We start from the raw sequence: 42,872 nt of genomic DNA, 5'->3' as shown, positions 1-42,872 counted from the left end.
GCTTCGTTCGACTTGCATGTGTTAGGCATGCCGCCAGCGTTCGTTCTGAGCCAGGATCAAACTCTCAAGTTTTGGTCCAATCTCACAACAGCACGGTCATAAGCCTAAGCCCATAACCGCAATCTGACGTAAAATTAATTCAGGGTATCAACCCTGCACATCTATACGTATGGTTACATAAAGACATGCAAGACGACTGATTTATCTACATACCCGAGCCCCAAAGCCCCGGATGCAGACGCCGTCGCCCACATGTCCCTTCATCTATAACAACAATGTCAAAGAGCCGCTAAAACCGCCACCGGAGTGACAGGATTAGGCGGACAACCAGTACTCCCCGTTTTTTACCGGGGGACTGGATGTCCGTCTATTTTGGCGACCGAGGCGTTGGAGGCGGTTGAAACCGTCTGCTCCGCTCCGGTGAGAGGGCATATATGGAGAGGTTCGGGTCCGGTCAACAGCGCATTGCAATTTTCTTTCAATGCGTGCCGAAACGCCCGGATTGTGGGGCTTTTCGAATGACATAGAGTGCGCAGGTTTGGCGAATCAGTGCCCTGGAGCGCCCCAAATCGGCCATTCCGCGATTCGCTTGGCGTTTCTCGGTCACGCCACAGGGCATGTAAGCCTATGTTTACGCACACGCGGGTAGAGCGGGCGGATGAGTGCTCCAGCGTCGCCCTATATACATAGTCCGTGCCGACCCCGCGTCGCGGTGATCGTGCCCGCCTATGGTGTCGCACATCTGGTCGGCGAGGCACTCGCGTCCCTGCAATGCCAGACCATGCCCGACTGGGAATGCATCGTAATCGACGACGGTGCGCCTGACGACGTTGCCGCAGCAGTCGCTCCTTACCTCACCGACCACCGTATTTCGTTTCTTGCGACGCCTAACGGCGGCGTCTCGACTGCGCGCAACCGTGCGATCGCTGCGACCAGCGCACCGTTGATCGCCCTGCTCGACGGCGACGACCTGTTCCGCCCAGCCTACCTCGAGACGATGGTTGCTGTGCTGGAGTCGGATCCGAATGTCAGGCTCGCTACCTGCAACGCCCGCATCTTCGGCGCAGTCAGCCGCGAACGGACTTGCGTCGAGGCCAAGCAGGGGACCGGCGATGGTGTTCGCGGTTCGCTGGCCGACGTGCTCGACCGCTCCTTCAACGTCTATATCGGAACGACGTTCAGGCGGGCCGACTTCAAGGCGGTCGGCGGCTTTGACACCACCATGGCCCAGTCCGAAGACTTCGACCTCTGGGTCAGGCTGATGTTGCGCGGCGGCGTTGCCTATTATGTCGATACCGTGCTGGGCGATTATCGAGTGCGGCCTGGTTCGGCTTCGAGCAACGCCGGGCGTATGCTCCTCGGCAACATCAAGGTCTACGAGAAGGCGCGTGCATTGCTTCCCGAAGGCAGCGTCGAGAGCCAACTGATCGACCGACTGCTGGCCGACAATCGTGCGTCGCTGTCATTCGAACACGCGATGGACCGCATCATCGACGGCGACACCCGCACGGGCTTGGCCGAATTGCGCAACATCGTTCGTGCCGGGGGCATCGTCGGAGGACCGGTCTGGCGAGCGGCGTTCGCACTGTGGCAGATTTTTCCCCCGCTTGCCCGGCCGATGCTGCGTTGGCGCAGGCGAGCGCACAGTCGGGGCGGCACAGCATCTGCCGCCACCTACTCAAGCCATCTCGAGATGGAAGGATGACCACGCCTACCGTGCAGGCGGTCGACGAAGCAGCGCCGACCATGTCGGTGCGCACCGCCGCGGTCTGGGCGCTGGTCTCGCAATACGTCTCGTTCGCGCTGCAGTTCGTTGCCAGCATCATCCTTGCGCGCTGGTATATAACGCCCGAGCAGCTTGGGCAGTTCTCGATCGCCTTTGCCGCTGTCACGCTGATCGCTTTCCTCCAGGACTTCGGCGTGACCCGCTACATCAACGGCGAGCGCGACCTCACGCCTGACAGGCTACGCAGTGCCTTCACGATCTCGGTGCTGTTCGCCTGGGGCATTGCGCTGCTGGCACTGCTCGCGGCTTGGCCGGTATCGTTGTTCTATGGCGATCCGGGGATGCTCCCGGTGACCCTGATCGTGGCCTCGTCCTATCTGCTGGTGCCGTTGGCGATCGTTCCGCAGGCCACCTGCCAGCGGCGCATGGATTATCGGTCGAACACGATGATCGAGGTCGGCTCGGCGCTGGCCAACGCCGCGACCGCGATCACGCTTGCGGTCATGGGCCACGGTGCTCTGGCGCTGGCATGGGGCGCATTCGCTCAGCAGGCAGCGCGGCTCGTGGTCAGCCAGTGGCGTGCCGGAGGCATGTTGCCATGGCCACCGCGCATCGCCGATGCCTCGCCAATCCTTGCGCTCGGCGGGGCGAACACGATCCAGGTCGTGTGTACCTCGCTATCCGCGCGCGCGCCTGAACTGGTTATCGGTCGCCTGATCGACAACGCGGCCGTCGGCCTGTTCGCGCGCGCCTCGGGCCTCGCGCTGCAATTGCGCCTGCTGATCTCTGGTGCGGTGACCGGCGTCTTTTATCCCGCGTTCCGCCGGGTGCGTGACAACGGCGAGCCGCTCGGCCCGCCCTACTTGCGCGTGATGGCCGCTTATACCGGAGTGACTTGGCCCGCCATGGCCGGAATCGCTGTGTTGTCAGAGCCCCTGATCCGGCTGCTCTATGGCGAGCGTTGGGTAGCCGCCGCGCCGCTGCTAACGTGGATCGCGCTTTCGCAGCTGTGCTACGTCGCGCTGCCCCTTTACGCAGACCTGCCGATGCTGCTGGGGAAACTGAAGCCGCTGATGCGCCGGATGATTGCCGACACAGTCCTGTCAGTCGTTCTCATCGCGATTACCGCGCCGTTCGGGCTGGTCTGGGTAGCGATCTCGCGGGTCGTCCACGGAATAGTCTGGGTCGCGATATACGCGCCGCTGATGCGCGACATCCTCGGCCTGCGCTGGCGTGATTTGGGCTCGGTCGCCACGCGCAGTGCCATCGCCAGCCTTGCCGCGATTGCACCGCTGCTCGCCAGCTATTCGCTGTGGGATGGCCCTGCCAACGCCGGGTTTGGCCAGGTCGCGGGTATGGTCGCTGCAGGCATCGCGCTATGGTTTGCGGCGCTGCGGCTGACGAGGCACCCTCTGTATAACGAGATCAACGATCTTGGTTCAGCCATGCTCGCAAGCCTGCGCCGCGCGCCCAAGGCACTGGCGCGCTGAACCTCTGGCGCAGGCACGGAATGAGGCGTACAATACGGTCGGGAGAAACGGCCATGTTGCCACCAATCGCAAAAGCGGGAATGATCATCGGATTGGCGTTGACTGCTACGAGCCCTGCTCATGCGCAGATCGTCAGCGCGAGCGACCCTGCCCTGCTCAATCCCGAACTCGTGCTGATCCAGCGCGACAACCACAACCGGATGACAGTCCCGGTCCATATCGGCACACAAGGGCCGTTCGAATTCCTGATCGACACCGGGTCGGAACGGACTGTCCTGTCCAGGCAGGTCGCCACGACGCTCGGGCTAGCCATATCGGGCAACAGCACTGTCGTCGGCGTTGCCGGTTCGATCCCGGTCGACCTGGTGGATGTTGACGAGATCAGTCTGGGCAAGCGCTCCTATTATACGCTGACCGCCCCCCTGCTCGAGGGCGCGCACATCGGTGCGGACGGGATCGTCGGGCTCGATAGCCTGCAGGATCAACGCGTGCTGATCGATTTTGCGGCGAATCATATCGCGATCGGCGATGCCATGTCGCTTGGCGGAACACGCGGCTTCGAGATTGTGGTCAGGGCCAAGCGCCGGTCAGGCCAGTTGATCATGACCAACGCGATTGTCGACGGCGTTTCCACCGACATCGTGATCGACACGGGGTCGGACAGCTCGATCGGCAACCTGGCACTACGCAACGCGCTTCGCCGGCGTGGCACGAGCAAGTCCACGGTGCTCTTTTCGGTTACCGGGCAATCGATCGGGGCCGAAATGCAAATGGCCAGCGTCATCGACGTGAACGGCCTGCGACTGCACAACACCTTTCTCTCCTTTGCCGATGCGCCCGCATTTCGCCGTCTCGACTTGGTCAAGCGTCCTGCCATGCTGATGGGCATGACCCAGCTGCGCATGTTCAAGCGAGTCGCGATCGACTTCGCCTCGCGGCGTGTGCTGTTCGATCTCCCGACAGGCGTTGCCGGGCTGATTTCGGACAAAGTCGTGTTCTGATCGCAGCTAAGGACTGGCGTCGAGCGTCAGGCACCTTATGTGCAGGCCATGCCACCAGATAACGCGATCAACCCGACCGATGCCCGCCACGACGGGTGGCTGACGCTCAAGCGTTTCCTGCCGTACTTGTGGCCTGCGGACAATGCGATGCTGCGCCGACGGGTGATGGGCGCCTGCGTTATGGTGCTGCTGGGCAAGGCGACGACACTCGCGCTTCCATTCGCCTACAAGAAAGCCGTCGATGCGATGACGCTCGACACGGGCCGATCGCAGGCCGCGCTGACCGTGGCGATGGCGTTCGTGCTCGCCTATGCACTGGGCCGGTTCGCGGGCGTGGCATTCGACAACTTCCGCAACATCGTGTTCGAGCGCGTTGGGCAGGACGCCACCCGACATCTGGCCGAAAACGTCTTCGCCCGCCTCCACCGCCTGAGCCTGCGCTTCCACCTCGCCCGCCGCACCGGCGAGGTGACCAAGGTGATCGAACGCGGGACCAAGAGCATCGACACGATGCTCTATTTCCTGCTGTTCAACATCGCGCCGACCATCATCGAACTGACTGCGGTGATCATCATCTTCTGGCTGAACTTCGGGCTGGGGCTGGTCGGCGCGACGGTGTTCGCCGTGATCGCCTATGTCTGGGTTACGCGGACGATTACCGAATGGCGCTCGGCCCTGCGCGAAAAGATGAACCGGCTCGACGGGCAAGCCCTGTCGCGCGCCGTCGATTCGCTGCTGAACTACGAGACCGTGAAGTACTTCGGAGCGGAATCACGCGAGGAGGCGCGCTACGCCTCGGCCGCACGCGCCTATGCCGATGCTGCGGTCAAAAGCGAGAACAGCCTCGGCCTGCTCAACATCGCCCAAGCAATCATCGTCAACCTGCTGATGGCAGGCGCGATGGCGTGGACGGTCTATGGCTGGTCGCAAGGGCGGCTGACCGTGGGCGACCTCGTATTCGTCAACACCTACCTCACCCAGCTTTTCCGACCGCTGGACATGCTCGGCATGGTCTATCGCACGATCCGCCAAGGCCTGATCGACATGGCCGAGATGTTCCGCCTGATCGATACCCCTGTCGAAGTCGCGGACGTGCCGAACGCGCCCGCGCTGCTGATTCAGCGCCCAAGCGTCACGTTCGACAATGTCGTGTTCGGTTATGACCGCGATCGCGAAATCCTCCACGGCCTCTCGTTCGAAGTGCCCGCGGGCAGCCGAGTTGCCATCGTCGGCCCATCGGGCGCTGGCAAATCGACCATCGCGCGTCTGCTGTTCCGCTTCTATGATCCGTGGGAAGGCCGCATCCTGATCGACGGACAGGACATTTCGAAGATCACGCAAGCCAGCTTGCGTGCAGCGCTCGGCATCGTCCCGCAGGATTCGGTGCTGTTCAACGACACCATCGGCTACAACATCGCCTATGGCCGCGATGGCGCTGGCCCCGCCGAAGTCGATTCCGCCGCGCGCGGAGCGGCCATCGCCGATTTCATTGCCCGCCTGCCCAAGGGTTACGACACCGAAGTCGGCGAACGCGGTCTCAAGCTATCGGGCGGCGAAAAGCAGCGCGTCGCCATCGCACGCACTCTGGTGAAAAACCCGCCGATCGTACTGTTCGACGAAGCCACCAGCGCGCTCGACACCCGCACCGAGCAGGACATCCTCTCGACCATGCGCGCCGTCGCCACGCACCGCACGACAATCTCGATCGCGCACCGCCTCTCGACCATCGCCGACTCGGACAATATCCTCGTGCTGGATCAGGGCAAGCTGGTTGAACAGGGCAGCCACAACGACCTGCTACGCCGCGACGGCCTCTATGCCGAGATGTGGGCACGCCAGGCGCAGGAAAGCGATGAGGTCAGCGAGGCGGCGGAGTAGCGCTCAGGCTTTGAGGTCGGAGGCCTCATGCCACACCACGGCCTGCGCAACCTTGATACAGTCCATCCCGCCGTCGAACGTCATCGACGGCGAGCCATAGAGCCGCCAGCCCTGCTCCAGCGCTTCGGATACGCGCTCGCAAAAGGCGCGGTCGTCCTTGCCGGTCAGCAGGCGGTAGATCGGGCGATCGTCGGGCGTCTGGTGCATGGATGTCCCTAAAGTTCAGCGCGCCAACAAAAGAGGTCGCCGTCCTCTTCGTCAAGCCGTTCGCCGATCCGGGCAAAGCCGTTGCGTTCCAGCACGCGCTGCGAGGCGATGTTATCGGTGCGAGTCTCGGCGACGATGGCGTGCAGCCGCCCGTCACCGCGCGCCCATTCGAGCAGCGCCGCAACAGCATCGGCCGCATGACCATGCCCGCGCGAACCCGGCGCCACGCCATAGCCGATCTGCACGACGCCAACCTCGACCACCTCCGTGATCGACAGCAGGCCGACCACATCGTCGCGCGATATCATCAGCCATGCCGCCGGAGAAAACCGACGCCCGACCACATCCGCAACCTCCGCCAGCATCGCCAGCACCTCGGCCTCCGCAACCGGCGTGGCGGCAAGCGCAGTTCCGTCCGTGAGTGCCTCACCCGCAATCAGCTGCGCAAAATGCTCAGCCGTCGCGGCTGTCAGTCGGACGCTCATGCTGCCTACTCGGGTCCCGGGAACCGGGCAAACTCGGGAAGTTCATGCTGCCCCGCCATCCAGCCAAGACGTTCGGCGGTCTGGATATGAACTTGCGCCGGCAATTGATCAGGATCGTCGAACGTAGCCGACTGCACATCGACGATGCCCGGCAAATTTTCCTCGTTCACGAAGAACACGCCCGTCCCGCACTTCGGGCAGAAGCTGCGCATCGATGCGCCCGACGAATTGTGCGTCGTCACCTCACCTTGCGTCAGCGCAAACTGATGGGCTTTAAACATCGCCCAAGCGACCATCGGCGCGCCTGAACTCTTGCGGCAGTCGGTGCAGTGGCAGATCGCCACGTGCATCGGCGGCCCATCGACCTTGTACCGCACCGCGCCACAATGACATCCGCCTGCACGTTCCATGATCGCCTCCATCGACTCAACGATGGAACGTTAAGGGAACGGCGCACGCCTCACAAGATATACTTCGAAAGGTCCGCGTTGCCCGCCAGCACTGCCAGCTTGTCCGCCACGTAAGCCTCGTCCACAGTCACCGTCTGTCCCGTGCGGTCTTCGGCATCGAAGCTGACTTCCTCCAGCAGCTTTTCCATCACTGTCTGAAGCCTGCGCGCGCCGATGTTCTCGACGCTTTCGTTGACCTGCGCCGCTGTCCGCGCAATCGCGCGCACCGCCTCGGGAGTCACGTCGAGCGTCACCTCCTCGGTCGCCAGCAGCGCAACGTATTGCTCTACAAGGTTCGCGCGCGTTTCCGAAAGGATGCGCACGAAGTCGTCTTCGGTCAGCGCCTTCAATTCGACGCGGATCGGCAGACGCCCCTGCAATTCGGGCAGCATGTCGCTCGGCTTGGCCACATGGAACGCGCCGCTGGCAATGAACAACACGTGGTCGGTCTTCATCGGCCCGTACTTGGTCGCAACCGTCGTACCCTCGATCAGCGGCAACAGATCGCGCTGCACGCCTTCGCGCGAGACCGATCCTCCGCGCACGTCTGACACCGCGATCTTGTCGATCTCATCGAGGAACACGATGCCATTGGTCTCGGCATTGCGGATCGCCTCGCGCGCGACATCGTCCTGGTCCATGCGCTTTTCGGCTTCCTCGTCGACCAGCTTGTCCCAGGCCTCGGCCACGCGCAGCTTGCGCCGCTTGAGGTTCTGTTTGCCGAATGCCTTGCCCATCATGTCCGACAGGTTGATCATGCCGATCCCGCCCGGCATCCCCGGTATCTCCATCGGAGCAGCCGGCGCGTCTTCCACCTCGATCTCGACTTCGACCTCGTTCATCGAACCATCTGCGAGCCGCGCCTTGAAGCTCTCGCGCGTCGCCTCGCTCGCACCGTCGCCGACCAGCGCCTTCAACAGCCGGTCCATCGCTGCCTTGCTCGCGGCCTCACGCACCGCATCGCGGCGGCGGTCCTTCTCCAGCCGGATCGCCTCCTCGACGAGATCGCGCGCGATCTGTTCGACATCGCGACCGACATAGCCAACCTCGGTGAACTTGGTCGCCTCGACCTTGACGAACGGTGCGTCGGCCAGCTTGGCCAACCGTCGGCTGATCTCGGTCTTGCCGCAGCCCGTCGGCCCGATCATCAGGATGTTCTTGGGGCTGACCTCGTCCCGCAAGTCGGCCGACAGCCGCTGGCGCCGCCAACGGTTGCGCAGAGCCACAGCGACAGCCTTCTTGGCGTCGGTCTGCCCTACGATATGCTCGTCCAGTGCGCGGACAATAGCCTTGGGGGTAAGCGAATCTTTCATGGTGTCTCTCTTCTCCCCTCCCGCCTGCGGGAGGGGTCGGGGAAGGGCATGTTCGGGACGGCAGCAACGCGCTCTCCCCTAACCCCTCCCACAAGCGGGAGGGGAACTAGACTTCCTCGACCGTCACGCGGTCGTTGGTAAACACGCAGACTTCGGCCGCCACCTGCATCGCGCGGCGGGCAATCTTCTCGGCATCGTCCTCGTAATCGTCGAGCGCCTTGGCTGCGGCCAGCGCATAGTTGCCGCCCGATCCGATCGCCGCGATCCCGCCTTCAGGCTCCAGCACGTCGCCGTTGCCGGTCAGGATCAGCATCGTCTCGGCGTCGGCAACGATCATCAAGGCTTCAAGATTGCGCAGGTACTTGTCGGTGCGCCAGTCCTTGGCGAGTTCGACAGCAGCGCGCATCAATTGCCCGCGATGCTGTTCCAGCTTGCGTTCCAGGCGCTCGAACAGGGTGAAGGCGTCCGCCGTCGCGCCTGCGAACCCGGCAATGACCTTGCCCTTGCCGCTTTCGTCCAGCGCGCCGATGCGCCGCACCTTGCGCGCGTTCGGCTTCATCACCGTGTTGCCCATGGAGACCTGACCGTCACCTGCGATGACGGTGCGGCCGTTCTTCTTCACCCCGATGATGGTGGTGCCGTGCCACTGTATAAGGCCGTGGCTCGCCCTGCTCTCGTCCATGAACGAGGATATGGGATGCCCGGGTCTTGCGTTCAAGCGACCGGGCATCGAGTCCGATCAGCTGCCGTTCGGACCGCTGCCGCCGGTCGCGCCGCCCTGCCCGCCACCGGGCACTGCGCCGACCTGGCCGATGTTGCCGAACAGGTCTTCGAAGAAGCTGCGATCGCGGCCCAGCGTCGGCGTCTTGTCACCATTGGGTGAGAGGCGCACGACCTTGTCCATGCCTTCGCGGTTCAGCGAGACGACGTTGCCGCGCGGATCGAAATCCACGACGAGCAGCGACTGGCTTGCCGTCTTGGGCCGCGTGAACGGCTTCTGTTCGGTGTTCATCGCCACGTAGTACCAGCTCTGCTTGCCGAACTCGCTGATGAACGTCGGGCGGCCCAGCGTGCGCTCGACCGACAGCTTGTTGTCCACGCCCGGCTGAACGGAGGCGACCAGCGCCTCGTCGATGATATAGCCGCGGTGATCCTTGATGCTGGCACATCCGGTCGCCAACAGGCCCAGGGCAAGTATCGCCGCACCCTGTACCATCAGACCACTGTTCCGCATTCACAAACTCCGCTTCATTCCAAGGCGCACTCATGCCCGTTTGCATCGGGAAAGCACAGCCTATATCGGCGGACCCTTAGGGTCCAATATGGATTACCGCAATGCCGCCAGCCCGGTCGCCTTGCGGGAGACATATCGGGCCAGCCTGTTCGCGTGCTGGACGGCACTGATTTAATCGCCCCTGAACGGGGTTCACGTTAGGAAATACCAGATGTCCTTCTTGCGCAAACTGTTCGGACGCAAGGCCGATGATCGCGCGGTCGCCCGTCCGCTATGGCACCGCACGGTAGAGATCGCGCGCGAAAAGGAATGGTATCGCGATTGCGGCGTGGCCGACACCGTCGCGGGCCGCTTCGACATGATCACGCTGATCCTGTCGATCGTGCTTATCCGGATGGAGCGCGACGCCGAACTGATCGAGCCGTCGGTGCGTCTGACCGAACTGTTCGTCGAGGATATGGACGGTCAGTTGCGCGAAAGCGGCGTCGGCGATGTCGTCGTCGGCAAGCGAGTCGGCGAGCTGATGAGCGTGCTCGGCGGCAGGCTCGGTGCCTATCGCGACGCGCTCGCCACGCGCGACGAAAGCGCCATGGCCGCCGCGATCGGACGCAACGTCAACCTGCAGGACGGCACCGATCCATTGCTGATCACACGCCGCGCGCGCGCTTTTGCTGCCGGGCTGGACCTCGTGCCCGCTTTCCGCGTTCTCGACGCGGAGATCGGCAAATGAGCGCTTCTGAATTTTCGCGGATGATCGACCTGCGGCAGATCAACGACCAGCCGATCGTGCTCGAACCCGACGAGGTTGAGCGCCGCCGTCTTGCCGGTCGCTTCTCGATCAGCGCAATTGATACGATGAAAGCCGAACTGCAGCTTGCCGTCGACGGCTCGACCGTCGAAGCAAGAGGCCGCCTGACCGCACGGATCGTCCAGGCTTGCGCCATCTCGGGAGAGGATTTCCCCGTCGCGATTGACGAGCCTATCGACCTTCGTTTCGTCCACCCTACGGCCTTCCAGCCGGACGAAGAAATCGAGATCACCGCCGATGCCTGCGACGAGATCGAGTACGAGGGCACCGCGTTCGATCTGGGTGAAGCCGTCGCTCAGACCCTGGCCCTGGCCATCGATCCGTTCGCCGAAGGCCCCGACGCGGACCGCGCCCGCGCCGAACATCAGCTTGGCGGCGACGTGGCTACCGGTCCGTTCGCGGCTCTCTCCGCTCTGAAGACGAAGGACTGATCGTTTGGCACCACCTCCCGGCCGCGGCCGCGACCTGATCAGTGGCCCGATCCTCAAGACGCTGGTCCTGTTCGGCGCGCCGACGCTTGCCTCGAACATTCTCCAGTCGCTCAACGGCTCGATCAACTCGGTCTGGGTCGGCCGGATGCTCGGCGAAGGCGCACTGGCGGCAACGGCCAACGCCAACGTCATCATGTTCCTGGTGTTCTCGGCAGCCTTCGGCTTCGGCATGGCGGCCACGGTCAAGATCGGCCAGTCGTTCGGCGCGGGCAACATCGAGGCCGCGCGCCGCACGTTCGGCACGGCGATCGGGTTCTGCGTGCTGCTCTCACTGCTGGTCGGAACGCTCGGCTGGCTGTTCGCCCCGCAACTGCTGACGGCGATGGGCGCTCCCGGAGAGACCTACATCTATGCGCTGACCTACCTGCGCGTGATCTTCATCGCCATGCCCGCCTCGATGGTCACGGTCATCCTCGGCATGGGTTTGCGCGGCGGGGGCGATGCCTCGACTCCGCTCAAGTTCATGATCCTGTCCTCGGTGCTCGACGTCGGGCTCAACCCCCTGCTGATCGGCGGCTACGGCCCGATCCCTCCGCTCGGCATTGCTGGGGCCGCACTCGCAACCGCAATCGCCGCTTTCATCGCAATGGTCGGCCTCGTCGCTTACGTCTATATCAAGGACCTGCCGCTGCGCCTCAAGGGTGCCGAACTCAAATGGCTCTGGCCGCGTCGCGACGAGCTTGATTACATCGTCCGCAAAGGCCTGCCTATGGGGGCGCAGATGCTGGTCATCTCCGCTGGTGGCATCGTCGCCATCGGCCTCGTCAACCGTGAAGGTCTGATCGTCAGTGCAGCCTACGGTGCGGCGCTGCAGCTGTGGACCTACCTGCAGATGCCCGCGATGGCGATCTCCGCTGCGGTCAGCGCGATGGCCGCGCAGGCGATCGGCGCAGGCCTGTCACAGCGTCTGGGCAAGATCACCCGCTGGGGCGTACTGCTCAACCTTAGCGTAACCGGCGCGCTCTGTGCGATCATCCTGCTGTTCGACCGCCCCGCGCTCGAACTGTTCCTTGGAGCGACAAGCCCCGCCGTAGACGAGGCACGCCATATCCAGTTCCTCGCCAGCTGGAGCTATATCCTGTTCGGCGTCACGATCGTGCTGTTCGGAACGATGCGCGCGGGCGGCGTGGTGTGGGCACCACTGATCATCCTGACGGCAGTGCTCTATCCGATCCGCCTCGGCTTCTATTACGTGTTCTATCCAGTGCTCGGTGCCGACGCGCTGTGGCTGGCGTTCCCGGTCAGTTCGGCCTGCGCGGTTGCCATGGCCTATTACGCCTACCGCAGGCCCGGCTGGCGGCAACAGGCCCGCGCGGTTCCTGACGACGAGTGCGAGGAAGAAACCCATGCCGATGGCGACACCGCCGGACGCATGGTGCCGTCGCTTTAAGCTCTAGAGTCAGATGACATCTGGCTCTAGCGGCTCTGCGCGCGCCAACGCTGCACGGTGCGCTCCACCGCCTGCTCCTCGCCACCCGCTTTGCTCCACAGCTCGTAGAACGAAGGGTCGTTCGAGGCCGGGCGCTTCATCGCTTCCAGTTCGTCGAACGACACACGCATCGGGATCGACACGCCCTCGCCCGAGATGATGCACTCGCGGTTGCGCAGCGCCGGGATCGTATCGACGAAACCGCGCGCGCCTTCGGGCATCGCCGCCTTGACGAAGGCCTGGTCGCGCTCGTTGTTGAGGCGCATCGCGATGATCGTGCCGCACTGCGACAGCACGCCCTCGGCAAGATCGGACGGGCGCTGCGTGATCAGACCGAGCGAAACACCGTACTTGCGCCCTTCCTTGGCGATGCGCGACAAGATGCGCCCGACCGACGATCCGCCCGAGTTCTTCTCGCTCGGCACGTAACGGTGCGCTTCTTCGCAGACCAGCAGCACTGGCCGCGTTTCCTCGTCGCGCGACCAGATCGCGTAGTCGAACACCAGCCGACTCAGCACCGCCACCACGGTCGACGTAATTTCCGAAGGCACGCCCGAAACGTCGATGATCGAGATCGGCTTGCCGTTGGCCGGCATGCGGAAAATCTTGGAAATGAACTCGGCCATCGTATCGCCGACCAGCATGCCTGAGAACATGAACTGGAAGCGCGGATCACCGCGCACTTCCTCGATCTTGGTCTTGAGCCGCATGTATGGGATCGAGTTGGTGCCCTTGTCGAGCCGCCCCATCTCGTTCGAAAGGATGTTGAGCAGGTCCGACAGCAGGTAGGGAATCGGCGAATCGACGGTAATCTTGCCGATCTGCTCGGCCAGCCGGTTCTTCTGCCGCGCGGCCAGCAGGCACTTGGCCAGAATGTCCAGATCGACCTGGCGATCGGTGCCCGCCGAGGTGATGAACACCTCACAGTGCTCCTCGAAGTTCATCAGCCAGTACGGCATCTGCAGGTTCGATACGTCGAGCAACTGCCCGGTGTGCTTGAACGCGCTCGCGTATTCACCATGCGGATCGATCATCACGATGTGCCCTGACGGTGCCATCTCGCAGATCCGGTGCAGGATCAGCGCCGCCGCGGTCGATTTGCCGGTGCCGGTCGATCCCAACAGCGCAAAGTGCTTGCCCAGCAGGGCATCGACATAGAGACCCGCACGAATGTCGCGCGTGGGAAATACCGTGCCGATCGATATGTTGGTGCGCCCGTCGCTCGCATAGATCTGGCGCAAGTCGTTGCTCGTCGTGGGATAGACCAGCGCGCCAGGAACCGGATAGCGCGTCACGCCGCGGCGAAAGCCATAGATCTTACCGGTCAGGCGCTCTTCCTCGCCCTCGCCCAGAAAATCGATGTCGGCGATGATCCCGCCCTCGACCGACGTATCCAGCCGCTGGTTGCGCACGCTCGCGAGCAGCCATGAATTGCCGACGCGGACCTTGATCTGGCTGCCCACCTTGCCCGACAGCGCCACCGACGGATCGAGATCGCTCGTGCATTCATCGAGCCGCGCCAGGTCGAGCCGGATGGCCGAGCCCGAGCCTGCAACCTCGCGCACCAACCCGATCGGCTTGCGTGCATTGTCCGAACCTATCGTGGCCTCGGGCATCGCAAAGGGCGCGCGCGCAGATAGCTCAGCGGGTGCGGCGGCTGGCGTTCCCTTGTCAAACCCTTGCATCCCCATGTCGGACATCACGCGCAAATCCCTCGGCCTGTTTGGCGACTTTCCGGGATTAACGGGTCTAGGTTAATTTGCGCTAAATCTGTGTGTTGTTGTTTTAATCCAGGGTCATACAAGCGCGAACAGACGCCCCGCGATCCAGCCCATCCCGACCGAGACCAACACCGCGAACAAGCCGTAGAGCAAGCCGTTGTCTTCTGCCGCGACCGCCACGAACCGCTCGAACCCCTCCTTGGTCACGTCCACCCGGGTTATTGCCGATGCGACGACCTTGCCGTTGCGGATGGCAAACGTCTCGGCGGTATAGGTGCCGGTCTGGACGCTCGACGGAAGTCCGATCCGCGCATGGTACAGTACCTGCCCGCTCATCTTCACGCCGCCCTGATCCTCGCGGTACAGGCCCTCGCGACGCATCAGATCGACCAGCCCTGCCGAAAAGCGCTGCTGTTCGGCCGGCTCGATCACCCCGATCGGCGAAAGCTGCAGCCATTTGAGCCCCAGTTCGTAGATCGCCGCAGTCTTGTCATCGACGATATCGGCAATCGGCCGCGACGATGATACCGCGAAATAGCTCGGCGCGGAACGGAACTCGGTCGAATCCGCATTGATCCACATCCCGGCAATCTTCTGCTTCTCGCGCAATACGATCGACTGGACCGGCCCCTCCAGCACCACCACGATGTCGTAGTCCTGTGCAGCGCGACTGCCTTCGGGACTGAGGATCGCGCCGAACAGCAACAGGTCCGCGCCGGTAAAGCCTTGGCGGACTTGCACCTCATGCTGCGAAATCTCGGGCACCAGAATCGGGTCGCGCGCGCCCAGCAGCAACATGCACGCCAGCAGCGCCCACACCCGCATCATAGCCCGATCACCGTGTATATTTCGTCCGGTCGATACCCCAGCCCCAGCGCCATACGCATCGCCACCAGCAACACGACCGCCGCCAGGATCAGGCGCAAGTGCTCGGGCTTGGCTTTCTGCGCAAACTGCGCGCCGACTTGCGCGCCGGTCACCGATCCGATCAGCAGCAGCACCGCCAGCACGATGTCCACCGCGCGCGTGGTCAGCGCGTGCATCATCGTCGTCGTCATCGTAACGAACAGGATCTGGAACAGCGATGTTCCGACCACCACGTTGACGCCCATGCCCAGAATGTAAAGCATGGCAGGCACGAGGATGAACCCGCCGCCGATGCCCATAAGCATCGTCAGCACGCCGGTGATCATACCCAGCAGCAGCGGTGCCAGCGGCGAAATGTACAGGCCCGAACGATAGAACCGCCAACGCAGCGGGAGGCTTGCCACCAGCGGATGATGCCGCCGCTTGCGCGCTGGCAACGGTATGCCCGTACGTTCGGCGCGCAAGGCGGTCAGGCTCTCGTGCGCCATCAACCCGCCGATCCCGCCCAGCAGCAGGACATAGAGGATGTTGATCACCGTATCGATCTGGCCCCACGCCTGCAGCAGCCTGAACAGCAGCGATCCCAACCCGGTCCCGATCACCCCGCCCGCCACCAGTACGGCACCGATATGGTAGTCGATGCCGTTGCGTCGGGCATGGGCAAACGCGCCCGAAACGCTGGCGCCCGTCACCTGGCTTGCGGCCGAGGCGGCGGCAACCGTCGGCGGAATGCCATAGAAGATCAGCAGCGGCGTAGTGAGGAACCCGCCGCCGACGCCGAACATGCCCGAGAGCAGGCCCGTGAGCGCGCCGAGACCGACGATCACCAGCCCGTTCACTGAAAGGTTAGCGATGGGAAGATAGACGTCCATTGCCCTGCCGACGCTAGGCGCGGCTTCCCCGCCCAGCAACCCCGCTAGGCCGATCGCAAGCAAAAAGCTGTGTGGTCAGAACGACGAGGCCACGGTCAGGGCAGGGCCGGAACCCGGCCGCGCATTCCCGCCCACTCGAAACCGCCAGTCGAGCGCCACGCGTCCGCGCGCCTGCCCCCCCAGATCCATGCCGAGCGTAACCCGCGGCCCGATGTCGATACGCGCAGCGTCGCGCTGGCCCCCGGCCCACACGCCGGCACCGACACGTAACTCGGTCGCATTGGGGACCACACCCGCCACCGGGCGATCGACCAGCGCCTGCGCATCGAAAAATGCAGTGCCCTCGCGCCCGCCAGCATAGCCTGCCTGTGCATAGACTTCACCCCGCAGCCCCAGCGGCAGGTCCTGCCACGGCAATTCCGTGACCACGGAAACGACGGGTCGCACCCGCACCGGACCCGCAACGGAATCCTGCGCCCGCACCTCGACCAGCGCGCGCAGCGGAACGCTCACGACCGGGCGGATTCCCAGTCCCAGCGCTGCCTCCCGGTCCCGACCCGGCGCATCGACCGCATAGGACGCGCGCATGTAGGCATAAGGACTGGCGCCGCCGCCATCGCCCAGCCGATAGCGCAGCACCGCGCCTGCCTGGCTGGCGCCATAGGACGCCGCGCCCGGTGCCTGCGCCGCATCGCCCCCGCGGCCCCGCAGCAGCAACCAGCCATCGGCGCTCCACCGCCCGGCGTTCGTAACCGGCAGCGCCCCCATCAGCGACGTGCCCCGCTGACGGCTTCTCGCCTTGCCAGACGGCAATCCGAACGACGTGAACTTTGCCAGATCGAACAACGCCTCGCGTTGCTTGGCAGGCGAAAAACCGCCTCGCCCGTTTCCGAACGCGCCGTGCTTCCCGCGCACGATCGCGCTCAACGCCGCCGCTCCGCCGACCGCAATGTCTGCGGTGCCCACATCAAGTCTTCCAGCCGGTTCATGTGCGGGCGATCCGGTCACGGAAACCCGTGCCGCATTCGCCACGCCCGCAGATTCGAACAGCGGTGTCCAGATCAGCATGCGCACCCCGGCCCAGCCCAGCAGAACGGCGCTTAGCGCAATCAACGGTTGTCCGCGCCGGGCAGACGCGGGGCCCGCCATTACACCCTCGCCAGCCCCGTGGCCTGCGCCGGACGGGCAGGATGGGCAAAATGCAGAGTGTGTTCCCACCGCACCCTGCCACCGAGAAGCACGCGCAGATACGCAATCAGCGCGCGCCTTCCCGCCATGATCGAAATGATGTTGCCCACCGGAAAGCGCAAGATCGCACGCAAACCTTCGATCCTGCCGTATTCGCGCGCGGTGAACATGAACCGCAATGCCAGCCGCCAGCAGAAGCTCGCCAGGTTGATACCGAGCAGCGTTTGCACCAACGAATCCGGCGCCAGTGGGGTGACTGCGCCGTAGTGTTCGGCGATCCGCACAACCGGCCAGATCAGGATCAGCAGATATGCTGCAAACAGCACCAGCGCGACCAGCGGCCCGCGCCGGTCGCGCAGACGCATCCACAAGTCACGCCCTCCTCCGCCCCAGCCCATCCGTTCCCAGCCCTGAAACGCGATGCCGTGCAACCAGCGCGTCTTCTGGCGCACCGCCGTCGCTAGCGTTCCCGGGAAAAACTCGCGCGTGGCGACAAGCTTGCCGTGCCGGTCGCGAACCCTGAGGAAGCGAGAGCGCCCCCCGGTCTCGCTCACCAACAGACCCGCCTCATAATCCTCGGTCAGGCATTCCGCAGCGAACGGCTCGGTCCCGCCTCGCCGAGCCAATATCCGATCGATTGCGTCGCGCGAAAACGCACACCCGACCCCTGCGGTCGGCATGCCCGCGCCGGTCCAGTTGCGCACGACCATGTCCTTGGCATGAGCCTCGGTGAACTCATCACAGTAATGCCCCGCGATCCACGGCGAGTCAGCCAGCGGCTCGGGCCGGACCGGCAGTTGCACCATATCCACATCGTCAAGCGCGCGGTCCATCAGCCATAGCGCGTCGGGATGCACCATGTCCTCGGCATCGTGCAGGATCAGGCTGCGCATGCGCTCGCCCGTGCGGCTTTCGTCGTGGCACATTGCGCGATAGAGCCGGTTCAGGCAGTCGGCCTTGGTCGTCGGCCCACAGCGATCGTGCACGACCACCCGAAGCCGCGAATCGCTGGTCATGTCGGTCAGCGCGCGCAGTGTCGCTTCGTCATTGCGATAGACCCCCACGTAGACCCGCAAGTGCGCCTGCGGCCAGTTCTCCAGACAATGCGCGACCGTCGCCCCGATCACCGCGGACTCGCGCCACGCTGGCACCAGCACCGCTGCCACTCCCGCAAGCTCGCCGCGACAATCCGTGGTCAAGCGCTCCGTCCGGGCGCGCCCCGTCCCGCGCAGCCATAACCACAACCCGTCGATCAACAGTTCGTCGATCGCGCCCAGCGCGAACCAGATCGCGGCGAACAACAGCAGTTCGTGCTCGATGATCGCGAGCCACTGCAGTGCCGAATAGGATGGCGTCGTCGCCAAAACCTGCCCCCGGAATATCCATGCACCAGATCACCTGAGGCACATGCCCGGAAAACTATGCCCGTTCCGGACCGACCGCGAACCATAGACTGGTTCGAAAATGGCGGGACCAGCCAAACCATCCAGCCGGACCGTCCCCAAACGGAACCGAAATGTGACGCATTTCACATAAAACGAGCGCGAGGACCGGCATTCGATTGCAGCGCCACGGCAGTAGCTCATCACTGATCGCTAAAATCGATTATAGATACACTGAAACTGCGTGAAACCAATCACTAGGTTTCGCGTATAGAGGCTACCAATCGATTTACATGGGATCACGATCATGCCCGGCGACAACACGACCAAAGCCCTGAACGACAGCCTGAACGGCTTGCTGGCGGATTACTTCACGCTTTATCTCAAGACCAAGAACTACCACTGGCACGTCGCCGGCCCCAACTTCCGCGAACTGCACCTAATGTTCGACGAACAGGCGACCGAACTTTTCGCGCTGACCGACATCATCGCCGAACGCGTGCGCAAGAACGGCGGCGATACGCTCACCTCGATCGCCGCGATCGCCGGCAAGACCGCGCTCAAGGACGATGACCGCACGAAGATCGATGCGATGGAAATGGTCAAGGTGCTGCGCGACGACAATGCCGCGCTTGTCACGGCCATCCGCGCGGTCAAGGATGCCGCCACCGAAGCGGGCGACAACGCCACCGAAGGTCTCGCCGACGATTGGACCGATCAGGCCCAGCAGCGCGTCTGGTTCCTCACCCAGACACTCGGCTGAATCTCAGAACCTGCCGCTCGTCCTGATGCCGATACCACCGGGACGAGCGGTAAACCCGCCCAACACCATCGGACCACTCACCTCGGGCGGGAGTCCCGAAAGCACGAGATCCGCCTGCCACGCGCCATCTCCGGCGATGCGCAAGGTCAGCTTCTCCATTCCGCCGCTCCCTTGCATCGGCACGACCAGCGCCCCGTTCGCGCAGCGCGCCTGCCCCGACAGCACCAGCGCGTCGGGCAATAGCGGGCCGGGTGAGGCGAGCGTCATGGTCATCGTGCCCTGCGCTGCCACGCACCGCCCATCCTCGATCCGCAGCGACAGATCGCCAAACCCAAGCGATGTCACCGGCAATCCGCCCAGCCCATCAGGCAGTGCCAGCGTCCCGTTGACGCCGGACAACCGAACGTGGCTCGCACTGCCAGACGCGCGCGCAAAAAACGGCGCATCGCCGTCGCGCGACAGGGCGAATTCCGCCCGGCCGATCGGCAACGCCCACGGCGAGAGTCCGGCGTCCAAGGTCCCCAGCGGCAGCGGACCAACCCGCAGGTCGGCCACACGTCCGCCCCACACCGGCCCCTCGACACTCCGCGCGGTTACGTTGTCCGGCATTCCCCACGCGAACGCCAGCCGCAACGGCAGCATCACAATCAACCCCAGCGCAAACAGTCCAACCAATGCCAGCCAGTCCCGCCGTGTCAGCGCGCGTTCGCGCACGAATATCCACCGCCCGATCATGATCCGATCCGCCGCAGCGTGACATTGACAGAGACGGTCCCGTCAGGCGCAGGCGTCATCGCCAGCTGCTCGACCGCGAGGCCCTGACCCGCAAGACCATCAAGCCAGACCAACGCCGCCGAAGGCCGAGCGGTCGGGATCACGATCACCGCCATGTCGCTCCCGCGCCGCTGGTTCGATTGCACGACGAACCCCGCTTCCTGCGCGCTCGCTCCCGCGATCTGCTCAACCGGCCCAGCCAGCACTGCAGCACGCGGCGCAGGTGCGGCCTTCAGCTGCTCGATCTGCCCAACGATCCGCCCTGCGCGTTCAGTCACTTCGCGATGCCGGACCGCCGCTTCGTCCAGCGCATTCCCCACTGGCAGCACGATGCCATAGACCAGTACCACCAGCGCGATGAGCGCACCCGCGACGCTGACCAGCACCCGCTCGCGCGCGGTCAGGCCGATATACCAGGCGCTCAACCGCCCCATCATGGTGCCCTCACGGTAATCGCGGCGACTGTCGCACCGGTCGGATCGGGCGCGAGCGAGGGCGGAACGGTCACCTTCCAGCCTTGGTTCTGCAGCGCGATCAGCACCGCATTCACATCCTCGGCTCGAGGCGCAGCCGCCGTAAAGCGCAATGTCCCGTCTGCTCCGTATCCAAGATCGCGCAACCGCACCCCCGCCACCGGACGCACCGCATCGAGCACCGCCGCAGCAGGCGCCGCAAAGCTCGCCCCGCCCTGCCCACGCCGCGCCAACTCGGCACTCAACAACCGCTCCGCACCGTCGAGGTCGTTCGCCGCTGGAAACCGCGCTTGCGCCAGTTCCAAAGCGCGAGCCTCCTGCGCCGAACTGTCGAGATTCCACTTCACGATCCACACCAGGATCAGCGCCAGCGCGAGCAAGGCCGCACAAGCCGCCATCCGCGCAAGGATCTGCCAGTTCGCCACCGCAAACACCGATACCCGGCGCGGCGCATACTGCCCCTGCCGCAAGTTCAGCGGCGGCGTGCCATGCAGTTCCGCCAAACGCGCGGCCAGTGCATGTTCATCCAACCCGACCTGTTCAAGCTCATCGCCCAGCGCATCGACCAGCGCAGGCTCGGCCGCAAACGCCGCATCGCCCGTCCGCGCCAGCAACTGCCCGCCCAGATCGCCCAGCACCAGCGCATCGGCCACGCGCGGCAGCACCAGCGCCGCCGGAACGATCGCAACCGGGTCAAGCCCTTGCCCCGCCAGCGAAGCCAACCACCGATCCATCTGCGACAGCGCCACGCTGCACGACAGCAAGTGCCCCTCACCCGCGCCCACCGCCACATGGCGTTCGTCCGCAAGCCCGCCTTGCGCCAGCCCCAGCCGTTCTGCGGCGAGCGCCTGCGCCAGAGGCATCGCGGGCAGGACACGATCACGCACCGGCGCAACGCTCGCCGGAACGAGCACGGTCACCTCGCCCACATCGCCCCAAGGTGTGCTCTCACTCGCAGGATCGAACACCTGCTCCGCGCTCACCGCGCCTTCGCTCACCCGCCACCAGCGCCATGGCTCATCCACGCCTGCGGGCAACAGGACGATCAATCCAGGCAAAGAAGGAGCTTCGACAGCCATCGTCAACGTGTCAGTTCTTGCCCGAGTAGATATCGGCGTTCAGTTCGGTCCCGCCCGGCTGTCCGTCAGCCCCGAGCGAGAAGATCTCGAACGGCCTGCCGTCGCGCCCCGGCACCTGATACTGATACGGATGCCCCCATGGGTCGGTCGGCACATCCTTCACATACCCGCCAGACCGGTAATTCTGCGGCGTGGCCGCGTTCGCGGGCGGCGTCTTGAGCGCGGTCAATCCCTCGCCCTGTCCCGGGTAGCTCGCCATATCGAGCCGGTACATCTCCATGCCCTGCTCCAGCGTGGCGATGTCGGACCGCGCCTTGACCACCATCGCCTTGTCCTGGCTCGGCAGCACGTTAATCAGCACGACCGTGGCCAGCAGCCCGATGATGAAGATCACCACCATCAGCTCGACCAGGCTGAACCCGTCACGGCGGCGTTCATCTTCGATTTCAACGACTTCAACGTCAGTCATATCACAAACCCGTCAGGTTTTGGAGTTGCAGGATCGGCAACAGGATCGCCAAAATGATCAGTGCGACCATCGTGCCCATGACGACGATGATCGCAGGTTCAAGCAGTGCCATCGCCGCTGCCGTAAAGGCTTCGAATTCGCGCTCGAGATAGTCGGCGGCGCGTTCGAGCATGACGCCCAGTTGGCCCGCCGCCTCGCCGCTCGCCGCCAGATAGACCAGCAGCGGCGGAAACGTCCCCGCTTCGCGCAATGCGGTCGAGAGCGATCCACCCGCGCGCACTTTCTCGCTGATTCCCGCCAGCGACTGCGCCTGAACCGCGTTCGACACCGTACGCGTCGCCAGCCGAAGCCCATCGACCAGCGGCAGCCTCGCCTCGATCATCGTCGCCAGCGTGCGGGCGAGCGCGGCAGCGTGCACGTCGCGGATCAGCTTGCCGATGAACGGAATGCGCAGCAGCGAAGCGTCGAAGCGTAGCTTGAACGCCGGATTGCGCAACGCGCGTACGAAGCCGAGCACGCCCAGCGCCAGCACCACCAGCAGCGCCCACCACCAGGTGCTGAGGAACTGCGAAATCCCGATCACCACCCGCGTCAGCGCCGGCAACTGGCGGCTGGCATTGTCGAACTGTTCGACCACGCGCGGCACGACCGAGATCATCAGTCCGGTCACTACCCCGATCGCGACGAACGACAGCACGATCGGATAGGCCAGTGCCGCGATGATCTTGCCCCGCACTTGTGCCTGCCGTTCGAGCATGTCGGCCAACCGGTCGGCAATCGCGGGCAGGCTGCCCGAATTCTCGCCCGCTGCGATCATCGCGCGGTAGATTGGCGGAAAACTCGGCTCCTCGCGCCGCATCGCCTCGGCCAGCGGAAGCCCTTCGATTATCCCGGCATGGACATTGGTCAGGATCGCTTGCGCCTTGACCTTCTCGGTCTGGCGCGAAATCGTCCGCACCGCTTCCTCGAGCGGACTGACCGACATCAGCGACGAAAGCTGCCGCGTGAACAGCGCTAGCTGCTTGGCCGAGAGCTTCGTCGCGAACCACGCCACGCCGCTGGTCGAAGTCGCCGCGCGCCGCGCCGATGCCGCCGCATCGGGCGCAAGGCTCGCCACGAACCAGCCGCGCGCGACCAGCTTCTCACGCGCCGCACCTTCGCCCGCCGCCTCGATTGCGCCGCGCCGTTCGCTGCCCTTGGCGTCGATCGCGTGATAGGCGAACCGCGCCATCAGGCCCCGTCCCGCCGCATGATCCGCGCCGCTTCCTCAGGACTGGTCCGGCCGTCCTTGACCATCCGCCGCACCGCCTTGGCCAGCGTCGGCGAATCTGCAAAGGCGTGGCGGGCGATGGCGTTCTCATCGGCATTGTCGTGGATCATCTGGCGGATCGTATCGTCGATCCGGATCGCCTCGAACACGCCGATACGCCCGGCGTACCCTGTCTGCCCGCATTCGGGGCAACCCTTGGCCGTATGCACCACGCGCCCTGCCTTCATACCGAGCACCTCGGCCATACCCGCGTCCAGCACACGTTCCTCGCGGCAATGCGAACACAGCCGCCGCACCAGCCGCTGCGCGATCACCGCGCGCAGGGTCGAAGCCAGCAGGAACGGCTCGACTCCCATATCGCGCATCCGCGTAATCGCGCCCGCCGCGTCGTTGGTGTGGACTGTCGAGAGCACCAGATGCCCGGTCAACGATGCCTGCACCGCGATTTCCGCCGTCTCGCGGTCGCGGATTTCGCCGACCATCACCACGTCCGGGTCCTGCCGCAGGATCGCGCGCAGACCCGCCGCAAACGTCAGCCCGACCTTGGCATTGACCTGCGTCTGTCCGACTCCGTCGACCGCGTATTCTACCGGATCTTCGACAGTCAGGATGTTGCGTGCGCCATCGTTCAGCCCGCGCAGCGCGGCATAAAGCGTCGTCGTCTTGCCCGAACCGGTCGGCCCGGTAACCAGCACGATGCCGTTCGGCTCGGCCAGCGCGCGACGCAAGGCATCCTCGGCCTGCGCATCCAGACCCAGCTGGACCAGTTCGATGCCTGCATTCTCCTTGTCGAGCAGACGCATGACCACGCGTTCGCCCGCGCGGTTGGGCAGGGTCGAGACGCGCACGTCGACCAGCTTGCCGCCAAGGCTCAGCGAAATGCGCCCGTCCTGCGGCATCCGTCGCTCGGCAATATCCAGCCGCGCCATGACCTTGATTCGGCTCACCAGCACCGGCGCGACATGCGGCGGCATCCGCAGCTTCTCGGTCAGCACGCCATCGACACGCATCCGCACGACCAGCGCGGTTTCGTAGGGTTCGATATGAATGTCCGAAACGCCCTGCCGCAGGCTTTCGGCAATCAGCCCGTTGATCAAGCGGATCGCAGGTGCATCGTCGGCGCTGTCGAGCAGGTCCTCGGCGGTCGGCAGGCCCAGTGCCAGCGGGTCGAGCCCATCCCCGGCAATGCCCATGTCGCCCACGACTTGCGCCGCACCATCCTGCGCATAGACTTGCGCCAGCAGCTTCTCGAACTCACCCGCGCTCACCTTGCGCGTCGCCAGCGGCCGCCCCAGCACCCGCCGCACTTCCAGCAGGCCCAACGGATCGGCCCCCTCGCGCATCGCCAGCGACACCGCACCATCGCTCGCGCCCTCAACCAGCAACCCATGATCGCGCGCGAAGTAATAGGGCACTGCGGCCACGTCGTCGGGCATGACCACGCTCATCGCGCCGACCAGCGGCGTCTCGTCGATTGCGGCGATGTCCTGCGCGGTCTCCATCGGCTCAGTTCTGCGGACTGCTCGGCGGAAGTTCGGTCTGCTGGATCGGCGCAGGCGTTGCCCGTGGCCGGATCACGCTATCGCCCGGAGCCACCACCGCGACTTCAGCCTGTGGCACCGTCGGCGGCAGCGCGCCCATGTAATCGACGATCAGTTCGTCGATGCCCGGTTCGCGCTTGGGGTCGAAATCGGTCTGCGCGTTGCGCACGACGCCATAACGCCGCGCCGCCAGCGCCTGCCGGTCGGCCGCATTGCGCAGGATCGTCGGGCGGATGAACACCATCAGGTTGGTCTTGACCCGGCTTTTCCCGCGAGACTTGAACAGTTCGCCCAACACCGGAATATCGCCGAGGAACGGCACCTTCTCGATCGTGCGCTGCTCGTTGTCATCCAGCAGCCCGCCCAGCGCCACGATCTCGCGGTCGCCCACGGTCACGGTCGTCTTGATCTCGCGCTTGTTGACGATCAGCTCGTCCGACTTGCTCGATACGGTCCCGGCGATCGAGCTGACCTCCTGCCGCAGGTCCAGCCGCACCATGTTGCCCGCGTTGATCTGCGGCGTCACGTCCAGTTCGATGCCGACATTCTGCCGCTGGATCGTGCGGAAGGTATCGCTGAAGTTGCCGTTCGACAGCGCCTCGCCGGTCGAGACCGGGATTTCCTGCCCGAACAGGATCGATGCGGGCACGTTGTTGTTGGTGGTGATGTGCGGCGTCGAAAGGATGTTCGAATCCTTGTCGGTCTGCACCGCCTGGATCAGCGCGCCGAGGTAGGTGTTGTTGCCCAGCTCGGTCAGGAACCCGGTATAGGCCCCGCGCGCGCCGAGGATCTTGCTGGCTGCATTCTGCCTGAGCAGGTCGCCTGCGGCGCTGTTGGTCGTCGTCGTAACCGTGCTGCCGTTGACCACCGTCGTCGTCTGGCTGAGGTTATCCGCCAGCAACCCGCCAGCGATGTCGATTATGTTGGGCGACGTGTTGGAATAATTCGTAACCGCGAACGGCTTGTCCTTGCCGCCGAACAGCATCTGCACGCCCAGCTGCCGCGCGACATTGTTCGAAATCTCGACGATGATCGCCTCGACCAGCACCTGTTCCTGCGGAATGTCGAGCTGGCGGATGACCTCGGTGAGGCGCCGCTGCTCGTCCGCAGGCGCGGCGATGATGATCGCGTTCGCGCCGGGATAGCGCGTGATCGTGGCGTTGCCACGCCCGTTCGCCAGCTTGATCGGTCCGTTGCCGAGCCCGCCCGTCGTCGCGCCGATCGGGCTGGTCTGCGTACCCGACGATACCCCTGCGTTCTGCCCGGTGCTGCCCTGCGCGCCCGCCGTCGAAGTGGCACTGCTGCCAACCCCGCCAAGCGAAATCGGCGCCGCGCTGCCCGACGCGACCTCGCCGCCACCCTGCCCGCCGACCAGGCGCTCCAGCACCGGCACCAGCGCCGCCGAATCGGCGTAGTCGAGCCATACGACCTTGATCTCGCCACCCGTCGCTGCGCGCGCATCGAGCATGCGCGCCATCGCCGCCATCTTGGCCAGCGTCGACGCATCCCCGCGCATCAGCACCGCATTGGCGCTGTCCACCGCGACCACCGTGGCAAGCGAGCGCCCGCCTTCGCCTGCGGCAGGCACAAGCTGCGTCAGCGCAGTCGCTATCTCGCGCGCACCGGCATGATCCAGCACGATCGTCTGCGTCGTCGTGCTGTCACGGTCGATATCGCCCAGCAGTGCCCGAATGCGGCGCAGGTTGTCGGCGTAATCGACGATGACCAGCGAATTGCCCGCCTTGTTCGCGGTCAGCGCGCCTTCTTTGCTGATCAGCGGGCGCAAGGTCTCGACCGCCTGCGCGGCGTCGATCGTCCGCAGCCGCACCACTTCGGTGACCATCTGGCTCTGCGCAGCGCCCCGGCTGCCGATCCGCGTGGGGTTGCTCGCCGCACCCTCGGCAGGCTGGATGCGGAACGCGCCATTTCCGGTCGGCACTGCGACCAGCCCGTTGGCGCGCAGTGTCGAAAGGAACACCTCGAAGTACTCCGAACGGCTCAGCGGCCGGTCGGAAACCACACTGATCTTGGTCTGGACGCGGCTGTCGACGATGAACGTGCGGCCGGTAACCTCCGCCGCGTCCGCCACGAAGGCACGCACATCGGCATCGCGGACGTTCAGCGTATACTGCGCCCACGCCACTTGCGGGGTCGCCAGGGCAAGCGCGGCTGCGCCCACTAGCATCTTGGAGAAGGAGATCATGCGCAAGGTCATGGAGCCAATGTTATCGCGAGGGGAAGCTGACGGTCGCCGCGCCGGACGGTAACCGCAATCGAAGCGCCGGGGCGCATGACGCCAGCCAGCGTGGCGGCATCGCCTGCGCCAGTGACGGGCTTGCCGTCAACCTCGGTGATCACGTCACCGGGCTGGAATCCGGCGGCGCGGAACACCGCGCCATCGCCTGAAGACATGACTTCGAGGCCAACGACCTTGCCGCCCTCGGCACGCGGGCCAAAGTTGATCCCGCGCCGCACCGCGTCGACGCTGACGCCGCCACCCAATGCGGCAGGTGCCGCGACCGGATTGGCCGCGACCACACCCTGCGCACTTGGCGCGGGCGCGGATTGATCGATGTAGAGCAGTTCCTTCGCTCCGTTATGCGTCAGTTCGACATGGTCGAACCCGACCGCAGACAACGTCACCCCCGGCTGAACCTCGGAACCGGTGCGATAGACTTGCTGCAGCCCGTCAGCCCCCGCAATGATCGCGGTCCCGCCGCCACCAGGCGTCCCACGCGTGCCGAACAACGTCAGCGCGAGCGAAGTCACCGCTCCGCTCGATACCGGTGCCGCCGATGCAGGCGGTGTGCGATTGAACGGATCGACGCCGGCGAAAAGCGCGGCCCTCGCCACCGGCGACATCGCGCGCACGCCCGCCGGACGCCATTCGCCCACAGGAGATACCGGCGTGACCAGCGCCCACAGCAGCGCCGCGCCCAGCAACGCCAGTGCCGTTGCCAGCAGCCACCACAGCACATCGTGCAAGGCAACGCGCCTGCCCGGAAAAGCCGCCATGGTGCTGCCGAATCTCACGCGCGAAAAACCCCTTCCGATCGCAGGCATAGCCCGCTCCACCCGATTCACAAACGCCTGACATGACCGGGGCGCGATCTACCCCAAGCAGCCGATTGCTACGGTGGCGTGACAAGCGCTTGGCGAAAACCCCCGGCGTGACAATGCCCTGTCGCCAGCCCATGATCGCCTGCGATGCGCAACCTCCTGCCCAGCCCGCTCCACCGCCTAGCCCTGCGTACCGCCCACATGCTGCGGCTCGCCTGGTGGCGGACCACGCACCGCACCGTACGCGGCACCAATGTCATCGCTGGCGATGCACAAGGACGCGTCCTGCTCGTGCGCCACAGCTACCACGCCTCGCAGACGTGGATGCTCCCCGGCGGTGGCCTTGGCACTGGCGAGAATGCGCTTGAAGCCGCGACCCGCGAACTGGTCGAGGAAACCGGCTGTACTCTGGTCCAAGGCCGCCACATCGGCAGCGTCACCCTTGCCCGCAACGGCTGGACCAATCTGATCGAACTCGTCGCGGGCAGCACCCACGACACCCCCCAGCCCGACGGTCGTGAGATCGTCGAGGCCCGCTTCTTCGATCCCGCAGCCCTGCCCGAAACCACCAGCGCCGCCACGCGTACGATGATCGCCAAGTGGTGCGGTCAGAACGGCAGCTCGGCCTGAGTCGCCGCGACCGCCGCCGCCTCGTCCACCCCGTCCGGTTCCTCGCCCTCCAGCGCCGAGAGCGTCAGTCCCATCAGCCGGATCGGCTTGGGCAGTGGCAATTGCGCGTCGAGCAACTCGCGCGCCACTTGCGCAAACGCGGGCTTATCCGCCACCGGATGCGGCACCGATCGCGACCGCGTTGCCGGTGTAAAGTCGTTGTACTTCAGCTTCAGCGTCACCGTTCGCCCGCTCGCTCCGCTGCGCTCGATGCGGTCCCACGCGATGTCGATGATCCGCTCCAGCGTTTCGCGCAGTGCCGTACCCGATGAGATGTCGCGCTCGAACGTGCGCTCGCTCCCGACTGACTTGCGCGCCCGGTCCGCCTTCACCTGCCGCAAGTCGATACCCCGCACCGCGCGGTACAGGTAATCCGCAATGCTGCCGAAGTTCGCCCGTAGCCAGGCCAGTTCCTTGTCGCGCAGGTCCGCCCCGGTCTCGATCCCCAGCGCCGCCATCTTCTCGGCCCCGCGCGGACCGATGCCGTGAAACCTGCGCACCGGCAGCCCCGCAACGAACTGCGCGCCTTCCCCCGGCCTGATCACGCAGATCCCGTCGGGCTTGTTCTGGTCGCTCGCGATTTTGGCGAGGAACTTGTTGTATGAGACCCCAGCGCTTGCGGTCAGGCCAGTTTCGGCGCGAATCCGCTTGCGGATCAATTCGGCGATGTGCGTGGCCGAACCGATCCCGCGCACGTCGTCGGTCACGTCGAGGTACGCCTCGTCCAGCGACAGCGGTTCGACATGCGGCGTATAGTCCAGAAAGATCGCGCGGATCTGCTGCGACACTTCGCGGTAGACCTCGAACCGCGCCTTGCAGAATATCAGGTCGGGACACAGTTTGACCGCCCGCGCCGAAGGCATCGCCGAGCGCACCCCGAACTTGCGCGCCTCGTAGCTGGCCGCAGCCACGACCCCCCGCCCCGAAGACCCGCCGACGGCGACCGGCTTGCCACGCAGCGATGGATCATCGCGCTGCTCCACGCTGGCAAAGAAGGCATCCATGTCGACATGGATCACCTTGCGCAGCGATGTCGCCGTACGATCCGGCTCGCCGCCCTGAAAACGGTCACCGGCCCAAGGATCATTGGAGGAGCCCATGGCAGGTCAATAGCGCCTTTCGCACCGCAACATAAAGGGTGGGAATCATGGGAGATCTGGTCCAGATGACGGGCATGTCAGCTAACAATGAGTCGTTTCCGCAGCGCGTCCGCGCGATCGGCGAGCGCGAATCGATCGCGATGATGGCGCTTGTCATGGCGCTGCAAGCTCTCGCCATCGACGCGATGCTGCCTGCGCTCGGAAATATCGCGAGCGACCTTGCGGTGACCGATCCCAACGAACGCCAGCTTGTCGTCGGCAGCTTCATGCTCGCCTCGGGGTTTGCCTCGCTCGTCCCCGGCTCGCTCGCCGATCGCTACGGACGCCGACCGATCCTGCTCGGTTGTATCGCAATCTATATCGTGTTCTCGCTTGCCTGCGCGGTCGCCACCTCGTTCGACATGCTGCTGACAATGCGCGTGCTGCAGGCGCTGGGCTGCGGCGGCCTTGCCGTCCTGCCCTCGGCGATCATTCGCGATCGTTTCTCGGGTGATCAGATGGCCAAGCAGATGTCGATCATCGCCGTCGTGTTCCTCGTCGTACCAATGCTCGCGCCGAGCATCGGACAAGTCGTGCTGCTGTTTGCCGGATGGCGCTGGATCTTCGTGATGCTGGCGGTCGTCGGCTGCGCGATGGCAACCTGGGTCGCGATCCGCCTGCCCGAAACGCTCGACCCTGCGCATCGCCAGCCGATCCATGCCAGCTCGATCGTGATCAACATGGTCAGCGCGGCAATGAACCGCCAGTCGATCGGCTACGTCATCGGCGGCGCGGTAACCTTCGGTGCGCTGATCGGCTACGTCAACAGCTCGCAGCAGCTGGTCGCCGAACATTTCGGCGCCGGCACGCTGTTCCCGCTGTTGTTCGGGCTGTCCGCGATGATGATGGCCGTGGCCAACTTCTCGAACTCGCGCATCGTCGAACGCTTTGGCGCGCGCCGCGTGTCGCACACTGCGGTGATCGTGTTCATCTTCGTCGGCGCAACGCAGGTCTGGTTCGCCAGCCGACCGGACGAAACGCTGTGGCAGTTCATGCCCTTGATGATCACCAACATGATCCTGATCGGGTTCATCGGCGCGAACTTCAATTCGATTTCGCTCCAGCCGTTCGCGCGGACCGCGGGCACCGCCAGCTCGATGCAGGCCTTCGTGCGCATGGTGCTGGGATCGCTCGTCGGGATCGCCATCGGGCAAGCTTATGACGGCAGCGCGTACCCCTTGGCACTGGCACTGCTGGCCACCGGGATCATTGCACTGCTGGCGGTACTGTTCAGCGAAAAAGGCAAGTTGTTCCGCCGCGTTCACCCGCCGGGCACCCCCCGCCCGATCGTCATCGAACACTGATCCGCTTAATCAGGCCGCGCTGGCAAGGCTCGCCATCGCCTCGGCTGCGGGCCCTGGCCTTCCGAAATGATACCCCTGCATCAGCCGCACGCCCAGCGCTTTGGCAGTCTGGGCCTGCGCTTCGTCTTCCACGCCCTTGATCGTGCAGTCTATCCCGAGTTGCCAGGCCAGCGAGACAATCGTTTGCACCAGCGTCCGCGCGCCGGGATCGGTCGATAGCGCACGCGACAGGCCCCGGTCGATCTTGATCATGTCCAGCGGCAGGCGATGCACCTGGCTGAGACTCGACCAACCCGCACCGAAATCGTCGAGCGCGATGCGGAAACCCCGCGCCCGGAAGGCGGCAAGCTGCGCGTCGGCGCGCTTGGGATCGTCGATCAGCGCGCGCTCGGTCACTTCGAGTATGATCGAACCCGCTGGAGCGCCTGCCGCTTCGACAATCGCGGCCAGTGCGTCGGCGGTTCCGGCGCGCATCACGTCACGCGGGGCCAGATTGATCGACAGCGTGCGGCCCTGCTCCCACGCCCGGCATTCGCTAAGCGCGCGCGTCAGCACCATCCGGGTCAGCTCGCCGGTCCGCCCAGTGGCCTCGGCCAACGCGATAAAGTGCGAAGGCGTCAGCCAGTTGCGCCCGTCGGGACTCCAGCGCGCAAAGGCCTCGAACCCCGAAATGCGTCCGGTCTCGGCATCGATGATCGGCTGGTAGAGCAGCTTGATGTGCGTTTCGAGATTGGAATCGTTGAACTTGCGAGTGATCGCGGCGCGCGTTTGAAGCTCGGCCTCATCGTCGGCGCTGAACACGACTACCGCGCCATCGCCCTGCTTTTTGGCCTTGTACAGCGCGGCGTCGGCGCGTTCGAGACAGTCGCTCGAACTGCGCCCAGCCACCCGGTGCACCCCGATCGATCCTGACAGGCGCAGGATGGCGCTGCCGTGCTTGACCGGCGCGCGTAACGCTTCGGACAGGTCCGTGGCAGCCACGCGGACGTCGTGCTCGGTCAGGTCCGCATCTAGGATGAGTGCAAACTCGTCGCCACCCAGACGCCCGAAGCTGTCTACCCGCGCAATCGTGGCCAGACGTGAGGCGACAGCGGCCAGCACCGCATCGCCAGCCGCGTGGCCGTAGGTATCGTTGACATGCTTGAACCCGTCGAGATCGATGAGCGCCAGCCAGGCCGCCGCTGTGCCGGTATAACCGCGCGCCAATTCGTCATCCAGCCGGGACAAGATCGCACGGCGGTTGAGCGCCCCGGTCAACGGGTCGACCGTTGCCTGCAGCAGGTTCTCGCGCGCCAGCTTTGTCGATTCGCGCTCGCGTCGCTCCAATTGCTGTCGCGACAGCTCCAGACGCACGAAGTCGCGATGATGGCTGCTCGTCAACATCAGCAGGATGCCGGTGATGAAGATCTGGACCATTACCACCGGCACTGCATTGGGGTGGTTGATGAACAGGATCTGCGTCGTTGTCGGCACCGAGACGGCAAACGCGATGCGCAGCGCGGTCAGGGGCGCGTGGCCCAGTCCGAGCACGCCCGAAAACAGCGTGATCGCGACGATGTAGTGCGTGAACGACTGCGCCGCCTCATCGCCGTGGGGATAGAGCAGCATCGCCCAGACCCCGAAGAGGAAAGCCGAGACTGGTCCCACCCAGTTCATCATCGCCAGATCGCGTCGCGATTTTTCCAGCGATCGCTTCTTCACGCGGCTTGGCATCCAGTGCATCCCGCGCCACAGCGACACCAGCGACAGCGCCAGCGGGCACACTACGGTAAGCCAGATTGGCGCCAGATGTCGGAAGCGCCAGGCCAGCAGGAAGCAGTCTATCGCCACTACGATGTAGAGCAGGGGCAGCCGCTGCGACAGGCTCCTGACATAGGCCCGGGTAAAGCTGTCGCCTTCCTTCTGGCGCCAGCTTTCTCCAAACGCACGGCGCACCTCCCCATACAGGCGCAGGGGGCCGTCCAAAACATGAGAAAGAAACCGACCGAACCCCATTGCGAGATTCGTACGCAGGCAAGGTTAACATGGAGTAAGGATGCACTCGGCAATCATGTGATGCCGTCAGTAAAATCGATTGAAATCAAACCACAAGTGCGGCCACTAACGACTTGACCTTCTTTTGCCGCCACTGCGGCAGCGGCGCGACCAGCCAGTAGCCCCGGCGCGAAGGCTCAGGCTCGGCGAGCGCGACGATCCCGCCCGATGCCAGCGGCGCCTCCGCCAGTTGATAGGGTACGTGGGCACGGCCAAGGCCTGCCCGCGCCGCGCTGATCGCGGTGCCGGCATCGCCGACCGAAAAGCCAACGTCCCCGCCTCCTGGAGCAGGGTCGCCCGGCCAGCCAATCCACGGACAATCTGGCGCCGCATCCGGTGCTGCCACCGTAACCATCTGGGGTGCGCCGAGTGCTATGCCTTCAAGGTCGCCAGGCCCTTCGGCCCAGCGCACCGCGATATCGAGATTGGCCTCGGTGAAGTCGATATCGGCATCCCCGCCGACGAGCGAAAACCGCATAAGCGGATTGCTCAGCCGGAATTGGGCGATGCGCGGCGAGAGCCATGCGGCAAAGAAATCGCGCGGACAGGCAATCGTATAGACATGGCTCGATTGCCCAGCCTGCATCGCCTGCACGCCTTCCTCGAAGCGCAGGAAGCCTTCGCGAATCGCATCCAGTCCGGCGATCGCCTCGTCGGTCAATTCCAGCCCCTTCGACGTCCGGCGGAACAGCACGACGCCGAGCAGGTCTTCGAGCGCACGGATCTGCTGGCCGACCGCAGCCGGGGTCACTGCCAGTTCGTCCGCCGCGCGGGTGAACGACAGATGCCGCGCAGCAGCGTCGAGCACGCGCAGGCCGTTGAGCGGGAGATGCGTCCGTTTCATTGCGGACGCTTGTTAGTTTGCCGGGGCCGGCGCCGCCAGAGGAAAGAACGGAATAGCCACATCGAACAGTGCGCCGTTGGCGCGCTGCATCGTATAATGCCCTTCCATACTACCGTGATGCGTGCTCAGCGGGCAACCCGAAACATAATCGTGGCTTTGCCCCGGCTTAAGCACCGGTTGCTCGCCGACCACGCCGTCGCCGTCGACGTAGTTGATCATTCCGCGGCCATCGGTGATCCGCCAATGGCGCGACAATAGCTGCACCGGCTGATCGGAATCGTTTTCGATCCGGATATGATACACCCAGAACCATTTTCCCGATTCCACACGCGATTGCTCGGGCAGGAAATTGACGGCGACTCGCACGGTCACCCCGTCGGTCATGGCTGCGTGCTGGAAAAGCTGCTTCATGTTTGTCAAACTACCGCAGATTGGCTCGCGTTCCAACGCTACATTACTTCTTTGGCGCGCGCTTGATCGAATGGACGCAACGGCGCACAGCGAAGCCTTGCAATGCTGATCCGCGCCTCCGCCATTCTCTGCTCGTCCCGCCCTCACGGCGAACACGGCGCGATTGTGCGCCTGATGACCGCCGATCACGGGCTGGCAGGTGCATTCGTCGCAGGCGCACGCGGGCGCGAACTGCGCCCGCTGCTGATCCCGGGCAACCTGCTCGAAGTCGAGGTAAGAGCGCGCACCAACGCGCAGCTGCCGTCGGCGCGACTCGAACTCGTCACCAGCCGCGGCCCGTGGCTATCCGAACCCCTGCCCAGCGCCGGAATCAGCTGGGCCTGCGCGCTCACCGCCGCCACCCTGCCCGAAGGCCATGCTTACCCGCCGCTCTTCGAAGGCCTCGGTGCGACTCTCGATGCAATCTGCCACGCCCCTTCCGCACGCGGCTGGGCGCGCGTGCTGGCAGGGTACGAGGCGCTGCTCCTGCGCGAGGTAGGCTATGGCGCCGCCCCGTCCGCCCCCCCGGAAGAGAACTGGTCCGCCCTGCTCACCCGGCTCGAACGCCAGGGCAAGATCATCGGCAACCGGCTCCTTGCCGATCGGGCGCGCGATGTTATGGGGGCGCGCGCGATTCTGCTGGATCGGCTGCGGCGGATCACCGGCGACTGAGGGGTAGATTGATGAAGATTGCGGTTCTGGCAGGCGATGGCATCGGCCCCGAAGTAACCCGCGAGGCCGTCGGCGTGATCGAGCGGCTGGCCATCCCCGGCCTCGAGATGACCGACGCGCTGGTCGGCGGCGTCGCCTACAAGGCCACCGGCCACCCGCTCCCCCCCGAAACGCTGGAAATCGCGCGTGCCTCCGACGGCATCCTGTTCGGCGCAGTCGGCGATCCCGACTGCGACTCGCTGGAGCGCCACTTGCGCCCCGAACAGGCGATCCTCGGCCTGCGCAAGGCACTCACGCTGTTCGCCAACCTGCGTCCCGCCAAGGTCTTCGCCGGCCTTGAAGGCCACTCCGCCCTGCGCCCGGAAGTGGCAGGCGCGATCGACCTGGTGATCGTCCGCGAGTTGAACGGCGACGTCTACTTCGGCGAAAAGGGCTTTCGCACCGCCGCCAATGGCGACCGCGAAGGCTACGACGTCATGTCGTACTCGGACAGCGAAGTCCGCCGCATCGCCCACGTCGCCTTCCGCACCGCGATGGGCCGCGCCCGCCGCCTGTGCTCGGTCGACAAGGCCAACGTCCTGGAAACCAGCCAGCTCTGGCGCGACGTGGTGATCGAAGTCGCCCAGGAATACCCCGAAGTCGCGCTCGAACACATGTACGTCGATAACGCCGCGATGCAGCTCGTCCGCGCGCCGGGCAAGTTCGACGTCGTCCTCACGGGCAACCTGTTCGGCGACATCCTCTCCGACCAGGCCTCGATGTGCGTCGGCTCGATCGGCCTGCTCGCCTCGGCTTCTCTGGGCGAGCGCGAGACCGCGCACGGCACCTTCGGCCTCTACGAGCCGATCCACGGCTCCGCTCCCGACATCGCTGGCAAGGGCCTCGCCAACCCGATGGCAACGATCCTGTCCGCCGCCATGCTCCTGCGCCATTCGCTCGGTCTTGCGGCTGAGGCCGATCGCATCGAAGCCGCCGTTGCCAAGACTCTCGCCGACGGCATATTGGGAGGCGACCTCGGCGGAAGCGCCGGAACGACGGAAATTGGTGACGCCGTCCTCGCGAGGCTCTAAGGGCCGCGCCTATGCTGCAACTTGCCGTAATCCTGCCGACCTACCGCGAACGCGCCAACATCGCGCCGATGGTCGCGCGTCTCGACGCCGCGCTGCAGGGCGTCGCGTGGGAGGCGATCTTCGTCGACGACAACAGCCCGGACGGCACTGCCGACGAGGTGCGCCGGATCGCACAGGAAGACCCGCGCATCCGTGTGATCGAGCGCATCGGCAGGCGCGGCCTCGCGTCTGCCGCGATCGAGGGCATGTGCGCCACCGCCGCGCCGATCGTCGCGGTCATGGACGCCGACCAGCAGCACGATCCCGAACTCCTCCCGCAGATGCTCGGTGCGGTCGAAAGCGGCGACTACGACCTCGCCTACGCCTCGCGCTTTGCCGAGGGCGCGAGCACTGAAGCATGGGGCCGTCCCGACCGCGTCAAGGCGTCGGGCCTTGCCAACCGCATCGCCAACAAGGTCACCGGGGTCGAGCTGACCGATCCGATGAGCGGTTACTTCATGATCACCGCCGAGACCTTGCGCGCCGACGCGCACAGGCTGTCGGGCGTCGGCTTCAAGATCCTGCTCGACATTCTGGCGACCGTCGACCGTCCGCTCAGGATCAAGGAATTCCCCCTCCACTTCGCCGCGCGTTCAGAAGGCGAAAGCAAGCTGGACCAGACCGTCGTGTTCGAATTCCTCGTCGGCCTTTACGACAAGTGGCTCGGCCGGATCATCCCGACGCGGTTCGCGCTGTTCGGCACGGTCGGTGCGATGGGCGTCGCGGTGCAACTCGGCACGCTGTGGGTGCTGCTCAAGCTGATTGCGGGCGAGCGCTTCGTATATGGCAACTGGTCCGAAAGCGCGACCTTCAACACCGCCAACACGCTGGCCGCCATCGTCGCGATGACCTTCAACTTCGTCCTCAACAACGAACTGACTTATTCCGACAAGCGCCTGCGCGGCTTTGGCCCGCTGCTGCGCGGCTGGGCCCAGTTCGCGCTGACCTGCTCGCTCGGCCTGCTCACCAACATCGGCTCGGCTGCCGTGCTCAAGACCATCGGCATCCACGATGTCGTCGCGGTCATCACCGGCATCGTTCTCGGCTCGGTCTGGAACTTCGCCCTGTCCTCGCGCTTCGTCTGGGGCAAGTACTGATCACAGGGCGGCACGCCCACCCGCAGCCCCTCCCTCAAGGGAGGGGGGGGCAGAAATTCGCCACTCGCAATCACGTCACCCCTCCCTTGAGGGAGGGGTCGGGGGAGGGTGCGCGACGCCTGTTGACCAAGCAGCCCGCTACTTCCAGCTATCCAGCCAGGTATAGTCCAGATACGAACTCGTCCTCGGCAATTCCCCCGCCGAGATGATCGGGTAGAACCCGATCCCCAGCCCGAAGGCCAGCACAAGCGCCACCTTGGTCGGCCAGCGCAGGCCCAGGTCCCACCAGTCGGCCAATACCAGTGCCAGCGCCGCCATCAGGAAACAGCTCGCCAGCATGTAGTGGTAGTAGAACTGCACCGGCTTGCCGTTGATCGCCCAGAAGCCGACCAGCAGCACGTACGCCCCGACTACCAGCAACCGCAACCGGTCGCCCCTCACGCCGCTCCACGCGCACAGCGCCAGCGCGGGCAATCCCGCAAGCATCGTGAACGGATTGCCCAGCATCAGCACCCCACGCTGCGCCCCGTCGACATTCTCATACAGGAACCAGATCGGACGGATGTTGGCCATCCACTGCCACCACCGGCTCATATACGTGTGTGGGTTCTTCACGCTGTCCTGCAGCTGCAGCATATAGCCCTGCCACTTGATCAGGTTGCCGAACGCCAGCGGGTCTTTCTCATAGAAATGCGCGGGCAGAAACGTGAGGAAATAGACCAGCAGCGGCACCACGCCGAGCCACAGTACCGCTTCGATCAGCGAAACACCCGGCACCGGGCCAGCGCCCGCAGACGACCACGGCAGCCCTGCCCGACGCCCCTTGAGCGCGTCCCACCGGTTCAGCGCGAACAGCAATCCGGGCAGCGGCAGCAGCAGCGCGCCGTTCCACTTCGCTCCCAGCGACAGTCCCAGGAACACGCCAGTCAGCAGCAGATGCCACCGCGCCTTGCCGACCGTGCCCGAAGGATTGCGCCACGCCAACGCCCATTGCCACACCGCCAGCGCCATGAATCCGCCCATCGCCATGTCGAGCAGCGCGATCCGCGACATCATGAACCACACGAAATCGGTGGCGATCAGCAGCCCGAACAGGATCGTCGCCGTGCGCGAAAGGCTCGCCCACCACAGCCCCCGCATCATCGCCCAAAGCCCGATCCCGCCCAGCACCGCCGAGGGGAAGCGCCATCCGAACGGGGTATCGCCGATCAGTTGCATGGACCACGCGATCAATTGCTTGGCCACCAGCGGATGTTCGGGGTTGAGCCGCGCAGTCAGGTCGATCAACCGGCGCGCGGCGGGCAGATAGTGGATCTCGTCGAACATCGGCTTGGACGGAATGCCCAGCCGATGCAGCACAACGAAGAAGAACAGCGCCGCAATCACGCCGCACCACATGGCGGGATCGCGGTCGGCTTTGCGGGGGAATGGTGGGGCGGTCATGCGCCGCCAGCGATAGTGCGCGCAATCGCGCTTCGCAATCCCGCCGCTTGCGCGCTTGGGCTCACGAAACTAAGGCGAGTGCCATGAAACGCACCACCGGACAGGACCGCTCGATCACCCGCAACTGGCGTCCCGCGACGCAAGCCATCCGTGGCGGCACGTGGCGCTCGGAAATGGGCGAGACGTCCGAAGCGCTGTTTTTGACCTCGGGCTTTGCCTACGACGATGCTGCCACCGTCGCCGCGCGCTTTGCGGGCGAGGCCGAGGGCATGACGTATTCGCGCCTGCAGAACCCCACCGTGGCGATGCTCGAAGAGCGCATCGCGCTGATGGAAGGTGCCGAGGCATGCCGCACGCAGGCCACCGGCATGGCCGCGATGACCACGGCGCTACTCTGCCAGCTTTCGGCAGGCGATCACGTGGTCGCAGCCAAGGCCGCGTTCGGCTCGTGCCGCTGGCTGATCGACAATCTGCTCCCACGCTTCGGCATCACCGGCACGACAATCGACGCGTCAGACAACGCTGCGTGGGAAGCCGCGATCCAGCCGAACACCAAGGTGTTCTTCTTCGAAAGCCCGGCCAACCCGACGATGGACGTGGTCGATCTGGAATTCGTCTGCGGGCTCGCAAAATCGCGCGGCATCACCACGGTCGTCGACAATGCCTTCGCCACGTCTGCCCTCCAGCGCCCGATGGACTTCGGCGCGGACGTCGTCGCCTATTCCGCCACCAAGATGATGGACGGACAAGGCCGCGTCATGGCCGGCGCGGTCTGCGGATCGGCCGACTGGATCAACAACGTGCTGCTGCCGTTCCAGCGCAACACCGGCCCGAATATCGCTGCGTTCAATGCATGGGTCGTGCTCAAGGGCCTCGAAACGCTCGACTTGCGCATCCACAAGCAAAGCGAGAATGCGCTGAAGGTCGCCAGCTTCGTCGAAGGCCGGGTGCCGCGCCTGCTCTATCCGCACCTGCCCAGCCACCCGCAGTACGCACTGGCAAAAAAGCAGATGAAGGCAGGCGGCACGATCTTCTCGTTCCACCTAGATGGCGGGCTGACGCAGGCCCACGCCTTGCTCGATGCGCTGCAGCTGATCGACATCTCGAACAACATCGGCGATTCGCGCTCGCTGATGTGCCACCCGGCGTCGACCACGCACTACGGCGTCGGCCCTGAAACGCGGGCAGACATGGGCGTCGGCGAAGGGATGTTGCGGTTGAATGTCGGGCTGGAAGACCCCGATGACCTGATCGAGGATCTCGATCAGGCATTGCGCGCGGCGGGACTCTGACCGCCGGGCGCCTGCCCGATCCCCATAAGGTTAGAGCGGACGCGCCAGCCCACTAAACCGGCGTCGGGAAATCCTCGGCCACATCATCCTGCGCGGCGGCTTCCTCAGCCTTGTCCTTCGTGATCAGGACATTCTCGCGACGCCCCATCGTCCAGTTCTTGCCGAGCCGGACCTGATGATTGGGCGCGCACCAGATCTCGCCTGACACGTCGAGCGCGGTGACCCAGATGAGGTTATGTTCCTGCCCGTAGTCGATCATGCCGATGGCGTAGCCGTCGCCCTTGCCGAGCACATGCAAGGGGATCGTCGGATTGAGTTGCGTGAACACCGGATCTCTTTCAGAAGGCCCGCCCCGTGGGAGGGGCACGCCGGAATGATCCAGTAAATTCGCGAGACTGGCAGGCAGTTCCCTACTCAAGCCAAACGGTTCAGGCACCGCCTGCAGGGTTGGCGCTTTCCAGTGCGGCAATGCGCGCCTTCAAGGCTTCAACTTCTTCACGCGCAGTCGCCGCCATCGCCTTGACCGCGTCGAATTCCTCGCGGCTGACGAAGTCCAGACCCCCGAATGCTTCCTTGGCCTTTTCGCGCGCAGACTCGGCTGCCTCGCGGCTCATGCCCGCAATCGTCCCGGCGGCGCTATTGAGCAGCTTGACAAAGTCGGCGATCAGCGGGTTTTCGCTCTGCATCGGTAAAGTCCTGTTGGTGCCTTAAGTACTCGCTATGTGGGCAGGCACGCGCCCGCCCGCAAGGGTCAAATGCTGACGCGCACCGTGCTCGACGATCCGAACGCGCCATCGGCATCCGGGTTCAACCGCCCGAACTCATACGTCAGGAAGCAGGCGAAGCACACCCACGCCAGATAGGGCAGGAGCAGCATCCCCGCGACCGGACGAATCCGCCAGAACAGCACCAGCGTGATCGCGATCGTCACGATCATCGCCACCGTGATCCAGAATGCAGCGGTGATCTGATGCATGGCGAAAAACACCGGCGACCACGACAGGTTGATCGCAAGCTGGACGACGAACGCCACCGTAGCAAGACCCCTGCCCGCAGCGCCGCGCGCCGAAAGGATCATCGCCAGCGCAATGCCCATCATCGCGTAAAGGATCGACCAGACGATCCCGAACACCTGCGGGGGCGGGTAGATCGAAGGTTTGACCAGATCGTCGAACCACGGGTTGCCCGGCCCACTCCCGGCAGCCTGTCCGGAAAAGAACCCGAGCACGAGCAGCAGCGGTACGGTGAACAGTGACCAGCGCAGCAGACTGGCGCGCAATTGGCCCGAAGAAGCAAGGTAGTTCATGTCACCCGTGTGCAGTGCGCCGCAGCGCGATTCGCCAAGGATATTGGCGGGGTGCGGCCTAGTACGCAATGCGAACTGAATCCGGGGGCAATCCCATGCGGAGACAGAACCTGGGGAAAACTCAATTTCTCACTGCTGAAATCAGGAATTCGACGTTGCCTTCGGGGCCAGTGATCGGGCTCTGTGCGATCCCCTGAACCTCCCAGCCGTCGCTTTCGAGCGATTCGCGCACCTCGTCGCACACGCGCTGGTGCAATTGCGGATCGCGCACCACGCCGCCCTTGCCGACCTCGCCGCGCCCCACCTCGAACTGCGGCTTGATCAGCGCCACCAGCCGCGTCGGACGGCTCGCCAGTGCCAGTGGCACTTCCAGCACCTTGCGCAAGCCGATGAAGCTGGCGTCGCACACTACCCACGTCGCAGGCCGGTCGATGTGCCCGGGCGTCAGCACCCGCGCGCTGGTCTGCTCGTAGACCGTTACCCGCTCATCCTGACGCAGCTTCCACGCCAGCTGGTTCGTCCCCGAATCGACCGCGAACACGTGCGCCGCTCCGCCCTGCAGCAGGACATCGGTAAATCCGCCCGTCGAGCTGCCGATATCCATCGCCACGACACCTGTCGGGTCCAGTCCGAACGCCTCGATCGCATGCGCCAGCTTGATCCCACCGCGCGAAACCCACGGGTGGTCGCGTCCGCGCACATCGAGCAGCGCGTCGGCGGGCAGCGCCTGACCAGCCTTGGCGATTTTGGTTTCACCGCTGAAAACCAGTCCTGCAAGGATCAGCGCCTGTGCTCGCGCCCGGCTCTCGACCAGTCCGCGCTCGACCAGCATCTGGTCCACGCGCAATTTGGATTTGGGCGGCGATTTGGGGGGGCGGGTTGAGGTCACGGCCCGTTCCTCTCATAACCCCCCCATGAAAATCAATCGCGCAAGCCGTCTTGCCCCGCTTATTTCCTGTGCAGCGATCGCGCTGCTCGCGTCCTGCTCGTCACCAGAGGTGGTCGCACCCGCACCGCGCCCGGTTGCAAGGCCTGCCCCGCCGCCGCAGCAGCCTGCGCCCGCACCGGCTGCCCCCAAAGACTGGCGCGATGCCTTGCAAACCCCCGGAAACTGGACGTATTCCGGCGGAATTGCGCGCTACGGATCACCCGGCGGCACACTTTTCGCACTGTCATGCAACCGCACTCAGGGTACCATCGCGCTGGTCCGCACCGGCAGTTCCGCCACCTCGCTACCCATGACCGTCGCCACCACCAGCGTGACCCAGGCGCTCTCAGTAGACCCCGCCCCCGGCGGTCAGCCGCAACTCATTGCGACACTGCGCGCAGGCGATCCGCTGCTCGATGCGATGGCGTTCAGTCGCGGAAGATTTGCAATCGAGGTCAATGGCTTGCCGACCCTGTACCTTCCGGCATGGGCAGAAATCGGACGCGCTATCGAGGATTGTCGCGGGCGCTAGGCCCTGAGCGAAGCAACGATACTGACGCCAAAAAAAATCAATGCAAGTCTTGTTGTTTTTCCTCGAATGACTCACATTGATGT

At 64.8% G+C, this 42,872-nt stretch carries 43 protein-coding genes and 1 rRNA gene; 15 read left to right on the top strand and 29 right to left on the bottom strand.

The genetic code is table 11. The features are described 5' to 3' along the window. Positions 1-72, bottom strand: a 16S ribosomal RNA gene (locus tag GGQ88_RS15300); the annotation flags it as partial. A 586-nt stretch (positions 73-658) separates the two neighbouring features. Between GGQ88_RS15300 and GGQ88_RS15295 the strand changes: the two genes are divergently transcribed. From GGQ88_RS15295 to GGQ88_RS15280, 4 genes are read left to right on the top strand one after another with little or no spacing between them, the layout of a single operon-like run. Next, on the top strand, positions 659-1,705 hold the full coding sequence (locus GGQ88_RS15295; protein ID WP_183614303.1) for a glycosyltransferase family A protein: 1,047 nt from the start codon (positions 659-661) through the stop codon (positions 1,703-1,705). Next, positions 1,702-3,216: an oligosaccharide flippase family protein gene (locus tag GGQ88_RS15290; protein ID WP_183614302.1), complete on the top strand. Its 1,515-nt coding sequence runs from the start codon at positions 1,702-1,704 to the stop codon at positions 3,214-3,216. Before GGQ88_RS15295 ends, GGQ88_RS15290 begins: the two co-directional genes overlap by 4 nt. A 53-nt stretch (positions 3,217-3,269) precedes the next feature. Beyond that, positions 3,270-4,217 (top strand): retropepsin-like aspartic protease, encoded by a 948-nt coding sequence (locus GGQ88_RS15285; protein ID WP_246386056.1) that lies wholly within the window; start codon positions 3,270-3,272, stop codon positions 4,215-4,217. A 48-nt stretch (positions 4,218-4,265) separates the two neighbouring features. Continuing rightward, on the top strand, positions 4,266-6,095 hold the full coding sequence (locus GGQ88_RS15280) for an ABCB family ABC transporter ATP-binding protein/permease (protein WP_183614301.1): 1,830 nt from the start codon (positions 4,266-4,268) through the stop codon (positions 6,093-6,095). 3 nt (positions 6,096-6,098) lie between these two features. Here the strand turns inward: GGQ88_RS15280 and GGQ88_RS15275 are convergent, their stop codons facing one another. The 6 genes from GGQ88_RS15275 to GGQ88_RS15250 form a co-directional block, all read right to left on the bottom strand. Then, positions 6,099-6,302, bottom strand: a complete 204-nt coding sequence (locus GGQ88_RS15275) for a DUF1737 domain-containing protein (RefSeq protein ID WP_183614300.1) — start codon at positions 6,300-6,302, stop codon at positions 6,099-6,101. Positions 6,303-6,310: 8 nt separating this feature from the next. Next, entirely contained in the window at positions 6,311-6,787 is a 477-nt protein-coding gene (locus tag GGQ88_RS15270) for a GNAT family N-acetyltransferase (protein WP_183614299.1), read from the bottom strand. Between the two features lie 5 nt (positions 6,788-6,792). Next, positions 6,793-7,197, bottom strand: a complete 405-nt coding sequence (locus GGQ88_RS15265) for a GFA family protein (RefSeq protein ID WP_183614298.1) — start codon at positions 7,195-7,197, stop codon at positions 6,793-6,795. Positions 7,198-7,247: 50 nt separating this feature from the next. After that, positions 7,248-8,549, bottom strand: coding sequence for an ATP-dependent protease ATPase subunit HslU (gene hslU, locus GGQ88_RS15260; protein WP_183614297.1), 1,302 nt, complete (start codon positions 8,547-8,549; stop codon positions 7,248-7,250). Between the two features lie 106 nt (positions 8,550-8,655). Beyond that, positions 8,656-9,231 (bottom strand): ATP-dependent protease subunit HslV, encoded by a 576-nt coding sequence (gene hslV, locus GGQ88_RS15255; RefSeq protein WP_183614296.1) that lies wholly within the window; start codon positions 9,229-9,231, stop codon positions 8,656-8,658. A gap of 57 nt (positions 9,232-9,288) precedes the next feature. Next, positions 9,289-9,783, bottom strand: coding sequence for an outer membrane protein assembly factor BamE (locus GGQ88_RS15250; RefSeq protein WP_183614295.1), 495 nt, complete (start codon positions 9,781-9,783; stop codon positions 9,289-9,291). Positions 9,784-9,994: 211 nt separating this feature from the next. Between GGQ88_RS15250 and GGQ88_RS15245 the strand changes: the two genes are divergently transcribed. The 3 genes from GGQ88_RS15245 to GGQ88_RS15235 are packed head-to-tail and all read left to right on the top strand — an operon-like array spanning position 9,995 to position 12,472. Beyond that, positions 9,995-10,513, top strand: a complete 519-nt coding sequence (locus GGQ88_RS15245) for a ubiquinol-cytochrome C chaperone family protein (protein ID WP_183614294.1) — start codon at positions 9,995-9,997, stop codon at positions 10,511-10,513. Next, positions 10,510-11,022: a YceD family protein gene (locus GGQ88_RS15240; RefSeq protein WP_183614293.1), complete on the top strand. Its 513-nt coding sequence runs from the start codon at positions 10,510-10,512 to the stop codon at positions 11,020-11,022. Before GGQ88_RS15245 ends, GGQ88_RS15240 begins: the two co-directional genes overlap by 4 nt. Before the next feature lie 4 nt (positions 11,023-11,026). Further along, complete coding sequence (locus tag GGQ88_RS15235; RefSeq protein WP_183614292.1) at positions 11,027-12,472, top strand: MATE family efflux transporter; 1,446 nt, start codon at positions 11,027-11,029, stop codon at positions 12,470-12,472. A gap of 26 nt (positions 12,473-12,498) precedes the next feature. Here the strand turns inward: GGQ88_RS15235 and GGQ88_RS15230 are convergent, their stop codons facing one another. The 5 genes from GGQ88_RS15230 to GGQ88_RS15210 form a co-directional block, all read right to left on the bottom strand. Beyond that, a complete protein-coding gene (locus GGQ88_RS15230; protein WP_425490453.1) occupies positions 12,499-14,127 on the bottom strand; it encodes an ATP-binding protein in 1,629 nt (542 codons plus the stop codon). A gap of 180 nt (positions 14,128-14,307) precedes the next feature. Beyond that, positions 14,308-15,060 carry a TIGR02186 family protein gene (locus tag GGQ88_RS15225; protein ID WP_183614291.1) on the bottom strand — a complete coding sequence of 251 codons (753 nt, stop codon included), beginning with the start codon at positions 15,058-15,060 and terminating at the stop codon, positions 14,308-14,310. After that, positions 15,057-15,971, bottom strand: a complete 915-nt coding sequence (locus GGQ88_RS15220) for a sulfite exporter TauE/SafE family protein (protein ID WP_183614290.1) — start codon at positions 15,969-15,971, stop codon at positions 15,057-15,059. Before GGQ88_RS15220 ends, GGQ88_RS15225 begins: the two co-directional genes overlap by 4 nt. A 75-nt stretch (positions 15,972-16,046) precedes the next feature. After that, positions 16,047-17,120, bottom strand: coding sequence for a hypothetical protein (locus GGQ88_RS15215; RefSeq protein ID WP_183614289.1), 1,074 nt, complete (start codon positions 17,118-17,120; stop codon positions 16,047-16,049). Next, a complete protein-coding gene (locus GGQ88_RS15210) occupies positions 17,120-18,523 on the bottom strand; it encodes a glycosyl transferase family protein (protein ID WP_183614288.1) in 1,404 nt (467 codons plus the stop codon). Before GGQ88_RS15210 ends, GGQ88_RS15215 begins: the two co-directional genes overlap by 1 nt. Positions 18,524-18,848: 325 nt before the next feature. Here GGQ88_RS15210 and GGQ88_RS15205 point away from each other — a divergent pair, with 325 nt between their 5' ends. Further along, positions 18,849-19,304 carry a Dps family protein gene (locus tag GGQ88_RS15205; RefSeq protein WP_183614287.1) on the top strand — a complete coding sequence of 152 codons (456 nt, stop codon included), beginning with the start codon at positions 18,849-18,851 and terminating at the stop codon, positions 19,302-19,304. Positions 19,305-19,307: 3 nt separating this feature from the next. Here GGQ88_RS15205 and gspN read toward each other — a convergent pair whose 3' ends face one another. Genes gspN through GGQ88_RS15165 form a run of 8 tightly spaced genes read right to left on the bottom strand, consistent with a single transcriptional unit; the run spans position 19,308 to position 27,943 of the window. Next, positions 19,308-20,039, bottom strand: a complete 732-nt coding sequence (gspN, locus tag GGQ88_RS15200; RefSeq protein ID WP_183614286.1) for a type II secretion system protein N — start codon at positions 20,037-20,039, stop codon at positions 19,308-19,310. After that, the gene (gene gspM / locus GGQ88_RS15195) at positions 20,036-20,515 is read right to left on the bottom strand and encodes a type II secretion system protein GspM (RefSeq protein ID WP_221214693.1); all 480 of its coding nucleotides are present in this window, start codon (positions 20,513-20,515) and stop codon (positions 20,036-20,038) included. Before gspM ends, gspN begins: the two co-directional genes overlap by 4 nt. After that, a complete protein-coding gene (gene gspL / locus GGQ88_RS15190; protein ID WP_183614284.1) occupies positions 20,512-21,609 on the bottom strand; it encodes a type II secretion system protein GspL in 1,098 nt (365 codons plus the stop codon). The genes gspM and gspL overlap by 4 nt, the downstream gene beginning before the upstream one ends. 31 nt (positions 21,610-21,640) lie before the next feature. Continuing rightward, positions 21,641-22,099 (bottom strand): type II secretion system major pseudopilin GspG, encoded by a 459-nt coding sequence (gspG, locus tag GGQ88_RS15185; protein WP_183614283.1) that lies wholly within the window; start codon positions 22,097-22,099, stop codon positions 21,641-21,643. A gap of 1 nt (position 22,100) precedes the next feature. Beyond that, positions 22,101-23,330 (bottom strand): type II secretion system inner membrane protein GspF, encoded by a 1,230-nt coding sequence (gspF, locus tag GGQ88_RS15180; protein WP_183614282.1) that lies wholly within the window; start codon positions 23,328-23,330, stop codon positions 22,101-22,103. Next, positions 23,330-24,817: a type II secretion system ATPase GspE gene (gspE, locus tag GGQ88_RS15175; protein ID WP_246386073.1), complete on the bottom strand. Its 1,488-nt coding sequence runs from the start codon at positions 24,815-24,817 to the stop codon at positions 23,330-23,332. The genes gspF and gspE overlap by 1 nt, the downstream gene beginning before the upstream one ends. Positions 24,818-24,875: 58 nt before the next feature. Then, positions 24,876-27,113 carry a type II secretion system secretin GspD gene (gene gspD / locus GGQ88_RS15170; protein WP_183614280.1) on the bottom strand — a complete coding sequence of 746 codons (2,238 nt, stop codon included), beginning with the start codon at positions 27,111-27,113 and terminating at the stop codon, positions 24,876-24,878. A gap of 8 nt (positions 27,114-27,121) precedes the next feature. Further along, entirely contained in the window at positions 27,122-27,943 is an 822-nt protein-coding gene (locus tag GGQ88_RS15165) for a type II secretion system protein N (RefSeq protein WP_183614279.1), read from the bottom strand. 174 nt (positions 27,944-28,117) lie between these two features. On the opposite strand from GGQ88_RS15165, the gene GGQ88_RS15160 reads away from it, so the two are divergent. Beyond that, positions 28,118-28,600 (top strand): NUDIX domain-containing protein, encoded by a 483-nt coding sequence (locus GGQ88_RS15160; RefSeq protein ID WP_183614278.1) that lies wholly within the window; start codon positions 28,118-28,120, stop codon positions 28,598-28,600. Here GGQ88_RS15160 and dinB read toward each other — a convergent pair. Further along, entirely contained in the window at positions 28,579-29,739 is a 1,161-nt protein-coding gene (gene dinB / locus GGQ88_RS15155) for a DNA polymerase IV (protein WP_183614277.1), read from the bottom strand. The genes GGQ88_RS15160 and dinB overlap by 22 nt on opposite strands. Before the next feature lie 47 nt (positions 29,740-29,786). On the opposite strand from dinB, the gene GGQ88_RS15150 reads away from it, so the two are divergent. Then, positions 29,787-31,082, top strand: coding sequence for a multidrug effflux MFS transporter (locus GGQ88_RS15150; RefSeq protein WP_343057232.1), 1,296 nt, complete (start codon positions 29,787-29,789; stop codon positions 31,080-31,082). Between the two features lie 9 nt (positions 31,083-31,091). Here the strand turns inward: GGQ88_RS15150 and GGQ88_RS15145 are convergent, their stop codons facing one another. The 3 genes from GGQ88_RS15145 to apaG all read right to left on the bottom strand — a co-directional run bounded on the left by GGQ88_RS15145 (position 31,092) and on the right by apaG (position 34,371). Then, entirely contained in the window at positions 31,092-33,047 is a 1,956-nt protein-coding gene (locus GGQ88_RS15145; protein WP_183614276.1) for a putative bifunctional diguanylate cyclase/phosphodiesterase, read from the bottom strand. Positions 33,048-33,162: 115 nt separating this feature from the next. Next, complete coding sequence (locus GGQ88_RS15140) at positions 33,163-33,960, bottom strand: LysR family transcriptional regulator (RefSeq protein ID WP_183614275.1); 798 nt, start codon at positions 33,958-33,960, stop codon at positions 33,163-33,165. A 12-nt stretch (positions 33,961-33,972) separates the two neighbouring features. After that, positions 33,973-34,371 carry a Co2+/Mg2+ efflux protein ApaG gene (gene apaG / locus GGQ88_RS15135; RefSeq protein WP_183614274.1) on the bottom strand — a complete coding sequence of 133 codons (399 nt, stop codon included), beginning with the start codon at positions 34,369-34,371 and terminating at the stop codon, positions 33,973-33,975. Positions 34,372-34,473: 102 nt separating this feature from the next. Here apaG and recO point away from each other — a divergent pair, with 102 nt between their 5' ends. The 3 genes from recO to GGQ88_RS15120 are packed head-to-tail and all read left to right on the top strand — an operon-like array spanning position 34,474 to position 37,288. Beyond that, positions 34,474-35,082, top strand: coding sequence for a DNA repair protein RecO (gene recO / locus GGQ88_RS15130; RefSeq protein WP_183614273.1), 609 nt, complete (start codon positions 34,474-34,476; stop codon positions 35,080-35,082). Between the two features lie 11 nt (positions 35,083-35,093). Continuing rightward, positions 35,094-36,152, top strand: coding sequence for a 3-isopropylmalate dehydrogenase (gene leuB / locus GGQ88_RS15125; protein ID WP_183614272.1), 1,059 nt, complete (start codon positions 35,094-35,096; stop codon positions 36,150-36,152). An 11-nt stretch (positions 36,153-36,163) separates the two neighbouring features. Then, entirely contained in the window at positions 36,164-37,288 is a 1,125-nt protein-coding gene (locus GGQ88_RS15120; protein ID WP_183614271.1) for a glycosyltransferase, read from the top strand. A gap of 138 nt (positions 37,289-37,426) precedes the next feature. Here the strand turns inward: GGQ88_RS15120 and GGQ88_RS15115 are convergent, their stop codons facing one another. Beyond that, the gene (locus tag GGQ88_RS15115; protein ID WP_183614270.1) at positions 37,427-38,731 is read right to left on the bottom strand and encodes a phospholipid carrier-dependent glycosyltransferase; all 1,305 of its coding nucleotides are present in this window, start codon (positions 38,729-38,731) and stop codon (positions 37,427-37,429) included. A gap of 83 nt (positions 38,732-38,814) precedes the next feature. On the opposite strand from GGQ88_RS15115, the gene GGQ88_RS15110 reads away from it, so the two are divergent. Continuing rightward, complete coding sequence (locus GGQ88_RS15110) at positions 38,815-40,023, top strand: trans-sulfuration enzyme family protein (RefSeq protein ID WP_183614269.1); 1,209 nt, start codon at positions 38,815-38,817, stop codon at positions 40,021-40,023. A gap of 52 nt (positions 40,024-40,075) precedes the next feature. On the opposite strand, the gene GGQ88_RS15105 is transcribed toward GGQ88_RS15110, so the two are convergent. The 4 genes from GGQ88_RS15105 to GGQ88_RS15090 all read right to left on the bottom strand — a co-directional run bounded on the left by GGQ88_RS15105 (position 40,076) and on the right by GGQ88_RS15090 (position 42,161). Further along, the gene (locus GGQ88_RS15105; protein ID WP_183614268.1) at positions 40,076-40,351 is read right to left on the bottom strand and encodes a hypothetical protein; all 276 of its coding nucleotides are present in this window, start codon (positions 40,349-40,351) and stop codon (positions 40,076-40,078) included. A 100-nt stretch (positions 40,352-40,451) separates the two neighbouring features. Beyond that, a complete protein-coding gene (locus tag GGQ88_RS15100; protein WP_183614267.1) occupies positions 40,452-40,709 on the bottom strand; it encodes an accessory factor UbiK family protein in 258 nt (85 codons plus the stop codon). 65 nt (positions 40,710-40,774) lie between these two features. Beyond that, a complete protein-coding gene (locus tag GGQ88_RS15095; protein WP_183614266.1) occupies positions 40,775-41,329 on the bottom strand; it encodes a TspO/MBR family protein in 555 nt (184 codons plus the stop codon). Between the two features lie 121 nt (positions 41,330-41,450). Then, positions 41,451-42,161 carry a TlyA family RNA methyltransferase gene (locus GGQ88_RS15090; protein WP_183614320.1) on the bottom strand — a complete coding sequence of 237 codons (711 nt, stop codon included), beginning with the start codon at positions 42,159-42,161 and terminating at the stop codon, positions 41,451-41,453. An 82-nt stretch (positions 42,162-42,243) separates the two neighbouring features. Between GGQ88_RS15090 and GGQ88_RS15085 the strand changes: the two genes are divergently transcribed. Beyond that, positions 42,244-42,789, top strand: a complete 546-nt coding sequence (locus tag GGQ88_RS15085) for a hypothetical protein (protein WP_221214692.1) — start codon at positions 42,244-42,246, stop codon at positions 42,787-42,789. The last annotated feature ends 83 nt before the right edge of the window (positions 42,790-42,872 follow it).

The organism is Novosphingobium hassiacum (assembly GCF_014196055.1).
In the GTDB taxonomy this organism is placed as follows: Bacteria; Pseudomonadota; Alphaproteobacteria; order Sphingomonadales; family Sphingomonadaceae; genus Novosphingobium; species Novosphingobium hassiacum.
The sequence above is the reverse complement of the archived record's forward strand: the minus strand, read 5'-3'. Positions and strand labels throughout refer to the sequence as shown.

Coding starts and splice junctions, on each gene's coding strand:
- hslU (WP_183614297.1), bottom strand. CDS start 8,549: ATGAAAGATTCGCTTACCCCCAAGGCTATTGTCCGCGCACTGGACGAG.
- dinB (WP_183614277.1), bottom strand. CDS start 29,739: ATGGGCTCCTCCAATGATCCTTGGGCCGGTGACCGTTTTCAGGGCGGC.
- GGQ88_RS15280 (WP_183614301.1), top strand. CDS start 4,266: ATGCCACCAGATAACGCGATCAACCCGACCGATGCCCGCCACGACGGG.
- gspF (WP_183614282.1), bottom strand. CDS start 23,330: ATGGCGCGGTTCGCCTATCACGCGATCGACGCCAAGGGCAGCGAACGG.
- GGQ88_RS15290 (WP_183614302.1), top strand. CDS start 1,702: ATGACCACGCCTACCGTGCAGGCGGTCGACGAAGCAGCGCCGACCATG.
- GGQ88_RS15295 (WP_183614303.1), top strand. CDS start 659: ATGAGTGCTCCAGCGTCGCCCTATATACATAGTCCGTGCCGACCCCGC.
- GGQ88_RS15250 (WP_183614295.1), bottom strand. CDS start 9,783: ATGCGGAACAGTGGTCTGATGGTACAGGGTGCGGCGATACTTGCCCTG.
- GGQ88_RS15140 (WP_183614275.1), bottom strand. CDS start 33,960: ATGAAACGGACGCATCTCCCGCTCAACGGCCTGCGCGTGCTCGACGCT.
- GGQ88_RS15215 (WP_183614289.1), bottom strand. CDS start 17,120: ATGGCGGGCCCCGCGTCTGCCCGGCGCGGACAACCGTTGATTGCGCTA.
- gspE (WP_246386073.1), bottom strand. CDS start 24,817: ATGAGCGTGGTCATGCCCGACGACGTGGCCGCAGTGCCCTATTACTTC.
- GGQ88_RS15110 (WP_183614269.1), top strand. CDS start 38,815: ATGAAACGCACCACCGGACAGGACCGCTCGATCACCCGCAACTGGCGT.
- gspG (WP_183614283.1), bottom strand. CDS start 22,099: ATGACTGACGTTGAAGTCGTTGAAATCGAAGATGAACGCCGCCGTGAC.
- GGQ88_RS15115 (WP_183614270.1), bottom strand. CDS start 38,731: ATGACCGCCCCACCATTCCCCCGCAAAGCCGACCGCGATCCCGCCATG.
- GGQ88_RS15100 (WP_183614267.1), bottom strand. CDS start 40,709: ATGCAGAGCGAAAACCCGCTGATCGCCGACTTTGTCAAGCTGCTCAAT.
- leuB (WP_183614272.1), top strand. CDS start 35,094: ATGAAGATTGCGGTTCTGGCAGGCGATGGCATCGGCCCCGAAGTAACC.
- GGQ88_RS15095 (WP_183614266.1), bottom strand. CDS start 41,329: ATGAACTACCTTGCTTCTTCGGGCCAATTGCGCGCCAGTCTGCTGCGC.
- GGQ88_RS15160 (WP_183614278.1), top strand. CDS start 28,118: ATGCGCAACCTCCTGCCCAGCCCGCTCCACCGCCTAGCCCTGCGTACC.
- gspN (WP_183614286.1), bottom strand. CDS start 20,039: ATGATCGGGCGGTGGATATTCGTGCGCGAACGCGCGCTGACACGGCGG.
- gspD (WP_183614280.1), bottom strand. CDS start 27,113: ATGATCTCCTTCTCCAAGATGCTAGTGGGCGCAGCCGCGCTTGCCCTG.
- GGQ88_RS15265 (WP_183614298.1), bottom strand. CDS start 7,197: ATGGAACGTGCAGGCGGATGTCATTGTGGCGCGGTGCGGTACAAGGTC.
- GGQ88_RS15205 (WP_183614287.1), top strand. CDS start 18,849: ATGCCCGGCGACAACACGACCAAAGCCCTGAACGACAGCCTGAACGGC.
- GGQ88_RS15090 (WP_183614320.1), bottom strand. CDS start 42,161: ATGCTGGTCGAGCGCGGACTGGTCGAGAGCCGGGCGCGAGCACAGGCG.
- GGQ88_RS15275 (WP_183614300.1), bottom strand. CDS start 6,302: ATGCACCAGACGCCCGACGATCGCCCGATCTACCGCCTGCTGACCGGC.
- GGQ88_RS15220 (WP_183614290.1), bottom strand. CDS start 15,971: ATGGACGTCTATCTTCCCATCGCTAACCTTTCAGTGAACGGGCTGGTG.
- GGQ88_RS15150 (WP_343057232.1), top strand. CDS start 29,787: ATGGGAGATCTGGTCCAGATGACGGGCATGTCAGCTAACAATGAGTCG.
- GGQ88_RS15270 (WP_183614299.1), bottom strand. CDS start 6,787: ATGAGCGTCCGACTGACAGCCGCGACGGCTGAGCATTTTGCGCAGCTG.
- GGQ88_RS15085 (WP_221214692.1), top strand. CDS start 42,244: ATGAAAATCAATCGCGCAAGCCGTCTTGCCCCGCTTATTTCCTGTGCA.
- recO (WP_183614273.1), top strand. CDS start 34,474: ATGCTGATCCGCGCCTCCGCCATTCTCTGCTCGTCCCGCCCTCACGGC.
- gspM (WP_221214693.1), bottom strand. CDS start 20,515: ATGATGGGGCGGTTGAGCGCCTGGTATATCGGCCTGACCGCGCGCGAG.
- apaG (WP_183614274.1), bottom strand. CDS start 34,371: ATGAAGCAGCTTTTCCAGCACGCAGCCATGACCGACGGGGTGACCGTG.
- GGQ88_RS15285 (WP_246386056.1), top strand. CDS start 3,270: ATGTTGCCACCAATCGCAAAAGCGGGAATGATCATCGGATTGGCGTTG.
- GGQ88_RS15120 (WP_183614271.1), top strand. CDS start 36,164: ATGCTGCAACTTGCCGTAATCCTGCCGACCTACCGCGAACGCGCCAAC.
- GGQ88_RS15225 (WP_183614291.1), bottom strand. CDS start 15,060: ATGATGCGGGTGTGGGCGCTGCTGGCGTGCATGTTGCTGCTGGGCGCG.
- GGQ88_RS15245 (WP_183614294.1), top strand. CDS start 9,995: ATGTCCTTCTTGCGCAAACTGTTCGGACGCAAGGCCGATGATCGCGCG.
- GGQ88_RS15230 (WP_425490453.1), bottom strand. CDS start 14,127: ATGCCCGAGGCCACGATAGGTTCGGACAATGCACGCAAGCCGATCGGG.
- GGQ88_RS15240 (WP_183614293.1), top strand. CDS start 10,510: ATGAGCGCTTCTGAATTTTCGCGGATGATCGACCTGCGGCAGATCAAC.
- hslV (WP_183614296.1), bottom strand. CDS start 9,231: ATGGACGAGAGCAGGGCGAGCCACGGCCTTATACAGTGGCACGGCACC.